General features: G+C 56.8%; 62 protein-coding genes (1 of these 62 cut by a window edge). 47 read left to right on the top strand and 15 right to left on the bottom strand.

Going from position 1 to position 49,632, the window contains the following annotated elements; all coding sequences use genetic code 11:
* Positions 1-419 precede the first annotated feature (419 nt).
* Positions 420-734, bottom strand: a complete 315-nt coding sequence (locus DT594_RS15420; RefSeq protein WP_149333580.1) for a high-potential iron-sulfur protein — start codon at positions 732-734, stop codon at positions 420-422.
* Between the two features lie 525 nt (positions 735-1,259).
* Here DT594_RS15420 and DT594_RS15415 point away from each other — a divergent pair.
* Positions 1,260-1,904 carry a DUF2959 domain-containing protein gene (locus tag DT594_RS15415; RefSeq protein ID WP_149333579.1) on the top strand — a complete coding sequence of 215 codons (645 nt, stop codon included), beginning with the start codon at positions 1,260-1,262 and terminating at the stop codon, positions 1,902-1,904.
* A gap of 132 nt (positions 1,905-2,036) precedes the next feature.
* On the opposite strand, the gene DT594_RS15410 is transcribed toward DT594_RS15415, so the two are convergent.
* Entirely contained in the window at positions 2,037-3,164 is a 1,128-nt protein-coding gene (locus DT594_RS15410) for a zinc-binding dehydrogenase (RefSeq protein WP_149333577.1), read from the bottom strand.
* A gap of 420 nt (positions 3,165-3,584) precedes the next feature.
* Here DT594_RS15410 and DT594_RS15405 point away from each other — a divergent pair, with 420 nt between their 5' ends.
* The 3 genes from DT594_RS15405 (at position 3,585) to DT594_RS15395 (ending at position 5,841) form a co-directional block, all read left to right on the top strand.
* Entirely contained in the window at positions 3,585-4,313 is a 729-nt protein-coding gene (locus tag DT594_RS15405) for a hypothetical protein (RefSeq protein WP_149333575.1), read from the top strand.
* Between the two features lie 80 nt (positions 4,314-4,393).
* Positions 4,394-4,894, top strand: a complete 501-nt coding sequence (locus tag DT594_RS15400; RefSeq protein WP_149333573.1) for a metal-dependent hydrolase — start codon at positions 4,394-4,396, stop codon at positions 4,892-4,894.
* A 200-nt stretch (positions 4,895-5,094) separates the two neighbouring features.
* A complete protein-coding gene (locus tag DT594_RS15395; RefSeq protein WP_149333571.1) occupies positions 5,095-5,841 on the top strand; it encodes a DUF899 domain-containing protein in 747 nt (248 codons plus the stop codon).
* A 9-nt stretch (positions 5,842-5,850) separates the two neighbouring features.
* On the opposite strand, the gene DT594_RS18980 is transcribed toward DT594_RS15395, so the two are convergent.
* Positions 5,851-6,024: a hypothetical protein gene (locus DT594_RS18980; RefSeq protein WP_178091539.1), complete on the bottom strand. Its 174-nt coding sequence runs from the start codon at positions 6,022-6,024 to the stop codon at positions 5,851-5,853.
* A gap of 336 nt (positions 6,025-6,360) precedes the next feature.
* On the opposite strand from DT594_RS18980, the gene DT594_RS15390 reads away from it, so the two are divergent.
* From DT594_RS15390 to DT594_RS15315, 16 genes are all read left to right on the top strand, one after another.
* A complete protein-coding gene (locus DT594_RS15390; RefSeq protein WP_149333569.1) occupies positions 6,361-6,846 on the top strand; it encodes a VOC family protein in 486 nt (161 codons plus the stop codon).
* An 80-nt stretch (positions 6,847-6,926) separates the two neighbouring features.
* The gene (locus tag DT594_RS15385; protein ID WP_218574540.1) at positions 6,927-7,364 is read left to right on the top strand and encodes a thiol-disulfide oxidoreductase DCC family protein; all 438 of its coding nucleotides are present in this window, start codon (positions 6,927-6,929) and stop codon (positions 7,362-7,364) included.
* Between the two features lie 33 nt (positions 7,365-7,397).
* Positions 7,398-7,763, top strand: a complete 366-nt coding sequence (locus DT594_RS15380) for a DoxX-like family protein (protein ID WP_149333567.1) — start codon at positions 7,398-7,400, stop codon at positions 7,761-7,763.
* 25 nt (positions 7,764-7,788) lie between these two features.
* The gene (locus tag DT594_RS15375) at positions 7,789-8,331 is read left to right on the top strand and encodes a DinB family protein (protein ID WP_149333565.1); all 543 of its coding nucleotides are present in this window, start codon (positions 7,789-7,791) and stop codon (positions 8,329-8,331) included.
* A gap of 83 nt (positions 8,332-8,414) precedes the next feature.
* A complete protein-coding gene (gene fos / locus DT594_RS15370; RefSeq protein ID WP_149333563.1) occupies positions 8,415-8,819 on the top strand; it encodes a fosfomycin resistance glutathione transferase in 405 nt (134 codons plus the stop codon).
* 170 nt (positions 8,820-8,989) lie between these two features.
* Positions 8,990-9,448 (top strand): DUF4112 domain-containing protein, encoded by a 459-nt coding sequence (locus DT594_RS15365; protein ID WP_149333561.1) that lies wholly within the window; start codon positions 8,990-8,992, stop codon positions 9,446-9,448.
* Between the two features lie 52 nt (positions 9,449-9,500).
* On the top strand, positions 9,501-10,436 hold the full coding sequence (locus tag DT594_RS15360) for a LysR family transcriptional regulator (RefSeq protein ID WP_149333559.1): 936 nt from the start codon (positions 9,501-9,503) through the stop codon (positions 10,434-10,436).
* 80 nt (positions 10,437-10,516) lie between these two features.
* Positions 10,517-11,569 carry a putative urea ABC transporter substrate-binding protein gene (locus DT594_RS15355; protein ID WP_149333557.1) on the top strand — a complete coding sequence of 351 codons (1,053 nt, stop codon included), beginning with the start codon at positions 10,517-10,519 and terminating at the stop codon, positions 11,567-11,569.
* Complete coding sequence (locus DT594_RS15350; protein WP_149333555.1) at positions 11,566-12,258, top strand: cysteine hydrolase family protein; 693 nt, start codon at positions 11,566-11,568, stop codon at positions 12,256-12,258. Before DT594_RS15355 ends, DT594_RS15350 begins: the two co-directional genes overlap by 4 nt.
* Before the next feature lie 3 nt (positions 12,259-12,261).
* Positions 12,262-13,026, top strand: coding sequence for an MBL fold metallo-hydrolase (locus DT594_RS15345; protein WP_149333553.1), 765 nt, complete (start codon positions 12,262-12,264; stop codon positions 13,024-13,026).
* Positions 13,027-13,063: 37 nt separating this feature from the next.
* The gene (locus DT594_RS15340) at positions 13,064-13,489 is read left to right on the top strand and encodes a septal ring lytic transglycosylase RlpA family protein (protein ID WP_342780307.1); all 426 of its coding nucleotides are present in this window, start codon (positions 13,064-13,066) and stop codon (positions 13,487-13,489) included.
* A gap of 161 nt (positions 13,490-13,650) precedes the next feature.
* Entirely contained in the window at positions 13,651-13,857 is a 207-nt protein-coding gene (locus DT594_RS15335) for a ParD-like family protein (RefSeq protein ID WP_149333549.1), read from the top strand.
* A complete protein-coding gene (gene map, locus DT594_RS15330) occupies positions 13,850-14,623 on the top strand; it encodes a type I methionyl aminopeptidase (protein ID WP_149333547.1) in 774 nt (257 codons plus the stop codon). The genes DT594_RS15335 and map overlap by 8 nt, the downstream gene beginning before the upstream one ends.
* 42 nt (positions 14,624-14,665) lie before the next feature.
* The gene (locus DT594_RS15325; protein ID WP_149333545.1) at positions 14,666-15,016 is read left to right on the top strand and encodes a DUF2200 domain-containing protein; all 351 of its coding nucleotides are present in this window, start codon (positions 14,666-14,668) and stop codon (positions 15,014-15,016) included.
* 189 nt (positions 15,017-15,205) lie between these two features.
* Positions 15,206-15,634 carry a VOC family protein gene (locus DT594_RS15320; RefSeq protein WP_149333543.1) on the top strand — a complete coding sequence of 143 codons (429 nt, stop codon included), beginning with the start codon at positions 15,206-15,208 and terminating at the stop codon, positions 15,632-15,634.
* Between the two features lie 38 nt (positions 15,635-15,672).
* Complete coding sequence (locus DT594_RS15315) at positions 15,673-16,134, top strand: GFA family protein (protein ID WP_149333541.1); 462 nt, start codon at positions 15,673-15,675, stop codon at positions 16,132-16,134.
* Between the two features lie 75 nt (positions 16,135-16,209).
* Here DT594_RS15315 and DT594_RS15310 read toward each other — a convergent pair whose 3' ends face one another.
* Positions 16,210-16,653 carry an SRPBCC family protein gene (locus DT594_RS15310; RefSeq protein WP_149333539.1) on the bottom strand — a complete coding sequence of 148 codons (444 nt, stop codon included), beginning with the start codon at positions 16,651-16,653 and terminating at the stop codon, positions 16,210-16,212.
* A gap of 172 nt (positions 16,654-16,825) precedes the next feature.
* Between DT594_RS15310 and DT594_RS15305 the strand changes: the two genes are divergently transcribed.
* From DT594_RS15305 to DT594_RS19180, 5 genes are all read left to right on the top strand, one after another.
* On the top strand, positions 16,826-17,155 hold the full coding sequence (locus tag DT594_RS15305; RefSeq protein WP_149333537.1) for an ArsR/SmtB family transcription factor: 330 nt from the start codon (positions 16,826-16,828) through the stop codon (positions 17,153-17,155).
* A gap of 11 nt (positions 17,156-17,166) precedes the next feature.
* Positions 17,167-17,601 (top strand): SRPBCC family protein, encoded by a 435-nt coding sequence (locus DT594_RS15300; protein WP_178091538.1) that lies wholly within the window; start codon positions 17,167-17,169, stop codon positions 17,599-17,601.
* A 23-nt stretch (positions 17,602-17,624) separates the two neighbouring features.
* Positions 17,625-18,038 (top strand): GFA family protein, encoded by a 414-nt coding sequence (locus DT594_RS15295; protein WP_149333534.1) that lies wholly within the window; start codon positions 17,625-17,627, stop codon positions 18,036-18,038.
* A 109-nt stretch (positions 18,039-18,147) separates the two neighbouring features.
* Entirely contained in the window at positions 18,148-19,029 is an 882-nt protein-coding gene (locus DT594_RS15290) for a DNA ligase (protein ID WP_149333532.1), read from the top strand.
* On the top strand, positions 18,926-19,279 hold the full coding sequence (locus tag DT594_RS19180) for a cysteine-rich CWC family protein (protein WP_317014120.1): 354 nt from the start codon (positions 18,926-18,928) through the stop codon (positions 19,277-19,279). Before DT594_RS15290 ends, DT594_RS19180 begins: the two co-directional genes overlap by 104 nt.
* A 68-nt stretch (positions 19,280-19,347) precedes the next feature.
* Here DT594_RS19180 and katG read toward each other — a convergent pair whose 3' ends face one another.
* On the bottom strand, positions 19,348-21,591 hold the full coding sequence (gene katG / locus DT594_RS15280) for a catalase/peroxidase HPI (RefSeq protein WP_149333528.1): 2,244 nt from the start codon (positions 21,589-21,591) through the stop codon (positions 19,348-19,350).
* Positions 21,592-21,783: 192 nt separating this feature from the next.
* Here katG and DT594_RS15275 point away from each other — a divergent pair, with 192 nt between their 5' ends.
* The gene (locus DT594_RS15275; RefSeq protein ID WP_149333526.1) at positions 21,784-22,095 is read left to right on the top strand and encodes a YqfO family protein; all 312 of its coding nucleotides are present in this window, start codon (positions 21,784-21,786) and stop codon (positions 22,093-22,095) included.
* A 234-nt stretch (positions 22,096-22,329) separates the two neighbouring features.
* Here the strand turns inward: DT594_RS15275 and DT594_RS15270 are convergent, their stop codons facing one another.
* The 3 genes from DT594_RS15270 to DT594_RS15260 form a co-directional block, all read right to left on the bottom strand.
* The gene (locus tag DT594_RS15270) at positions 22,330-23,331 is read right to left on the bottom strand and encodes a cytochrome-c peroxidase (protein ID WP_218574539.1); all 1,002 of its coding nucleotides are present in this window, start codon (positions 23,329-23,331) and stop codon (positions 22,330-22,332) included.
* A gap of 81 nt (positions 23,332-23,412) precedes the next feature.
* Positions 23,413-23,871 (bottom strand): L,D-transpeptidase family protein, encoded by a 459-nt coding sequence (locus DT594_RS15265; protein WP_425460569.1) that lies wholly within the window; start codon positions 23,869-23,871, stop codon positions 23,413-23,415.
* 32 nt (positions 23,872-23,903) lie between these two features.
* Positions 23,904-24,461 (bottom strand): NUDIX hydrolase, encoded by a 558-nt coding sequence (locus DT594_RS15260; protein WP_149333521.1) that lies wholly within the window; start codon positions 24,459-24,461, stop codon positions 23,904-23,906.
* Between the two features lie 122 nt (positions 24,462-24,583).
* Between DT594_RS15260 and DT594_RS15255 the strand changes: the two genes are divergently transcribed.
* Genes DT594_RS15255 through DT594_RS15235 form a run of 5 tightly spaced genes read left to right on the top strand, consistent with a single transcriptional unit; the run spans position 24,584 to position 27,867 of the window.
* Positions 24,584-25,192 carry an NUDIX hydrolase gene (locus DT594_RS15255; RefSeq protein ID WP_096347985.1) on the top strand — a complete coding sequence of 203 codons (609 nt, stop codon included), beginning with the start codon at positions 24,584-24,586 and terminating at the stop codon, positions 25,190-25,192.
* Positions 25,189-25,713, top strand: a complete 525-nt coding sequence (locus tag DT594_RS15250; RefSeq protein WP_149333519.1) for a gamma carbonic anhydrase family protein — start codon at positions 25,189-25,191, stop codon at positions 25,711-25,713. The genes DT594_RS15255 and DT594_RS15250 overlap by 4 nt, the downstream gene beginning before the upstream one ends.
* Positions 25,713-25,913 carry a DUF1289 domain-containing protein gene (locus DT594_RS15245; RefSeq protein WP_149333517.1) on the top strand — a complete coding sequence of 67 codons (201 nt, stop codon included), beginning with the start codon at positions 25,713-25,715 and terminating at the stop codon, positions 25,911-25,913. Before DT594_RS15250 ends, DT594_RS15245 begins: the two co-directional genes overlap by 1 nt.
* Positions 25,914-25,924: 11 nt before the next feature.
* On the top strand, positions 25,925-27,106 hold the full coding sequence (purT, locus tag DT594_RS15240; RefSeq protein WP_149333515.1) for a formate-dependent phosphoribosylglycinamide formyltransferase: 1,182 nt from the start codon (positions 25,925-25,927) through the stop codon (positions 27,104-27,106).
* Positions 27,107-27,159: 53 nt separating this feature from the next.
* Positions 27,160-27,867, top strand: coding sequence for an SGNH/GDSL hydrolase family protein (locus tag DT594_RS15235; RefSeq protein ID WP_342780306.1), 708 nt, complete (start codon positions 27,160-27,162; stop codon positions 27,865-27,867).
* On the opposite strand, the gene DT594_RS15230 is transcribed toward DT594_RS15235, so the two are convergent.
* The gene (locus DT594_RS15230) at positions 27,813-29,129 is read right to left on the bottom strand and encodes an HlyC/CorC family transporter (RefSeq protein ID WP_149333511.1); all 1,317 of its coding nucleotides are present in this window, start codon (positions 29,127-29,129) and stop codon (positions 27,813-27,815) included. The two genes, DT594_RS15235 and DT594_RS15230, sit on opposite strands and share 55 nt — an antisense overlap.
* Positions 29,130-29,202: 73 nt before the next feature.
* On the bottom strand, positions 29,203-30,003 hold the full coding sequence (locus DT594_RS15225) for a cytochrome C assembly family protein (protein ID WP_149333510.1): 801 nt from the start codon (positions 30,001-30,003) through the stop codon (positions 29,203-29,205).
* Between the two features lie 159 nt (positions 30,004-30,162).
* On the opposite strand from DT594_RS15225, the gene ffh reads away from it, so the two are divergent.
* The 11 genes from ffh (at position 30,163) to DT594_RS15170 (ending at position 39,507) form a co-directional block, all read left to right on the top strand.
* A complete protein-coding gene (gene ffh, locus DT594_RS15220; protein ID WP_096347979.1) occupies positions 30,163-31,566 on the top strand; it encodes a signal recognition particle protein in 1,404 nt (467 codons plus the stop codon).
* 167 nt (positions 31,567-31,733) lie between these two features.
* Positions 31,734-31,982 (top strand): 30S ribosomal protein S16, encoded by a 249-nt coding sequence (gene rpsP / locus DT594_RS15215; protein ID WP_022961065.1) that lies wholly within the window; start codon positions 31,734-31,736, stop codon positions 31,980-31,982.
* A gap of 1 nt (position 31,983) precedes the next feature.
* Positions 31,984-32,526, top strand: coding sequence for a ribosome maturation factor RimM (gene rimM / locus DT594_RS15210; protein ID WP_149333508.1), 543 nt, complete (start codon positions 31,984-31,986; stop codon positions 32,524-32,526).
* A 3-nt stretch (positions 32,527-32,529) separates the two neighbouring features.
* Positions 32,530-33,279 carry a tRNA (guanosine(37)-N1)-methyltransferase TrmD gene (gene trmD / locus DT594_RS15205; RefSeq protein WP_096347977.1) on the top strand — a complete coding sequence of 250 codons (750 nt, stop codon included), beginning with the start codon at positions 32,530-32,532 and terminating at the stop codon, positions 33,277-33,279.
* A gap of 32 nt (positions 33,280-33,311) precedes the next feature.
* The gene (rplS, locus tag DT594_RS15200; protein WP_022961062.1) at positions 33,312-33,659 is read left to right on the top strand and encodes a 50S ribosomal protein L19; all 348 of its coding nucleotides are present in this window, start codon (positions 33,312-33,314) and stop codon (positions 33,657-33,659) included.
* 124 nt (positions 33,660-33,783) lie between these two features.
* A complete protein-coding gene (xerD, locus tag DT594_RS15195; protein ID WP_246164659.1) occupies positions 33,784-34,680 on the top strand; it encodes a site-specific tyrosine recombinase XerD in 897 nt (298 codons plus the stop codon).
* A gap of 46 nt (positions 34,681-34,726) precedes the next feature.
* Positions 34,727-35,446: a thioredoxin fold domain-containing protein gene (locus DT594_RS15190; protein WP_149333504.1), complete on the top strand. Its 720-nt coding sequence runs from the start codon at positions 34,727-34,729 to the stop codon at positions 35,444-35,446.
* A 54-nt stretch (positions 35,447-35,500) separates the two neighbouring features.
* Entirely contained in the window at positions 35,501-36,805 is a 1,305-nt protein-coding gene (locus DT594_RS15185) for a homoserine dehydrogenase (protein WP_149333502.1), read from the top strand.
* Positions 36,806-36,907: 102 nt separating this feature from the next.
* The gene (thrC, locus tag DT594_RS15180) at positions 36,908-38,317 is read left to right on the top strand and encodes a threonine synthase (protein WP_149333500.1); all 1,410 of its coding nucleotides are present in this window, start codon (positions 36,908-36,910) and stop codon (positions 38,315-38,317) included.
* 92 nt (positions 38,318-38,409) lie between these two features.
* A complete protein-coding gene (locus tag DT594_RS15175) occupies positions 38,410-38,994 on the top strand; it encodes an exopolysaccharide biosynthesis protein (protein ID WP_149333498.1) in 585 nt (194 codons plus the stop codon).
* Between the two features lie 48 nt (positions 38,995-39,042).
* A complete protein-coding gene (locus DT594_RS15170) occupies positions 39,043-39,507 on the top strand; it encodes a CopD family protein (protein WP_149333496.1) in 465 nt (154 codons plus the stop codon).
* Positions 39,508-39,512: 5 nt separating this feature from the next.
* On the opposite strand, the gene DT594_RS15165 is transcribed toward DT594_RS15170, so the two are convergent.
* A complete protein-coding gene (locus tag DT594_RS15165; protein WP_096347971.1) occupies positions 39,513-40,019 on the bottom strand; it encodes a DUF2231 domain-containing protein in 507 nt (168 codons plus the stop codon).
* 51 nt (positions 40,020-40,070) lie between these two features.
* On the opposite strand from DT594_RS15165, the gene coxB reads away from it, so the two are divergent.
* Genes coxB through DT594_RS15145 form a run of 4 tightly spaced genes read left to right on the top strand, consistent with a single transcriptional unit; the run spans position 40,071 to position 44,446 of the window.
* Positions 40,071-40,775 carry a cytochrome c oxidase subunit II gene (coxB, locus tag DT594_RS15160; RefSeq protein ID WP_246164655.1) on the top strand — a complete coding sequence of 235 codons (705 nt, stop codon included), beginning with the start codon at positions 40,071-40,073 and terminating at the stop codon, positions 40,773-40,775.
* Positions 40,768-43,284 (top strand): cytochrome c oxidase subunit I, encoded by a 2,517-nt coding sequence (gene ctaD / locus DT594_RS15155; RefSeq protein ID WP_149333494.1) that lies wholly within the window; start codon positions 40,768-40,770, stop codon positions 43,282-43,284. The genes coxB and ctaD overlap by 8 nt, the downstream gene beginning before the upstream one ends.
* The gene (locus DT594_RS15150; RefSeq protein ID WP_149333492.1) at positions 43,284-43,637 is read left to right on the top strand and encodes a hypothetical protein; all 354 of its coding nucleotides are present in this window, start codon (positions 43,284-43,286) and stop codon (positions 43,635-43,637) included. The genes ctaD and DT594_RS15150 overlap by 1 nt, the downstream gene beginning before the upstream one ends.
* Positions 43,628-44,446, top strand: a complete 819-nt coding sequence (locus DT594_RS15145) for a cytochrome c oxidase assembly protein (RefSeq protein WP_149333490.1) — start codon at positions 43,628-43,630, stop codon at positions 44,444-44,446. Before DT594_RS15150 ends, DT594_RS15145 begins: the two co-directional genes overlap by 10 nt.
* A 9-nt stretch (positions 44,447-44,455) precedes the next feature.
* Here the strand turns inward: DT594_RS15145 and DT594_RS15140 are convergent, their stop codons facing one another.
* From DT594_RS15140 to DT594_RS15125, 4 genes are all read right to left on the bottom strand, one after another.
* A complete protein-coding gene (locus DT594_RS15140) occupies positions 44,456-46,477 on the bottom strand; it encodes a hypothetical protein (RefSeq protein WP_149333488.1) in 2,022 nt (673 codons plus the stop codon).
* A 58-nt stretch (positions 46,478-46,535) separates the two neighbouring features.
* A complete protein-coding gene (locus DT594_RS15135) occupies positions 46,536-47,762 on the bottom strand; it encodes an ATP-grasp domain-containing protein (RefSeq protein WP_096347965.1) in 1,227 nt (408 codons plus the stop codon).
* Positions 47,763-48,010: 248 nt separating this feature from the next.
* The gene (locus tag DT594_RS15130; protein WP_149333486.1) at positions 48,011-48,436 is read right to left on the bottom strand and encodes an organic hydroperoxide resistance protein; all 426 of its coding nucleotides are present in this window, start codon (positions 48,434-48,436) and stop codon (positions 48,011-48,013) included.
* Positions 48,437-48,610: 174 nt separating this feature from the next.
* Complete coding sequence (locus DT594_RS15125) at positions 48,611-49,060, bottom strand: MarR family winged helix-turn-helix transcriptional regulator (RefSeq protein ID WP_149333484.1); 450 nt, start codon at positions 49,058-49,060, stop codon at positions 48,611-48,613.
* Between the two features lie 332 nt (positions 49,061-49,392).
* On the opposite strand from DT594_RS15125, the gene DT594_RS15120 reads away from it, so the two are divergent.
* Positions 49,393-49,632 carry the 5' end (the start) of an OpgD/OpgG family glucan biosynthesis protein gene (locus tag DT594_RS15120; protein WP_218574538.1) on the top strand. It continues 1,311 nt past the right edge of the window, so the window shows 240 of its 1,551 coding nt (coding positions 1-240); the start codon lies at positions 49,393-49,395; its stop codon lies beyond the right edge, outside the window.

Below are 49,632 nucleotides of genomic sequence, written 5' to 3'. Positions count from 1 at the left end.
TCAGTTGAAAACGTACGACGTTGTCTTGTCATGGAACACCTCAGCTATGGCGGTAAATTTACCACCCATTTCGGTGTCCGGGATTAGTAGACCACTACAGAGCGATCAAGTTTGAGGAAGATGATGACGCGAACATGCAATACGGAGTCATGCCAATTTCCAACCTTCTTGAAGAGACGAAGAAGCTTGAAGGCCATGTCCAGTACTTAGCGAATATAGGTGCTCAGCTAGAGGCCAAAGCGTGCGTAACTGGGGTCAGATGAAGGTTTTCCCCTAAGACATTTGCTAGACGTATCATTAAGCCGGGAAGAAAATAGATAACTTACTGAACGTTTAGACTTTTCCAAGAAAACCGGGGCCGATTTTGCTTAAAAAAAAAGGCCCAGGCTTTTATCACGATTTCTTAAACAAACTGACGCTTAGGGCTTCTTGGCCCAGACCTGGCACCAGCCGTTTGGCTCAACCGAATTCTGCGGGAACAGCGCGCAGCCATTGTTGGCTTCCTGGAAGAGTGCACAGTTTGCGCAGTGCTCACCTGCTTCATAGGCCGGGTGACCGGCGGCTTCTTCCGCCACTTTCACATAGTTCAGCCCTTTGGCTTGAGGGTTCTCTGGGTCCAGCGGTGTGAGGGTTTGGGCGAAAGCACGTTGCGACAGAATACCCATGCCAAGAGGTAATGCAGCCATGCCGAGCAAGGTGTGACGCATAAATTTCCGACGACTTTCGTTAGCCATGATAATTCCTAAAGTGTGTATGTGTTAAGGAAATTAAAAAGTTGTTAGCTTTTACCGCTGTGCGTCCGTTCTTATTGGACAATAGAGTGAAACGAGTAAATGCACAACTTGCACAACATTAAGACATACATTATGCCATCAAAAACTAAAGGTATTGATAATCGGAAGGATTGCTAATAACAATAGTTATTAAATTTGTGGCTTCTCCTGCGTATTTACAATAGCGCGCTAACCATCAGTTTGATAACAGTAAAGCGCATTAAGTAAGCGAAGAACTTGGGTCAGATGAACATTTCTATAACAACAATCCCAATGGTGTCAGAGTCATCGACGCTAGGAAGCCCTAAAGCTAAATCACCTTAAACCTCATGGTTTTCGCTTTGGGAATCAACATGCATGTACGGGGTCAGAAGAATATCGATTGATGCTTGGTCTTTGCGTCAGGGAGGCTTCACCTTCCGGCACCGAAAAAGGCTATCATTTGCCCCATTCAAGCTCGCAAAACCCAGCTGAAGGGAAGGGTACATGTCGTTAAGTCGTTGGCTTTTAGTTTCTTTTTTGATGGTGGCGCTGGCGGGTTGCCAGTCGGCGTATTACAACGCAATGGAGAGGGTGGGCGTTCACAAGCGCGATATCATGGTTGATCGCGTGGAGTCGGTCCAGGAGGCGCAGACTGATGCCAAGGAACAATTCGAATCCGCGCTGGCAGAATTCCGCTCCATCATCCAGATCAAAGACCAGGATCTGGCAACACGCTACGACAGGCTAAATGGCGAATACGAAGACAGTAAAGCCGCTGCTAAATCGGTGACGCAGCGCATTGATGCGGTTGAAGATGTGTCCGAGGCTTTGTTCGATGAGTGGGAGGACGAAATCGATTTGTACAGCAGTGCTAATCTCAAGCGCCAGAGTGCCGCGAAATTAAGCCAGACCCGGCAGCAATACAAGGGACTCATCAGGTCAATGCGCAGCGCAGAGGCACGCATGGAGCCCGTATTACGGGTCTTCCAGGATCAGGTGCTGTTTCTAAAGCATAATCTGAATGCGCGAGCCATTGACTCGCTACAGGGTGAGCTGGGGACTATAGAAACGGATGTTGCCCAGTTGATCAGGGAAATGGAAAAATCCATAGCTGAATCGGAAGCCTTTATCAGCAGCCTTCAGGATTAGAAGGTCTGGTTTGAAGAATAAGGTTGGGCCTTGGGCAGAGAGGGCAATGATCGGCAGGGTTGCCCCTCATTAAGGCGCTGGAATCGATCTGACACCAGCGCCCCATAATGGCCATGCGGCCAGAGATCAAACCTAGCTCTGTGGCTTGATCAGGAACTTCTCTCCGGTAGCCTGTTTGCCGTAAACCGCCATCGATTCCAATTTTAACGCACCGGCCAGGGACACTTCGTGAGTGTAGCTGCTGGCGAAGGTGGTTTTGATCTCGGCGGCGATGCGCTTGCGCATGGCGGCGACGGTGTCGTTACCCAGCTTTCCTAGCGCGTTGAACAACAGGAAGCCGTTCACACCCCAGGCAAACCCAAACGCGCGATTCAGGGTGATCGGGCCGCGATCAAGGCCGCCATAGATATACACCTGTTTGAAGATGGTAGAGCCATATACGCTGTATTCAGTGATGTCGCGCGAGACGGCGGCTTCCATACAGGTGAGAATATCGCTAGCCAACTTACCGCCACCAATAGGGTCGAACGCGATAGTCGCGCCGGTGTCGATCAGTGCCTGGGTCAGGTCGGCCATAAAGCTGTCGCTGCTGGAGTTGACCACGTATTTGGCACCCTGGTCGCGCAGCAAGGCTTCCTGTTCTGGCTTGCGGACGATATTGACCAGGTCGATGCCATCGGCAATGCAGATGCGGTTGAGCATTTGCCCGAGGTTGGAGGCGGCGGCAGCATGAACGATCGCCTTGTGACCTTCAGCGCGCATGGTTTCTACCATGGCCAATGCGGTCAGCGGGTTAACAAAGCTGGAAGCGGCCTCGACTGCAGTGGTACCCGGCTGCAGTTCCAGACAGCTTTGCACATTGGCACGCAGGTATTTGCGGTAGCTACCACCGCCAATGAACGCAACGGTTTTGCCCATCAGGCTTTGCGCAGCCGCTGACGAGCCCGCAGCGACGACAGTACCGGCGCCCTCGTTGCCCACGGGAATAGCCTTGCCTACGCGCTTTTTGACGGCACCCATGAATTTGGCCGGGAAGTCAGCATTGATCACAGGGCGCTCGGCGCTACCCGATTGCTTGGCAGTCGTCATATCGGCCAAGCTGAACATCACGCCCAGGTCAGACGGGTTGATAGGGGCGGCTTCGATGCGGATGACAACATCGTTTTCGCCTGGCTGGGGGATGTCGATTTCGCGCAGGGCAAGCTCAAGTTTGTTGTCTTCGCTGATGGTGGAAATCAGTTCGATGTTGGTATCTGACACTTTTTTTCTCCTGAAAAAGTTAAGTGGTGGGTGCTTCGTTAACCGATGTTACCGCACAAGTCGCGGGGCAAGCCCTTGGCGCCTGCGTGATTCGCGTCGCCGGACTGTCTGATCGCAGTGATCAGTTAGAGTAGCTGACTTATTCGATCAGTTCCCGTAAGAACCGCATGCCATTGTCCGCAAACCCATCAGGTCTTGCCTTTTGCCTCTCTGCTGAAGCGGGTAGCTTGGCAAAAGGCCTTGGACAAAGCAGCCTACAGGACTTAATCTCGTTTGCAGCAAAGGAATGCCAGTTTCATCCCGCCTAAAGGCAAGGACAGCCTGCACTCCTTCCCATAACGTAAATGCAATTCGCAGGCCCTGGGACAAAGTCCCCGCTGCGCTTCAACTTTGCCCGTGCTGCGGGCGTTAGGTATTCTCGTGCGAAAATTCTTCCAACGGTTGCACAGCATGCACCCTGCCTATCAAGCCCATCTGGCAGGCTTGATCTTCATCGCCATCCTAGCGTTGGGGGTATTTGTCTTTCCAGCATCAAAAGGCACCCATCAGGGCCTGTTGTTCCTTGCGTCCTTAGCCTTTGCCATTGGTTTTTCGATCTGGAGCTGGCCAAAGGTGAAGGAAGTTTGGAGGCATCCTATCGGCAGGGCACTAATTATCATCCCTCATCTTTTCGTTCTCTTACTCGCGGTAACTATTGCCAAAAACGTTGTTGCTTCAGCGCTAGGTCTTCCGCCGCAAGATTTCGACGTTTCAGTTAACTTCATTGCGCTTTTGTTTTACATCCCGGCATGGTCGATAGTCGTGTCAATTTTGGTGGGCATTTTTGCGTTTCTTTTATACGTCATTGCGCTTTTTGTCGGCGTCTTTCGTCACCCGTTCAAAGAAACAGCCAAGCTCTTCGGGCATGCAGCCGGCGCCTTAGCAATCTGTATCTACTCTTCCTCCGTTTTTGACTTTGCGAACAACAACGAAAAGTCCCTTCATCCGCTTGTTAGGTGGGTGGCCTTTTTTGGGGATTTTCAAAGCGCCGACGCTTATCCAGGTATCGGAGCTGCCGAGAGGATTCGGCTCCATGAAAATGGAGTCATTTCTGTTGCCACAGCGGAAAACAATACCGTTGTTATTCGAGTGAGAAAGTATGAGCAGTAGTTCGTCAGCTAACCCATCAGTCAAGCGGACATCCCAGAGCTGCGCTCCGGCTGCCGCTTACCTCAGACGTTAAGGTCTTTATGTTCATTGGTCATATGCCGGCTGGGTACATTTCCGCGAAATTGCTGTTTAAGCAGCTCGCTGATACTGGCGTTTCCGCAAAGCTCTTTGTCTTGGCCGGAGTGCTTGGTGGAATCGCACCGGACTTTGATATGTTCTATTTTTACTTAATCGACAATAGACAAAATCATCATCATACCTACTGGCCGCACTACCCTGTACTTTGGCTGAGCCTTCTGACAGCTTCGAGCATCTGGTTCCGGCTCGCCACAAATAAATCAGGCGCAGCACTCGCGCTAATTTTCTCAATTAGCGGTTTTGTTCACATGTTGTTAGATTCAATAGTAGGTGATATCTGGTGGTTTGCCCCGCTCATAGATAAGCCCTACGCTATTTTCACTGTAGAGGCTGTTTATAGCCCTTGGTGGCTAAATTTCATTTTGCATTGGTCGTTTGCGCTTGAGCTATTGGTCTTGGCTTGGGCTTATTATCTATGGCGATCCAAGCCTGCAAACCCCTAAACGGTTCAACCCGTTCGCCGCCATAACTAGGACAGGCTAAAGCCCCATCGGGGAGCCAAACGCCCATGGACGATGTCCCGCACCACTAAGTACCGCTATGTTGTCGATTTTGATCCGTTGCAAACGACTACTCGATGCAAACTGAGTTATTCCGGTGCCGCTACCCGGAACAACGCTGAATCCATGCGAGGAGGTCCGTCATGAGCCAGATTGAATCACCGAGAGTTGTGTCCAGAGAGGAGTGGACTCAGGCACGCAAAGCCCACCTGAAGAACGAGAAGGCGCTCACCCGCATGCACGACCTTGTCGCCCGTGAGAGGCGCGAGCTGCCATGGGTGAAGGTGGAGAAGGAATACATCTTCGACACGCCGGAAGGGAAGAAGACGCTTGCCGAGCTATTCGGCACGAACAGTCAGTTGGTAGTGCATCATTTCATGTTCGGCCCGGACTGGAATGCAGGCTGCCCAAGCTGTTCGTTGGAGGCGGATCATGCGGAGGGAGCTGTCGTCCACCTCGCCAATCACGACGTTAGTTACGTTCGTGTATCCCGCGCCCCGCTAGAAAAGTTGGTAGCCTACCAAAGGCGCATGGGCTGGACTGCCCGGTGGGTGTCCTCCGAGGGCTGCGATTTCAACTTTGACTTTCAGGTTTCTTTCGCTCGGGAGGACTTGGAGGCTGGGCGGCTCTACTACAACTATGAAAATATCGAAGATCCGAAATATTTCAGCGAAGAATTGCCCGGCCTCAGCGTGTTCTACAAGGACGAAAGCGGCGCAGTGTTCCACACCTACTCAAGTTACGCCCGCGGGAATGAGGAGGTGATCGGCGCCTTCGTTTATCTAGACATTACGCCAAAAGGGCGCAACGAGAAGGAAATCATGGATTGGGTGCGGCGTCACGATGAGTACGACGCAAGCCCGGCAGTTACGGCCTGTCACTCCGGCTGAGTGCAGAGATTAACTCGGCGAATCCTTGGAGCGAGTCCGTGAAACCGCCATCATCATTCCTATGCCGAAAACGATCAGGCAAGCGATGCCGATGTATAGCGTATCCACGCCTGCAGTTACCAGCCCCCACGCAATGCCGCCGACGGTCAAAACAAGGCCGATCATATAAATCAAAAACGACATGGGATTTCCTCTGGGGGATGATGTTGCTGGCTCGAACTCACAGCATTGTAGGCTCGTGCGCTGAATAACTGCAAACAAGCATTGGCGTTATGACAAGGCTATTTTTTCGCGCGTTCTTTCGCTCATTGCATCCAGGTGTCACACACGTAGCTAACGCCTTGCTCGTGCGCTCAAGATCAATGCTCTAGCATGGTTGGCGCTGATTGCAGAAGACCGACACGCGGCTGAAAATTACCGTGAAACTCTGCACTAGACTCATCTTCGCTGTCGAATTCAGGCAGTTCGGTTCGACTATAGATTGCCACTCACGGCAATTACCGGACAGGAGAGCTGATCATGACCCGCATTGCAAAGAACACAATCTGCCTTTGGTACGATGACGCCGCCGAGGAAGCCGCGCGATTTTATGCCGAGACATTCCCTGCTTCGTCACTCGACGCCGTGCACCGCGCGCCCGGTGATTATCCATCAGGCAAAGAAGGGAGCGTCTTAACGGTAGAGTTCACCGTGCTCGGCGTTGCGTGCCTCGGTCTCAACGGTGGCCCCATCTTCAAGCACAATGAAGCGTTCTCTTTTCAGATTGCGACGGAAGACCAGGACGAGACGGACCGCTACTGGAATGCGATCGTTGGCAACGGCGGTCAGGAGAGCGAGTGCGGGTGGTGCAAGGACAAATGGGGCATCTCCTGGCAGATTACCCCGGTCGCGCTGACGAAGGCAAACACCAGTTCCGATCGAGCAGCTGCCAAGCGTGCGTTCGACGCAATGATGACGATGAGGAAGATCGACATTGCTGTGATTGAGGCGGCGTTTCGTGGCTGAGATGTGTGCGGCCTGACATAACAGCGGCATATCACAACCTGCGGGCGCCAGATTCACTGGAAAGGGACGTTAGCTAATTTATGAATCAAGAGTCGCAGATCGCATTAGGTATGGCAGCCGGTGATCGGGTCGTCCTTTTTGATGGGGTATGCCGGCTGTGTTCGGTTTGGGCACGTTTTCTGATCAGGTTTGATAGGAAGCGCCAGTTCAAGCTGGCAACCGTTCAATCACCGGAAGGGCAGGCTATTCTGCAGTGGCATGGCTTTCCAACTGATCACTACGAGACCATGCTGCTGGTGGAAGGGGCAAATATTCATACGAAATCCTCAGCATTTTTTAGAGTGATGCGGCGATTGCCATGGCCTTGGCCAATCATGTGTATCGGTTGGGTGGTGCCTTCGATTATTCGCGATTGGCTATACGATCGTGTGGCGTTGAATCGTTACAGGTTATTCGGGCGCTACGACGCCTGTGTTATTCCGAACAAAGACCATGATTCCAGGTTCCTAGGTGAATAGCACATTCTTAAGTTATGCAGTTTGTAGGGCACGATTGCCTTTATCTGGTTCTATCATGGCCTGGTTCCCAAGCTGCTCTATCCGCATGAAGATGAGCTGGCCATGAGCATGGCTATCGGGTTGTCTCGGGCCGGTGCGGAGAAAGCGGCGACTATAGGCGGAATGCTTGAGATAGCTTTCGCTATTGCTGTTCTGGTGTTTTGGCGCCAACGTTGGCCTCTTCTTTTCACTATAGCGGCGATGGTCGGCTTGTTAGGTTTTGTAGTTATGTTCCAGCCGGTGTTGGTGGGCGCTGCATTCAATCCGGTGACCACCAATATTGCTGTCATGGCGCTTGCTCTGGTTGGTTTGCACCTCCAGCGCGTGTTGGATGCAGCAGACGCTGCTTCTTTCAGCTAGGCGTTAAACGTGGAATGGAAATCTTATGAGTCTGAAATATCACTTTGAATTGCTAGCCACCTACAATCAGTGGATGAACTCGAAGATTTATCAGGCTGCAGGTCAGCTATCTGCGGCAGATTTAGCGAGAGACCAAGGGGCCTTTTTTGGTTCCATCCTGGGAACGCTGAACCACATCCTCGCTGGGGATACCATCTGGCTCAAACGCTTTGCTACCCATCCGTCTTGCTTGAATTCGTTGCGGGAGGTCGCTGACCTGCAAAACCCGGCGAGTCTGGATCAGATGCTCTTTGATGATCTTGATGGCTTATCTGCTCAGCGATTCTGGCTGGATCGCCAGATCATCAACTGGACGGAACAGCTTTCCGAAGCCGATCTGGATTTTGTGCTCAGCTATCACAACATTAAAGGGGTTCCTGCCAACAAGCGATATTCGAGCCTGGTGCTGCATTTCTTTAATCATCAGACTCATCATCGTGGGCAAGTCTCTACTTTGCTATCACAGGCGGGCGTGGATATCGGCGTTACCGACCTCCTGGCTCAGATCCCAGAAGAGACTTCTGTTTAATCCGCTGCAGCCGCGTGCGCCAAAGGCCGCCTAATGCCCTTTTAAGGACTTTGCTCCCAGTGACTTTCTTGAGGATCAAACGCATGGTCACAGGTATCAATCACATCACGTTTTCGGTAGCGGATCTGAGTTCTTCAATCTGGTTCTACCGTGACCTTTTGGAAATGAAGCTCCATGTTGTCTGGGATTCCGGCGCGTACCTGACGGCGGGCGATACCTGGTTATGTCTAAGTGTGGGAACGACTGAGCCATCCACAGACTATACGCATGTGGCGTTCAACATCAGCGAGATTCAGCTTTCTGCGTTGCGTAACAGGCTGCAGCAGGAGGGTGTCGAAGAATGGAAGCAAAATACCAGTGAAGGCGATTCCGTCTATATTCTTGACCCGAATGGCCATCGGCTTGAGCTGCATTGCGGCACATTGGAAACCCGCTTGGCTAAACTCAGGGATACGCCTTACGCAGGGCTGGTATGGTGCGATGCCTGAGTAGCCGTCGCGTTTCTTCTTTCAGCGCTGGGCATCTGCTCTGATGTAACGCGCCCCAGTCGCGCCCAACATCTGCCTTCGACCAGTTTCTGAACTTCCTGCCTTACCTGATACTCTCCATACATGACCACAACGCTCCATACCGGAGCTTTGCCATCCGCGGAGACATCATGGCGCCACAACCCACCGAAGCCAAACAACGGGCAATTCTTGAGCGCCTGGATAAATTTAGCCGCTTCACGGATAGCAGCATCAGCCTGCCTTTTACCCGTTTCAAGATTGGTGTCGAGGCCGTTGTAGGCCTGGTGCCGGTGGTGGGTGACGTGATTGGTTTGGCGATGTCTGGCTATGTCTTGTTGGAAGCGCAGCGAGCCGGTGCGAGTAAGGAGGTCAAACGGCGTATGCTGCGCAATGTTGGCATCGATTTTGTGGGCGGGTTGTTGCCGGTATTTGGGGACGCGTTTGACGCTGTTTACAAAGCCAATACACGTAACACCCGGCTGCTGAAAAACTACCTTGAGAAAGAGCTTGCAGTGGAACCGCCGCCACCGCCTTTTAACTGGCGTATGGTAATCGGCTTGTCCGTGCTCTTTGCGGTGGTCACCGGGGGCGTGGTACTGATGTTTTAGGGGCAGTCCGTTTTCAAGGAGTGCTGGTTTACTGTAATCCGGAAGTTGTCCTATGCGTCTTTCAGACATAGACCTGCGTTCGCTTGAAGTCTTTATCGCTGTAGTTGAATCGCAGGGTATTGCCAATGCCCAGGCGCTGCTTAATCGTGATGCCTCTACGATAAGCAGGCAATTGGGCCAGCTCGAAGAGCGTATTGGCCTGCGCCTTTGCGAACGGGGGCGTGGAGGGTTTGCGTTGACGAGCGAAGGTGAGCAGATCTACCGCAATACTATCGACCTGACCCTGGCACTGCGCCGCTTTGAAGATGGCGCGGAAACATTGAAGGGTCACCTCTCCGGCAAGTTGCGCCTGGCCATGATCGACAATCTCATTTCGGACCCCAACTGTCCTTTGCGCAATGTGTTGCAGCGTTACGGCGCGCGCAGCGCAAACGAGGTTCACCTGCATATGGAAGTGATGGCGCCTTTTCAGATTGAGCAGGCGCTTTTGAATCATGCTGCAGATGTTGGCATAGGGATATTTCCCGCGCATCTGGAAGAACTGGATTACCAGCCGCTCTATCAGGAAACCGATTGGCTTGTATGCGCGCCCTCGCATCCGCTCGCCGGCGCGGATTCTCTGGCGGATGTGAAAGAGGAGCTGCAGATCAGCGCCAAGGTCGCCCGCCATTTTCTTGGTTCCCAGGATACGACCCCTTTGGGCGGCGACCCGAAGCACGTCACCGCTTGGGTTTCAAATGTGGAGGCGGCCGCCCTGCTGATTTTGGCTGGTAGTCATGTGGGGTTTTTGCCCAATCACTATGCGCGGGTCTGGATCGAAAGCGGCCAGATGGTTGCCGTACGCCCCGATCACTTCCGGCGCAGCTCCTTGATTGAGGCCGCTGCCCGGCGCAGCCGTGACAGCCAGACACCAGCGGTAGACGCATTTCGCGATGATCTGGCGGCGGTTCTTGAGGTGTTCGGCATGCCTGCATCCACTGACAGGTAAACCTGCAGACCCGGTCATTTATGCCTGGCTTCCCCCGAGGGACACTGCTGGTGTCAACGAATCCTCAATGGGAGTTACCTATGCGCATTTTTACTGGCCTTGCCCTGGCACTTGCTTTGGTCGCTGGCATCTCGCCAGCGCAAGCCGAAGATAAACCCTCTTTCAGCATTGCCTGGACCATCTATGCCGGCAGCATGCCCCTGGGCTATGCCGAGGAAAGCGGCATACTTGCCAAGTGGGGCGACCGCTACGGTATTGACCTCAAAGCAGTGCAGATGAATGACTATATCGAAGCTCAGAACCAATACACCGCCGGGCAGTTTGATGGCGTTATTGCCATCACTCTGGACGCGCTGACCATCCCTGCGGCGGGCGGCGTTGATTCCTCGGCAGCCTTGCTGCTCAGCGCATCCAACGGCAGCGATGCGCTGGTCATGAAAGGTACCGGTAAAACCGTGGCGGATCTGAAGGATACCCGGGTCAATCTGGTGGAGCTTTCCGGGTCTCACTACCTGCTGGCGCGCGCGCTAGCTGAACATGATATGAGCGAACGCGATCTGACCGTGGTAAATACCTCCGATGCTGACATTATTGCTGCCTTTCAATCTGCCGACAGTCAGGCGGTGGTCACCTGGAAACCGCAGTTAAGCGAGATTCTGGCGCAAAATGCCGATACCACTATGCTCTTTGACAGCTCGGATATCCCTAACGAAATTACCGACATTCTGGTCGTCCGTACGGACCTTCTTGAGCAAACACCGGGGTTGGGAAAGGCCTTGGCCGGAGCCTGGTACGAGGTGATCGCCATGCTTTCTCCTGAACACCCAGAGCATGACAAGGCAGTGAGCTATATGGCTGAGGCGTTGGCCACTGATGCCCAAGGGTTCGCCGAACAAACAGCAACCATCAACTTCTTTACGCCGTCACAAGCTGTGGCGCTTATTGAAGATCCGGAGTTCGCTGACACTATGGGTAATATCACCGAGTTCGCCTGGGACAACGGCCTGCTGGGCGAGGGCGCGTCCGGCCCGGATTACGTCGGCGTGCAATTTGCTGAGGAACGCGTGCTCGGCAATGCTGACAATATCAAGCTGCGTTTCCCGACCACTTACTCCGCAGAGCTTGCGCAATGAGTTGGGCGCCTTTACCCAGCTCGCGTCCCTACCATTGGCCATTGAGTGGCCAATGGTCCGCGCAGGACACCGCCCTGCTCATTATTGATATGCAGCAGGATTTTCTCAGCCCGGACGGCTACTTCGCCCAGATGGGCTACAGCTTGGCTTCCACCCAAGCAGCTATTGAGCCCACTCGGAGTTTGCTCGCTGGCGCGCGTGAAGAGGGCATGCTGGTGATCTACACTCGCGAGTCGCACCGGCCCGATCTCATGGACCTGAGCCCTACCAAGCGCGCTCGAGCGCAGGCCATGGGCGCGCCTATTGGTGGCGCCGGGCCTTTGGGTCGATTTCTGGTCCGGGGCGAGGCGGGGTGTGACATCGTTGAGCAACTCAAGCCGCAAGAGGCTGAACTGATCATCGACAAGCCAGGCAATGGCGCATTCCATGCGACGGATCTGGACCAGATTCTCCGTGCTCAGGGCATTCGGAAATTGTTGCTGTGCGGCGTGACAACGGACGTATGCGTGCATTCAACGTTACGAGAAGCCAACGACCTGGGCTACGACTGTCTATTGGTTGAAGATTGTTGTGGCGCGGGAAGTGCAGAGCTGCACGAGGCATCGTTGATGATGATGATGAACGAGGGTGGCATCTTCGGTGCTGTGGCAAAGCAGGATGAGCTAATTGAGCTTTGGCAGAGGGGATAAAGCATGAAGGTGGCCGATCGGTGGTTTGCCAGTGAATCCGTTGGCGATGGGATAACCCGAATTTGGGAGCCCCATGTCGCTCGGCTGTTCCAATGCAATATCTGGCATGTGCGTGGCAGGGATTCAGACCTGTTGGTTGACGCCGGCATGGGCATCAGCTCGCTGCATGAAGCCATTGCCGAACTGGTCGATAAGCCAGTCATCGCGATTGCCACTCACACGCACATGGACCACGCCGGGAGCCTGCACGAGTTTCCACAGCGGCTGGTTCACCCGATCGAAGCATCGCAGCTGCAGCATCCAGATGAGTTCCCGGTGCTGTGCAGCAATCACTGGCCGGGAAATATGCGCGCCCTTATCGAAGAGCAGGGCTACGACGTACCTGACGTGTTGATCGATGCTTACCCCTATGAAGGCTTTGACCCTGAAGCCTTCCGTACCCCGGCGTGCACGGCTACCCAGGTTGTGGTTGAGGGGCAGATGATTGACCTGGGAGATCGCGTATTTGAGGTTCTGCATCTGCCCGGGCACTCGCCGGGCAGCATCGGACTTTGGGAAAAGGATTCCGGGACGTTATTCTCTGGCGATGCGGTATACGATGGTCCGCTACTGGACACGTTGCCGGATGCCGACATCACGGCCTACATCAGGACCATGCAACGCCTGCAAAGCCTTCCCGTGAATGTCGTGCACGCGGGTCACGATCCTAGCTTTGGCAGGCAAAGGTTGCTTGAGCTGGTGAGGGCCTATCTGGCGTATCGGAGTTAGTTCGGTTTGAGTCAGCGTCCGTAGTAAGCTACGGCATATGCAGACGTTCGTGCTGATGCATGGAGACCAAAGAATGAAATTCCTTTCCCACAGATTACTGATATTTACTTTCTGCAGTCTGTTAGCCGCTTGCTCTACGACCCAACCGGGCGCGGGCGGCAGCAGGGTTGGATTCACTGAATCAGGCAAGGCGTCCTTCTATGCGGACCTGCATCAGAATAGAAAAACTGCGAGCGGTGAGCTTTACCAGCATGGGCTAAAAACAGCGGCGCATAGAACGCTGGCATTTGGCTCTAGCGTGAGGGTGACCAATATTCAGAATGGTAAAAGTGTTGTGGTAAAGATCAATGACAGAGGGCCATTCGTGAGGGGCCGAATTATTGATCTTTCAAAGTCAGCATTTAGCAGTATAGGCAACACCAGATCGGGTTTGATTGACGTCAAAATCGAAGTCATTCGCTAGCACATATTTCCTTCACGTGAGGGCACCACCAGACTCTGCGCAGTAACCAGGTGTCCCTTCCGATCACCGATCTTCATGCAGTGCTCAAGCACTCCTCATCCTTGCGGTTTACTATTTCAGAGAATATGATCCGTATACGTTTCGTATATTCAGGATCCGCTATGGGTATTGTAAAGATCGACGATCAGTTGCATGAAGACATTCGCAAGGCCAGCTCAGTGATGGTCCGCTCCATCAATGCACAGGCCGAGTTCTGGATAAAAATCGGGATGCTGGCTGAGGCCAATCCGGACATGTCCTTTTCTCAGATCATCAGTGATCAGATGAAGCATGCCGATGTTGTTCCTCGGAGGCTTGCCCTTGGCTAAGGTGGCGCTGAAGAACGCGGAAGAGTTGGCGTTGATGCGAGAAGCTGGGCGGCTTCTTGCTCTGGTATTCAAGTATCTGGATGGCGAGGTCAGGGTCGGTATGTCGACTATGGCCATCAACGACCTTGCCGAGCGGTATATCGTTGGCGAGTTGGGCGCGCGCCCAGCCAGCAAAGGGCAGTACGGTTATCAGTACGTGCTTAACTCGTCAGTCAATCACGTTGTTTGCCACGGCGTGCCTTCTGAAAATCAGACCCTGAAGCCGGGCGATATCGTCAATGTGGATATCACGCTTGAGCGGGGCGGGTTTATCGCTGATTCCAGCAAGATGTACATGATCGGCGAGGTGACTCCACTGGCGCAGCGCCTGGTGGATAAAACCTACGAAGCCATGTGGCAGGGTATCCGCATGGTCAAACCCGGGGCCACTCTGGGCGATGTGGGCCATGCTATTCAACACTATGCGGAGAAGCATGGGTACTCGATTGTTCGTGAGTACTGTGGCCACGGCATCGGCCGCGAGATGCACGAGGAGCCTGCGGTACTGCATTTCGGGCGGCCGGGCAAAGGCCTGGTATTGCAGGAAGGCATGACCTTCACCATTGAGCCGATGATCAATCAGGGCAAGGCCAAAGTTAAAACCAAGAAGGATGGGTGGACGGTTGTCACCAGTGACAAGAAGTTGTCCGCTCAGTGGGAACACACCATTGCGGTCACATCGACTGGTTATGAAGTACTTACACTGCGAGACGAGGAACGCGTCTAGGCTATCGGCATGCCCACCCGCTGAACCTCAGGAGATGCAGAGATGCCCGCACATCGAATCTTCTCTACACCCTTTGCTACGGTGTATCCGCTGTATGTGAAGAAGGCCGAGCGTAAGGGACGCACGAAGGAGGAGGTTGATCGCGTGATTTGTTGGCTTACTGGCTATGACGAGGCCGGACTGCAGCAGCAAATTACTAAACAAGCCGACTTTGAAACCTTCTTTGCCCAAGCCCCGGCTCTGCACCCACATCGTTCACTTATCAAGGGTGTGGTCTGCGGCGTGCGAGTGGAAGAGGTTGAGGATCCGCTGATGAAGCAGATTCGCCAGTTGGACAAGCTGGTCGATGAACTCGCCAAAGGTAAGACTATGGACAAGGTTCTTCGCCAGTGAGGCTGTGGCATTCCTTGCTGCAGCTGCTAGCCTGAAGCTTGCACTCAGATTCTTCCACATCAAAACGCATAATAATCGGCTGTTGTCGGTTCTGCGGGCGAGGATGAGTTTTCCACCCATTTGGGCAGCAGTCCGCCCTTTAGGCGAGCATCCAGTCTCTTGGGATAGTTCAGCTGAAAGGAGGATGGGATGGACACGCAAGAACTTCACCGGGGTCGATTGATCGACCACATTCAACTGGTAGTAAAAGACCTTCCCGCAGCTCAGCTGTTCTACGGGGCGATCCTGAAAAGCCTGAATATTCCAATCGGTGGTAGCGCCGACGATTATTTTTGGGCGGACGAATTGTTTATTTCCACATCAGACAGTGAGTCTTCCGCGGGCATCCTGACGGGCCGGCATCATCTGGCGTTTCAGGCGCACAGCCGTGGCATGGTGGACTCGTTCCACGAAGCGGCCTTAGCCAACGGCGGCAGGGAAAACGGCGCCCCTGGAGAACGCACATATCATCCGGGTTATTACGCCGCTTTCGTGCTTGATCCAGATGGCAATAATATCGAGGCGGTTTATCACGGAATGGCCAAACGAAGTGCAGGGTCGATCCGGATCACGTTCTGAGGCGCTCGGCTAGAGGCGCTCGGCTAGAGGCGCTCGGCTTGCGCGGGCTGGCCGTCAGCCTCGGGTCAATGCACGCCATGTTCAAAGCATCGGAGGCAGTCATGAAGGGCAGTTGTTTGTGCGGCAGCATTCAATACGACATTAAAGGGTTCTCTCCGGGAATCGCCAACTGCCATTGCTCCATGTGCAGAAAATCCAGCGGCTCGGCGTATGGGGTATTCGGCACAGTCGCCCTAGAAGACCTAACCTGGGTAAAGGGCGGCGAGCTGATCAAGGAATTCACTTCCTCGCCTGAGGCGAAACGTGGATTCTGCCCGAATTGCGGTTCAAGCCTGTATTTCAAGCTGCTGGGCGACAAGACGCCCTACGAGATAGCATTAGGTACTCTGGATGAAGAACCCAACCACCCGGTGGATGCCAATATCTTTTTTGCTTCCAAGCCCGGCTGGTCAGCAAGCTACGATGCCTTGCCTTCATACGATACGGTGAGGACGCAGTGATCAGCCAGACGCATGAGTGACTGAGATCAGGGCCGCCGCCACTTCAACAGCGGGGCAGGCCCTGATATTTCATTGCTACATACCAGATGCTTCGATTTTGATGTCGTCCGGGAAGGGCCGTCCCTCACCCTTTTCCAACTGATCACGCAGGCTCAACAGAAAGGTCGCCCATTTGGTCGAGCAGTGATGGAAGAATGGGTTCTCACTCTTCCAGCCGGCGTGGCGAAACATCAGTTGGTTGTGGCTGCCTTCTTCCTGGATTTCAAACTCGATGCGGGTGCCGATCCAGTCCTCTGGCCCCTTGATGCATTCCCAGTGCACCTGCCGCGGGGCAACTTTGATTACGCGCATATCGAAGCCGCCGTTACTGCCGAAAGTGAAGGTCACTGTCCCATCCTGTTTGGGATCGCCAGCGGTGTCTCTGGTCCACCAGGATGCGAGGCCTTCCAGCGTAGTCAGGGCTGCGCAAATATCTGACGCTGGCGTTTTGGTCCCGAAGGTCAAGCAGATGTTAGGCATGGTCTATCTCCTTGCATAAGTGATGTGCCGGAATGCTCATCCATTGACTATGCTAAACATCGGAGAGGTGATTGAAATAACGCCAATAGCTTTTTTATGATTAGATTAAGATCATGATTTTTATATAAAAAATGTTCAATGGTTAACGAGGCTCAGCCGTTATTTTCCTGATATGGAAAACGAAGAAAAGCTTGATGCGGTTTTCTATGCGCTCTCCGATAGCCGCCGACGGCTGCTGCTGGAGGAACTCGCGGCTGGCCCCAGATCGGTCAACCAACTTGCGGCGGTTGCCGGCATGAAGATCAGCGCGGCCTCTAAACATATAGCTGTATTGGAAGCAGGCGATCTGGTGGTTAAGACCCGGCAAGGGCGCGAGGTGCTCTGCCATCTCAATTATGACGTGTGGCGCGAAGTGGCCGGCTATGTGGCGATGCACACAAAATTCTGGTCGGGCAGGCTGGATGAGCTCGCCACGCATCTCAAGAGTGCGAGAGAGACGTGATGGACCCGGTGGTGATAAAACGTGTGCTGCCGTGCGGCAAGCGGCAGCTGTTCGACGCCTGGTCGAAACCTTCGCTGATGATGAAGTGGTTCTTCGCATCGCAAAAGCCAAACTCGTCGAGTACCGTCCACAGCAGCTTCACTGTTGGCGGCCGCTTCGAAGTGATCATGCATCTGGAAACCGGAGACTACCGGCACCACGGTGACTATCGAGCGATTCATCGATACCACCATATCGCCTTCACCTGGAATTCGCATATTGTTCAGGACAGTCTGGTGGAGCTGGATTTCAAGGAGCTGTCACCCAACCGCACTGAGCTGACCTTGACTCATACGCAATTCCCGACAGATGAGGTGCGTGGTAAGCATGTTGGTGGGTGGAATGGATGTCTGGATAACCTTGAGTTATATCTCACAGGATTGAATACGCCGAGCCAGAGTGGCTAACGTGATTTGAGAGAGGAGCACGCATGTATACCGGTAGTTGCTTATGTGGCGGAGTAATGTACGAGGTTGACGGTGAGCTTGAGCCGATTCAGGTGTGCCATTGTTCCCAATACCGCAAGGCTCAGGGCAGCGCCTTTGTGACCAATATTCCGGTCTCGACTTCGGCGTTCAGACTGCTGCAAGGGGAGGGCATGCTGACCTCATTCGAGTCGTCCCCCGGCAAGTACCGCGTGTTTTGCAAAACCTGTGGCTCGCCGATCTACAGCAAGCGCACTGACTTACCGGAGGCGCTGCGCCTCAGGGCCGGCACGCTGGACGGCGTGCTGGAAACCAGGCCGATCGGGCACTTCTATTTCGGCTCCAGGGCCAATTGGTTCCAGATCAATGACGACCTGCCGAAATTTCCCGCGGCTTACACGCCAGCAAAAAAGTCCTGACCTGCTGAGGTCAACGCATCCTTGATTCGGATATTGCAGCCAAAGTACCTCAGGGGAAGGCCTGCACCAAGAACTTGAGCACCCATCACCAAGCGATAAGGAGATCGCCATGCGTCATATTTGTCTCATTTGTTTGTCCGCCCTGCTGCTGATTGCATCGCCATGGGTATCTGCCCAGCAACCAAAGCATCAAGCGATGCTGGCGAGCGTTTACTCCGGTGAAACGGCAGTCGAGGAGTACTGGGTCAGTGAAAAACTCGATGGTGTTCGTGGGCACTGGGACGGGGAGACACTTTGGAGCCGCGGCGGCTACCCAATTGCTGCGCCAGACTGGTTCACCCAGGGTTGGCCGGACATGGCGATGGATGGGGAGCTGTGGATCGCTCGACAGTTGTTCGATACAGCCAGCGGCATTGTCCGTAGTACCCAGGCCGAAGATAAGGACTGGCGGCGCTTGAAGTTCATGGTGTTCGATCTGCCCGAGCATGGCGGAACCTTCGGTCAGCGAGTGCAGGCGATGGAACAGATATCCGCTTATGACATTGCGTGGTTACAGCCCATCCCCCAGTTTCGCGTAGAGGATGCGGCGGAGCTGGAAGCGCGCCTGGAAGCCTGGGTTGCTGCGGGTAGCGAAGGCTTGATGCTGCATCATCAGGACGCCTTGTATCGCTCTGGGCGCAGCCAGGATCTATTGAAATACAAGCTCTATGACGATGCCGAGGCGCGGGTAGTCGGTTACACCGAAGGCAAGGGCAAGTACGCCGGTCTGGTAGGCGCGCTGGTGGTTGAGCGCGAAGATGGCAGGCGCTTTCGGCTCGGCAGCGGCTTGAGTGATGAGGACAGAACGGCACCCCCGGCTATCGGCACTTGGGTCACCTATCGCTACAATGGCTATACCTCCACTGGACTGCCGCGTTTTGCCCGCTTTGTTCGCATACGCACGGATATGCAGGAGATCGCCAGCGGTTCTAGCCGCGGCTCACCTGATTAACGAAACGAGAGCATTGCCGATCATGAAACCGCTAGCCAATACGTTGTGCCCCTTATGCGGCGCAGCGAATGAATGCCAGCCTGCGCAGGCGGGTAGTTTTGACGTGGCCTGTTGGTGTATGACGACGACAATAAATGCACAAGCGCTGGCGCGAGTGCCGGCAGAGATGGGGGATACAGCATGCCTTTGCCCACGGTGTGCTGCGGGTGAGAACCTGGCGGTTAACGCGGAGGGTGTAAGCAAGCGCTGATCAGCAGGGCACAGACAGAAACGCTCAGGCGTGGCCAGTAATGACCACGCCTGAGGTTGTACTGCAGGTTACGCGATGTCGAAACGATCCGCGTTCATCACCTTGGTCCAGGCTGCGACGAAGTCCTGCACAAAGGCTTCTTGTGCATCATCACAGGCATAGGCTTCTGCCAGCGCTCGCAGTTGCGAGTTGGAGCCAAAGATCAGGTCTACGCGGGTACCGGTCCACTTCACCTGACCGGTGCTGCGGTCACGGCCCTCGAACACATCCTGCACCTTGGAAGTCGGCGTCCACTTGGTGCTGGTGTCCGTAATGTTGACGAAGAACTCGTTGGTCAACACGCCGGGGCGCTGAGTGAACACGCCGTGTGGGGATTGGTCAGTATTGGCATTCAATGCGCGCATGCCACCGATCAATACCGTCATCTCCGGCGCCGTCAGCTTCAACAGTTGAGCCCGGTCCAGCAACATCTCTTCCGCCGATACGGTGTATTGGGTTTTGAGGTAGTTGCGGAAGCCATCGGCCAGCGGTTCCATCGCCTCGAAGGACTCTGCATCGGTTTGCTCCTGACTCGCGTCGGTACGGCCCGCGGCAAAGGGCACTTCTATCGAATAGCCGGCATCCTTCGCAGCTTTCTCAACTGCCGCACAGCCACCCAATACGATCAGATCCGCCAGCGACACACGCTTGTTGCCTGATTGCGCTGCGTTGAAGTCAGCTTGAATGCCTTCCAGCACCTGCAGCACCTTGGCCAACTGCGCCGGCTGGTTAGCGGCCCAATCCTTCTGCGGCGCCAGGTGGATGCGCGCACCGTTGGCGCCACCGCGCTTGTCGGAATCGCGGTAGGTCGACGCCGATGACCAGGCGGTGAATACCAGTTCGGAGACTGACAAGCCGGAAGCCAAGAGTCTGGCTTTCAGGTCGGCGATATCCTTGCTGTTGACCAGTTCGTGATCGACAGCGGGCACCGGGTCCTGCCAAATCAGATCTTCACCGGGGACATCCGGGCCGAGGTAACGCACTTTCGGGCCCATATCACGGTGTGTCAGCTTGAACCAGGCGCGGGCGAAGGCATCGGCAAACTCTTCCGGATTCTTGTGGAAGTGCTCGGAGATCCGGCGGTATTCGGGATCAGTACGCATGGCCATATCGGCGGTGGTCATCATGATGCCCACGCGCTTGGCGGCGTTTTCTGCATCGGGGGCATGGTCATTTTCTGCCAGGCCTACGGCTTGCCACTGGTGCGCACCGGCCGGGCTTCGGGTCAGCTCCCACTCGTAACCGAAAAGCACGTCAAAATAGCCCATGTCCCATTGGGTGGGGTTGGGTGTCCAGGCGCCTTCGATCCCGCTGGTGATGGTGTCGCTGCCCTTGCCGCTACCGTAGCTGTTGATCCAGCCAAAGCCCATTTCTTCCATGGGCGCACCTTCGGGTTCCGGGCCGACATGCGCGGCATCTGCTGCGCCGTGGGCCTTCCCAAAGGTATGACCGCCCGCGGTCAACGCGACGGTTTCATAGTCATTCATGGCCATACGCGCGAAGGTTTCACGAATATCGCGGGCCGAGGCCAGCGGGTCGGGGTGACCGTCCGGGCCTTCCGGGTTAACGTAGATCAAACCCATTTGTACCGCGGCCAAGGGGTTCTCGAGTTCACGGTCGCCGGTGTAACGGCTCTTGGGCTTGTCGCTGGTGGCCAGCCACTCATCTTCAGCGCCCCAGTAAATATCTTCCTCAGGGGCCCAGATATCTTCACGGCCACCGCCATAACCAAAGGGCTTGAGACCCATGGATTCGATGGCGACGTTACCGGCAAGCACATACAGATCTGCCCAGGACAGACGGTTGCCGTACTTTTTCTTGATCGGCCACAGCAGGCGGCGGGCCTTGTCGAGGTTGCCGTTATCCGGCCAGCTGTTAAGTGGTGCAAAGCGCTGGTTGCCGGTGGAAGCGCCGCCGCGGCCGTCAGCGGTGCGGTAGGTGCCGGCGGAGTGCCAGGCCATGCGGATCATGAAGGGGCCGTAGTGGCCGTAATCGGCTGGCCACCATTCCTGCGAATCGGTCATCAGTGCGGTCAGGTCACGCTTTACCGCCGCCAGGTCCAATTGCTTGAACGCGTCAGCGTATTTGAAGCCCGCACGCATGGGGCTGGACAGAGGAGCATTCTGGTGCAGAATCTTCAGGTTCAACTGGTTGGGCCACCAGTCCTGGGTGGAGGTACCGCCATGCAGTCTGCTGGTAGCACTGCCGTGCATAAAGGGGCATTTGCCAGCGTTCTCCGTGGCTTCGCTGTCATTGATGTCTAAAGCGTCCATATCGATATCCGTTTGTTTTTGATGAATGTGCCGGGTTGTTCCATTGAGAAAGTACATCAGGACGACCCTGATGGTTTAAACGGTTTTTCGTACCGTTTTAATAGTTTTTCCCTATGCTCGAATCGATCGTGCTGTTTTTGCACTAATCTGGTTCACTCTAGCGCTGGTAGCGAATTCTGTTGGGAGATGAAGATGTATAAATTGTGTTTTTATGTTCCGAAGTCGCATCTGGAAAAGACCAAAGCCGCGGTCTTCAGTGCGGGGGCCGGGCAGATCGGTGATTACGACCAGTGTTGCTGGCAGACCAAGGGCCAGGGCCAGTTCCGCCCTCTACCCGGTAGCGAGCCGTTTATCGGCGATCAGGGCGCTCTGGAGACGGTTGAGGAATATAGGGTCGAAATGGTCTGCGCCGACGACCGCATCCGCGCCGTGATCGCGGCATTTCGGCTTGCGCATCCCTATGAAGAGCCGGCTTTTGATTGTTGGTTGTTGGCGGAGTTTTGATCGTCAACTTCGCTACGCCTTGTTAACCCCGCTCCACCCCATTCCCGCCCCTACTCCGTCATTCCCGCGAAGGCGGGAATCCATTTGGCCTTTCGGTTTAACCCAGAGCTGGTGAAGCGCCATTTCCGAATGGATCCCCGCTTTCGCGGGAATGACGGCGTGGGGCTGGTTGACGCTGGTGCAGGATGCCGGCCGGTCTCGGCATGCTGCGGTAGCCCATTCACGTCAGACAAATCACTCCTTGGCAAACGGCACCGGTATGGGGGTGGCGTTATTTGATGGCGGCAGTTGGGGAATGCTGAAGTCAGGCTGATCACCAGTCAGGGTTTTCAGGAAGGCGGTCATGTTGTCGATATCCTGCTTTTCCAGTTCCCGCCCCAACTGCAGGCGCGCCATCAGGTCCACGGCTTCTTCCAGTTTCCAGTGCGCGCCATCGTGGAAGTAGGGGTAGGTCAGCTCGACGTTGCGCAACGTGGGTACCTTGAAGGAGAAGCGGTCCGCATCCTTGCCGGTTACGGCCACGCGGCCTTCCGCCGGGTTATCGGTAACGTAGGGCTCGACTACCCCCATGCGCTGAAAGGATGAACCGCCTGCGGCCGGGCCGTTGTGGCACGCGGTGCAGCCGATGTCCTTGAAGGTCTTGTATCCCTCCAGCTCGGCCTGCGTCAGCGCTTGGTCATCACCCTTGAGCCACTGATCGAAGCGCGAGTTGGGTGTGACCAGGGTTTCTTCAAAGGCGGCGATGGCGTCGGTCACCCGGTCAATATCGATCTCGTCGCTGCCGTAGATCTCGGCAAACTCCTGGCGGTACTGGGGAATGGAGCGCAGAACATCCAGCGCCAGCACGTGGGTCGAGGCCATTTCCTTGGGGTTGTTGATCGGACCGGCAGCCTGTTCCTGCAGGGTGGCGGCGCGGCCGTCCCAGAATTGCGCGACGTTCATGCTCGAGTTCAATACGGTGGGCGAATTGATCGGGCCTTCCTGCCAGTTGTGACCGATGGAGGTGGACAGATTGTCACTGCCGCCCATGCTTAGGTTGTGGCAGGAATTGCAGGAGATGAAGCCAGAGCGCGACAGGCGCGGGTCAAAGAACAGTTTCTTGCCCAGCTCGATCTTTTCCGGCTCGTCAAAACTGGCGGGTTCAATCGGCTGGATCGGCTCGCTGGTCAGGCGCTCGGCTTGCAGCGGGGCGCAGAGGCCGCCGGCCAATAGCAGGCATAACAGTTGCTTGTTCATGGTCATTTCCTTGTGTCGCTGAATGGCAAACTGCCTTTAACCCAGTGTGCCGGAGTGACTCAAGGAGGGCGTTGACTCAGATCAAGGGACGATCTCGACCAGCGTGCCGTCTGGCACCAGCTCCCAAAGGGCGCGCATATCGGCGTTGTTCAGCGCGATGCAACCGTTAGTCCAGTCCAGCCCTTTGAAAAACCACTCGGGGTACTCTTCATCAATCGGCGTGCCATGGATCATGATCATGCCGCCAGGATCCACGCCCTGTTTATAAGCCGCAGTCCGGTCTTTCAGATTGGGGTAATCCAGGTGCAGGCTGAGATTGAATTGCGGGCTTTCGTGGCGCCAGTCGATGCTGTAGATGCCCTCGGGTGTGCGCTGGTCGCCTTGCTGCTGTTTATGCCCGAGCGGCTGGCGGCCCAGGGAGATGCGGTACTGTTTGATTACCTGGCCGGCACTGATCACCTCCAGCCGCCGCTCGGCCTTGTGCACAAGCACTTTGTCGATTGTCGGAGCCGCCTGGGCGGGAAGAATGGCCAGCAGCATCGCCAGCCCCAGGATATATCGCAAATACCACATCAGCGAAGCTGGCGGGCCAGCGCCGGGTTGTAACGGATGTCGCGCACGCGAATCGGGAAATGCTGCTCCTGGCGATCACTGAAGTACTGTTTGAGCGTCTTGCCGACAGTCGGGAAGGCCAGCTCATCCCAGGGGATTTCCGTTTCGTCGAACAGTCGTACTTCCAGGCTTTCTTCACCCACGCCGTAGGCCTGGTCAACCAGCTCGCCGCGGAAGAACATGTACACCTGATTGATATGCGGCAGGTTGAACAGCATGTACAGCTGCTGATCGCGCACCTTGGCCTGGGCCTCTTCCCAGGTTTCGCGCAGCGCTGCTTCCTCGGTGGTTTCTCCGTTCTCCATATAGCCGGCCGGCAGCGTCCAGAAGCCGCGGCGCGGTTCGATGGCGCGGCGGCACAGCAGAACCTGCTGGCCATGAACTACCAGACAGCCGGCCACAATACGCGGGTTTTGATAGTGGATGATGTCGCAATGGGTGCAGACGTAGCGGGTGCGGTTGTCGCCGCTGGGGATCTGTTCGCTGATCGGATTGCCGCACTGGCTGCAAAACTTCATGATTTATAACGTCTCATTCGGAAACCTGTTTTGTCCTATCTTGCGGCGCATTTGCCGGTTGGGCAACTGGTTCTAGGTAAGTGATCATGACATCATGCTTAAAAGACCAAGAGGTACTCTGCATGCTGGATAAAATGCGCATGCGGGTTGGGGAATACCGTCCGCGGCAGATCGAAACCCTGGGTATGCCGGAGGCGGGCGTGTTGATTCCGGTAACCTGTGTGCATGACCGCCCGGAGATTATTCTGACGCTGCGTTCGCAACGCATGACCACTCACTCCGGCGAGGTCGCCTTCCCTGGGGGGCGTCGAGATCCCGGCGACGTCGACCTGCGCTATACCGCTCTGCGCGAAACGCACGAGGAAATCGGCCTGGAGCCGGACCGGGTGGAAGTGATTGGCCCGATGGGCTCGCTGGTCTCCCGCTACGGCATCAAGGTCACGCCCTACGTTGGCATCGTTCCGGATGTGTTCGACATCGTGCCCAGCAGCGCGGAGATAGACGCGGTGTTCCGGGTGCCGGTGGCATTCTTTATGGAAGACCGCCGTGAGATGACCCACCGTATCGATTACGAAGGCCGCAGTTGGTATGTCCCCAGCTATCGCTATGAAGGCCACAAGATCTGGGGGCTGACAGCCCTGATGCTGGTCGAATTCATGAATGTCGCCTTCGATGCCGACATTCCCTTGCACACCCCTTATGACGAAGATCGCAAACAGGAGCGCAGATGAAGTACAGCCTGGGTAATGACCGTGTGGAGATGGCCGATGATGCCTGGATTGCCGATACGGCAGCGGTGATCGGCAAGGTACGTCTGGAGCAGGGCGCGAATGTCTGGTTTGGCGCGGTACTGCGCGGCGACATGGAGCTGATCCTGATCGGCGAGCACAGCAACGTGCAGGACGGTGCGGTAATGCATACTGATTCCGGCTTCCCGCTGACGCTGGGCAAGGGCGTGACCGTGGGCCATAACGCCATGCTGCACGGCTGTACCGTGGGCGATTACAGCCTGATCGGCATCAACGCGGTGGTATTGAACGGCGCGAAGATCGGCAAGCACTGCATCATCGGCGCCAATGCGCTGGTGCCCGAGGGTAAGGAAATTCCCGATGGCTCTCTGGTGGTTGGCTCGCCGTGCAAGGTGGTACGTGAACTGACCGAACCGCAGAAGAAGATGCTTGAGGCCAGCGCAGCGCATTACGTGCATAACGCCCAGCGCTATCGCCGCGACCTGCAGGTGCAGGAAGACTGATGCAGCAGGCTGCGGTGAAGTCGCCCTGCATCGGCGTCTGCGCGCTGGATGAGCAGAATCTGTGTACCGGCTGCCAGCGCAGTGGTGAGGAAATCACCCTGTGGGGGCGCATGAGTGATGCCCAGCGCCGTGAGGTGCTGTTACTCTGTGAGTCCCGAGCCAGAGCCCAGGGCTTATGGTTCAGCGTACAAACCAGCTAAGGACGTATCGCATGGCCAAGATAGGAACTCCCAACGCCGAGAATGCTACCCGGGTGATGCTGCTGGGGGCCGGCGAGCTGGGCAAGGAGCTGGTTATCGAACTGCAGCGACTGGGGTGCGAAACCATCGCCGTGGATCGCTACGAGAACGCCCCGGCCATGCAGGTCGCCCATCGCCGGCATGTGATCAACATGCTTGATGGCAAGCAGTTGCGCGAGGTCATCGAGGCCGAGCAGCCGGACTATATCGTCCCTGAAATTGAAGCTATTGCGACCACCACGCTGGTCGAGATGGAAAGCGAAGGCTACATGGTCATCCCCACGGCGCGCGCCGCCTGGCTGACCATGGATCGTGAGGGTATCCGCCGGCTGGCTGCTGAAGAACTGAATCTGCCCACTTCGCCTTTTCGTTTTGCCGACACCTTTGAAGAATATGCAGCTGCGGTGGAAACTGTGGGGCTACCCTGTGTTATCAAGCCAGTGATGAGTTCTTCCGGCAAAGGCCAGTCCCTGCTGCGGCGTCAGGAAGAGCTGCAGGCGGCCTGGGATTATGCCCAGTCCGGCGGCCGTGCCGGCGAAGGCCGGGTGATTGTCGAGGGCTTTGTCGATTTTGATTATGAAATCACGCTGCTGACGGTTCGTCATATTGATGGCACCAGCTTTTGTGAGCCCATTGGCCATCGCCAGGAGGGCGGCGATTATCAGGAGTCCTGGCAGCCGCAGGTGATGACTGAGGCGGCGCTGGCTGAATCTCAGCGCATTGCCCTCGCGGTGACCGACGCACTGGGTGGTCGCGGTTTGTTCGGCGTCGAGTTGTTTATCAAAGGGGACGATGTGTGGTTCAGCGAAGTATCACCGCGCCCGCACGATACCGGCATGGTCACGCTGATTTCCCAGGATCTGTCCGAGTTCGCGCTGCATGCGCGAGCCATCCTCGGCTTGCCGATTCCTTCGATCCGCCAGATGGGCCCCTCGGCTTCCGCGGTGATCATGGTGCAGGGCGAGTCCGTCGCTGTGAGTTACGGCAATTTGCATAAAGCTCTGACTGAACCGGATACCCAGCTGCGGCTGTTCGGCAAACCGGAAGTAGAAGGGCAGCGGCGCATGGGTGTGGCGCTGGCGCGCGATGAAAGTATTGAAGCGGCGCGTGAAAAAGCGCTGCGGGTTGCCGATAGCGTGGAGATCACGCTCTGAGTCATTGGTGGTATCTGGCAGCGCCCGCGCTGCCGTTACTGCTGCCTCAGGCGTTGTGGGTAAAAAAGACCGCGTTACGCCTGCCGGATGCAGCCCTGCCCTGGCAGGGCGTCTGCACCCCCTCTAGTTCTGACTTAACTTCCTCCTCTTTGCGTCTACTGGTTATTGGCGAGTCCACCGTGGCTGGAGTTGGCGTAGACACCCAGCAACAGGCGCTGTGCGGCCAACTGGCTCAGCAGATGGCTGACGCTCAATCGCGGCAGGTTATTTGGCAGGCTTGTGGGCGCAATGGTGCGACCGCCGCTGTCTGTCGGCGGGAATTGCTGGCAACGCTAGAGCCGGAGCGGTGGGATCTGGTGGTGATCGTCCTGGGGGTCAATGACACAACGCATCTGACCCCACGCTGGCGTTGGCGGAGCGAGCTGATGCGGTTGCTGGATCATTTCAACGCACGGGCGGATCAGGTGCTGGTTACTGCGGTGCCGCCACTAGGCAGGTTTCATGCATTGCCGCAGCCGCTGCGGGGCTGGTTCGGGCTGCGCGCGGGATTGCTCGACCTGGATGCGCAGCGTTGTTGCGCGATGGGCCGGGCGCTGCATGTGCCGATGGCCGGGATCTTCGAAAGGCATTACCTGGCGCGCGACGGCTATCATCCCTCGCAGGCCGGGTATGCGCTCTGGGCTGCTGACATCCTGCGCTGTCTGACTCAGTCGTCGTGCTTGTCGCCTTCGGCTACGGCCTCGGCTTCATCCTCCGGGTGACGGTCCAGGGCCCGATCCCAGATGCGCACGCTTTTGACCATGTTGTCCTTGGTCTGCAGAATTTCCATCCGGTAGCGGCCAATGGTCAGGCACACACTGGTTTCCGGAATGCTTTCCAGTTGCTCGGTGATCAGGCCATTCAGCGTTTTGGGTCCGTCTGCCGGTAGCTTCCATTTCAGCTGGCGGTTGATGGCGCGGATCGCGCTGCTGCCCTCAATCACTACTGTGCCATCTTCCTGGGGGTGAATATCCTGGCTGGGAAGCATCATGTCGGTAGTAAATTCGCCAACGATCTCCTCAAGAATGTCCTCCAGGGTAACCAGGCCAATCACGTCACCGTATTCATCCACCACGATCGCAATACGGCGTTTCTGCTTCTGGAAATTGAACAACTGTGTATGCAGCGGAGTGCTTTCCGGTACGAAATAGGGCTCTTTGCAGGCGTGAATCAGTGCTTCCTTGGTCAGTTCACCACGGCTGAGCAGGCGGGCGATGGAGCGCATATGCACGATGCCGGTGACGTTGTTGATGTCATTGGTAAACACCGGCAGGCGCGTGTGGTGGCAGGTACGTAACTGGTTATTGATGACGGACAGGTCATCCTCCAGATCAATACCCACGGCCTCGTTGCGCGGCACCATGATGTCGTTGACGTTCATTTTCTCCAGATCGAGGATGCCCAGCAGCATATTTTGCCGGCTGCGGGTCATGCCCAATCCTGCTTCGCGGACCACGGTGCGCAGTTCTTCGGTGCTCAGTTGGTCGCCGTTGGGATCGGATGTATTCACGCCGATTAACTTGAGCAGCATGTTGCTGATGGCGCCGCAGATCCAAACCACCGGATAGAGGATTATCTGCAGAAACTTGAGAATGATGCTGACAGGGAACGCAATCAGTTCAGGACGCAGTGCCGCGAGGGTTTTCGGGGTGATCTCGCCGAAAATCAGAATGACAATCGTCAGGCCTATGGTGGCGATGGCGATGCCGGCTTCGCCCCAGATCTGCGTAGCGATGACCGTCGCGATGGAAGCGGCGAGAATATTGACGATGTTGTTGCCGACCAGAATGGTGCCGAGCAGGCGGTCCGGACGCTCCAGCAGCTTCGAGGCGCGCCTCGCTGCTTTGTGGCCCTCCTTGGTCAGGTGTTTCAGCCGATAGCGGTTGAGGCTCATCATGCTGGTTTCGGAACTGGAGAAGAACGCCGAGAGGACGATCAAGAGGGCCAGTATCATCAACAGAAAACTGGTATGGGCGTCGTTCAAGGGGTTACCTCAGAAGCTGGGGAAAGGGTTTTCATTAGCGGCTGAATCACTGGGGCTGCATAACAGGGCTTCATTAGTAGGGCAGCAGGAATTCACGGACCAGCTTACTGCCAAAATACGCCAGTGCCAGCAGCAGAAAGCCGGCCAGCGTCCAGCGGATTGCATTGCTGCCGCGCCAGCCGCGGAAATGCCGGCCCCACAGCAGGATGCCGAAGACTACCCAGGCTACGCAGGACAGGAAGGTCTTGTGCGCTACGTTCTGGGCAAACATGTTGTCCAGAAACAGGAAGCCGGAAATCAGCGCCAGGGTCAGCAGTACCTCGCCACACAGCAGGAACTGGAACAGCAGGCGTTCCATGGTCTGCAGGGGCGGGAAGGTACGGATAAAACGCGTCGGCCGCTTATGTTTGAGCTGGTAGTTCTGGATCGCCAGCAGGCTGGCCTGAAAAGCCGCAATGGTCAGAATACCGTAAGCCAGTATCGACAAGAGTACGTGCACCACCAGCATACCGCCGGCCGGCACCAGCGTGGTGCCGTGGCTGGGGAACAGCCAGGCGAGCAACCCGGTTATAAAGGCCAGCGGGAACAGGCCAAGCAGCAAACTGGCTACCGGCGCCTTGAGGCTGGAGAGCAGGGTAATGGCGATCACCAGCCAGGCCACCAGCGAGGCGGTATTGAACAGGCCTAACGACAGGCCTTCATCGGTAAATAGCTGAATATAAAGGCTGCCCGCGTGCGCGATCAGAGCGATCACACCGATCGCCCGGAGCAGATTGACATTGACGGCCAGGCGCTTGCCCAGGCAACGCAACTGATAAAAGCTGCCGCCCAGATAAAGAAGAGCGGCCAGCAGACTGGAGGTAAGGGCTGTCATACGTCCCTGCGGGTGAGAATCAGTAAGCCGAAGTGTGGCACAAGCCGCGCTGCTGATAAAGCGCTTCCCTGTCATCCGTAAGGTGCTCAGGGTATACTGCGGCGCTTGATCGCTTCACCTCGCCGATGCGGGGTTACAGGAAGCCTAGGAGACCGACCGATGTTCGACAATCTTACCGAACGCCTTACGCACAGCCTGCAAGGTGTGACCGGGCGCGCCAAGCTCACCGAAGACAACATCAAAGACACCCTGCGCGAAGTGCGTATGGCGTTGCTTGAGGCCGACGTGGCATTGCCCGTGGTCAAGGCCTTTGTTGATCAGGTGCGCGACCGTGCTGTGGGTCAGGAAGTATCCCGCAGCCTGTCGCCGGGTCAGGTGTTCGTCAAGATCATCAAGGCCGAGCTGGAAGCGGTGATGGGCGAGGCGGTGGGTCTGAACCTGGCCGTCACGCCGCCCGCGGTGATCCTGATGGCCGGTCTGCAGGGCGCGGGTAAGACCACCTCTGTTGCCAAGCTGGCCAAGCACCTGCGTGAGCGGCAGAAAAAGAAAGTCATGGTGGTCAGTGCCGACGTTTATCGTCCGGCGGCCATCAAGCAGTTAGAAACCCTGGCCAAGGAAGTGGACGTTACCTTCTTCCCGTCCGACGCCGGGCAGAAGCCGGTAGCCATTGTTGAAGCCGCCATGCGTGAAGCACGCAGCCGCTTCATGGATGTGCTGATCATCGATACCGCCGGTCGTCTGGCCATCGACGCCGACATGATGGAAGAGATCCGCCAGGTGCATGCTGCCGCCAAGCCGTCTGAAACCCTGTTCGTGGTCGACGCCATGACCGGTCAGGACGCGGCCATCACGGCGCAGGCGTTCAATGAAGCGCTGCCGCTGACCGGTGTGATTCTTACCAAGGTCGACGGTGATGCCCGTGGTGGTGCGGCGCTGTCGGTGCGACACATTACCGGCAAGCCGATCAAGTTCCTGGGTATGGGCGAGAAGACCGATGCGCTCGAGCCTTTCCACCCTGACCGTATCGCCTCGCGCATCCTCGGCATGGGCGACGTGCTCAGCCTGATCGAACAGGCCGAACACAAGCTCGACAAGGACAAGGCCGAGAAGCTGGCCAAGAAGCTCAAGAAGGGCAAGGGCTTCGACCTTGAAGACTTCCGTGACCAGTTGCAGCAGATGCGTGGCATGGGTGGTCTGGGCTCAATGATGGACAAGCTGCCGATGATGGGCAAGATCAATCCATCGCAGATGGAAAACGCCCAGACCCAGGCCGAGAAGCAGTTCAAGGTCATGGAAGCGATCATCAACTCCATGACCCCGCAGGAACGGCGTAATCCGGACATCATAAGCGGTTCACGCAAGCGCCGCATCGCTGCCGGCTCCGGGTCGCAGATTCAGGATATCGGCCGCGTCATCAAACAGCATAAACAGATGCAGAAGATGATGAAGAAAGTCAGCGGCAAGGGCGGTATGGCCAAGCTGATGCGCGGTATGGGTGGCATGGGCGGTGCGGGCGGCGGTGGCGGTATGCTGCCACCCGGCGGCGGTATGCCGAAATTCTGAGAGCCTGCTGTACAGCAGGTGATCAAAAAACAGTTTTCAATGGCCGCGATATTCCGTAGAATACGCGACCTTTCGGGTATAAGGGTCTTTGCTGCGCCTGCGCCGCATGGTCTCACCGCCCGTAATGAATCAATGAGCGTTACTCAAATACAGGAAACAATGTCCACATGGTAACCATTCGTCTAGCTCGTGGTGGCTCCAAGAAGCGCCCCTTCTATCATCTGACTGTCGCCAACAGCCGCAACGCCCGTGATGGCCGTTTCGTTGAGCGCGTAGGCTTTTTCAACCCCGTTGCCAACGGTGCTGAAATCCGCCTGTCAGTAAACCAGGAGCGCGTTAGCTACTGGCTGAGCCAGGGTGCACAGCCCTCTGAGCGCGTTGCTGCTCTGCTGAAGGAAAATCAGGCCGCTGCCTGATATGACCAGTCTGCCGGAGTCGAGCGGATCACCCTTGGTGGTCCTCGGTAAGATTGTTTCGGTTCACGGCATTCGCGGTTCGGTGAAGGTGTATTCCGAAACGGACCCGCTGGATAACGTTCTGAACTATCCCGAATGGATACTCAGACGCGGTGCAGAACAGCGCACCATGACCGTGCTGGAAGGCCGGGTGCAGAACCGGGTACTGGTGGTTAACCTCAAGGGGATTAACGACCGAGATCAGGCTTTGGCGCTGGTAGATTACGAGATCTGTGTGGCGCGTGACGCCTTGCCGGATCTTGAGCAGGGGGAATTCTACTGGCATCAGTTGGAGGGTTTGCAGGTCGTAACCGTCGAAGGACAGTTACTGGGTCGGATCGACCACCTGCTGGAAACCGGCTCCAATGATGTGATGGTAGTCAAGCCTTGCGAAGGCAGTTTGGATCAGCGCGAACGCTTGCTGCCCTACCTGCCGGATATGTATGTGAAGTCGATCGATCTGCAGGCAGGTCTGATGCAGGTGGATTGGGACCTGGAGTTCTGACCGGTGTGGGCCGGTGTAGTGACGCTGTTCCCCGAGATGTTTGCCGCGTTGACCGAGTACGGTGTTACTGGTCGCGCCGTTAAACGGGGGCAGTTGAGCGTCGAGTTCAGTAACCCGCGAGAGCATGCCCACGACCGTCACAGGACGGTGGATGACCGGCCCTTTGGTGGTGGTCCGGGTATGCTGATGAAGGTTGAACCGCTGTTGGAAGCCATTGAGGCTATCCGCCAGAAGGCGCCTTCACCGCCCAGGGTGATCTACCTGTCACCCCAGGGCCAGCCGCTGACCCAGCAACGGGCGCAGGAGCTGGCCGAGATGGACAGCCTGGTGCTGTTATGCGGGCGTTACGAAGGCATCGACGAACGCATCATCGAGATGTGCGTCGATGAAGAAATCTCCATTGGGGATTATGTGTTGTCCGGCGGTGAGCTGGGCGCCATGGTCGTCCTGGATGCGGTAACCCGGCTGATCCCCGGCGTGCTTGGGCATGCGGATTCAGCGGTAGAAGATTCGTTTACGGAAGGGTGGCTGGACTGTCCGCATTACACCCGGCCGGAAGAGTTTGAAGAGCGGCGCGTACCGGAGGTGCTGCTCAGTGGTAATCATGAACTGATCCGGCGCTGGCGACTCAAGCAGTCCCTGGGCAGAACCTGGCAACGTCGGCCAGCGTTGCTCAAGGATCTAACGCTGAGCAAAGAACAGCAGCAGCTGTTGGCGGAATTTATCCGCGAACGGGAAACCGATAACCATTGAGTCAAGTCCGACGGCTTGTGCAGGAGTTTTAAATGTCCAACATTATTGCCCAGATCGAAGCTGAGCAGATGAGCAAGAAGTTACCCGAGTTCGCTCCGGGTGACACAGTGATCGTTCAGGTTAAGGTGAAGGAAGGCGATCGTTCGCGTCTGCAGGCCTTTGAAGGCGTGGTTATCGGTAAGCGTAACCGCGGTCTGAACTCCGCGTTCACCGTACGCAAGATCTCCAGCGGTGTAGGCGTTGAGCGTACTTTCCAGAGCTACTCGCCGCTGATCGACAGCCTGACCGTCAAGCGTCGTGGTGATGTACGTAAAGCCAAGCTGTACTACCTGCGCGCCCTGTCTGGCCGCGCTGCACGTATCAAGGAAAAGCTGGGCTGATCAGCTCGCTTTCTGGTACAAGAAAAGGCAGCCTTCGGGCTGCTTTTTTATTGTCCAAAATTCCAACCGGCCGTTTTGCAGCGCAGGATTCTGACCCATGCAGCACCCCATGCCTAAAGCCAGCATCAGTGACCTGGAGCAGCGCGTTGTTGCCGGGTACGTTGATAGCCTGTGGCTCGAGCGTGGGCTAGCGCGACCGACGCTGGAAGCTTATCGCACTGATCTGGAGCACCTGGCCAGTTGGCTTGCCGCTCGTGGCAGTGGGCTGATTAAAGCCAGTCGGGCCGAGCTGATGGAGCATCTGGGTTGGCGCATCGGCCAGGGTTATCAGGCTCGGTCTACCGCAAGATTGCTATCCTGTGTGCGCGGTTTTTATCGACACGCCTTGCGTCAGAATCTGATCAGCGAAGATCCTACGCTGGACATTGCGTTGCCCAAGCTCGGTCGGCCGCTGCCCAAGTCACTCAGTGAGGCGGATGTTGAAGCGCTGCTGGCGGCGCCTGATCCTGAGGACAGCCTCGGCTTGCGTGATCGCTGCATGCTGGAAGTGCTCTATGCCTGCGGCTTGCGCGTCAGCGAGCTGACTGGGTTACGCCTGGATCAACTGAATCTGCGCCAGGGCGTGGTGCGTGTCACCGGCAAAGGCAGCAAGGAGCGGCTGGTGCCTCTGGGTGAAGAGGCGATTGTCTGGCTGCAGCGCTACCTGCAGGTCGGTCGCGCGCCCTTGCTGGGTGGCCAACCCAGCGATGTGTTATTTCCCAGCCGCCAGGGCCGGGAGATGACCCGGCAGACGTTCTGGCATCGCATCAAGCTGCATGCCAGCCAGGCGGGTATCCGCACGCCGTTGTCGCCACATACGCTGCGCCATGCTTTTGCCACGCATTTGCTCAATCACGGCGCGGATTTGCGCGTGGTGCAGATGCTGCTCGGGCACAGTGATCTATCGACTACCCAGATCTATACCCATGTTGCCCGCCAGCGCTTGCGTGATCTGCATGCAAGCCATCATCCCCGTGGGTGAGCGAGATCTTTCATGCTAAGCTTGTCGGCCGTAAAGAGGACCTGATATGCGACTGAAATTGCTAATCGCATCGTTGTCAGCGCTATGCGCTACAGCTGTGCTTGCTGAACCGGCTGATGATATCCGTGCCAGCCTGAGCAAACTGAACCTGCCTGTAGCCATCAAGACGATTTCCGAGTCGCCGATCAGTGGTGTGTATCAGGTGCAGCTGGATAGCGGTCGCATTCTGTATGCAAGCGGTGATGGGCAGTTTCTGATCCAGGGCGCACTTTATGATCTGAGTGCCGCGCAGCCACGAAACCTGACCAGCGCAGCTGAAGCGGCCGGTATCGGTGAGGTGGTTAATGCTTTGCCACAAGACCAACTGGTTATATTCGCGCCGGACAAGCCCAAGACTCATGTGACGGTGTTCACCGATGTCGATTGCGGCTATTGCCGGCTATTGCACAGCGAAGTGGGCGAGCTGAACGATCTGGGCATCGAAGTGCGCTATGCGGCGTTTCCGCGTAGCGGGCCTGGCCAGCCGTCCGCGAAGATCATGGAATCCATCTGGTGCGCCGAAGATCGGCAGGAAGCCATGACCGAAGCCAAGCTGGGCAACAAAATCGAGACTCTGACCTGTGACAACCCGGTGAATAAGCAATTTGCCCTGGGTCAACAGGTCGGTGTGCAAGGTACGCCAGCGATCTTTATGGCCAATGGTGTATTGCTGCCGGGCTACAAGCCGGCCGCAGAACTTGCCGAACAAGCCCTGGCCAATCAGTAAAACCGCCAGGACAAATCTACTTCTTATTACATGTGATCCAATGGGGGCCTTAGTTTGAAACCGGTTAAAGTGGGAATCTGTGGTCTGGGCACCGTCGGTGGCGGCACATTCAACGTCCTGCAGCGTAATGCGGTGGAAATTGCCCGGCGCGCCGGTCGGGATATCGAGGTCGCGCAAATTGCTGCCCGGCATCTGAATCCGGCGTGCAGCCTGGGCGCCACACCGGTGACAGATGATGTCTTCGAGGTCGTGAATAATCCCGAAATCGATATCGTTATCGAGCTGATCGGTGGTTATGGCGTAGCGCGGGAAGTAGTCCTGCAGGCCATCGCCAACGGCAAGCACGTGGTGACTGCGAACAAAGCGCTGATCGCCGTGCACGGCAACGAGATTTTTGCCGCAGCCAGCGAGAAGGGTGTGATGGTCGCGTTCGAGGCCTCCGTGGCCGGCGGCATCCCGATCATCAAGGCGGTACGTGAAGGTCTGGCCGCCAACCAGATCGATTGGGTTGCAGGCATCATTAACGGTACCGGCAACTTCATTCTGACCGAGATGCGCGACAAGGGTCGTACCTTTGACGACGTGCTGGCCGAAGCCCAGGCGCTTGGTTATGCCGAAGCCGATCCGACTTTCGACGTGGAAGGGATCGATGCTGCGCACAAGCTGACGATTCTGGCTTCCATTGCCTTTGGTATCCCGTTGCAGTTCGACAAGGCGTACACCGAGGGCATCAGCAAGCTGACCACGGCCGACGTTCGCTATGCCGAAGCCTTTGGCTACCGGATCAAGCATCTGGGCATTGCCCGGCGTACTTCGGATGGCGTCGAGCTGCGTGTACACCCGACATTGATTCCTGCCGATCGTTTGATTGCCAACGTCAATGGCGTAATGAACGCGGTCATGGTTAACGGCGACGCAGTAGGCTCGACGCTGTATTACGGTGCTGGCGCTGGCGCGGAAGCCACGGCTTCATCAATCGTTGCTGACATCATCGATGTGGTACGTACCCTGACCACTGACCCGAACAATCGCGTCCCGCACCTGGCATTCCAGGCGCATTCGCTGTCTGACCTGCCGGTCCTGCCGATGGGTGAGGTGGAAACCGCCTATTACCTGCGGATCCAGGCCAAGGACCGCCCAGGCGTGCTGGCCAAGGTGGCGAGCATCCTGTCCGAGCGCGGGATCAATATCGAATCGATTCTGCAGAAAGAAGCGGAAGAGCAGGACGGTCTGGTGCCGATCATCATCATGACTCACCGCGTGCTTGAGCAGAAGATGAACGATGCCATCGACGCGCTCGAGGCGCTGGACGATATCGCCGGCCCGCTGATGCGGATCCGGGTTGAACAATTGAACTGATAGCGGCAAGCGGCAGCTACAAGCGGCAAGTGCTCTGGAGTTAGACCGGAGGCTTGCCGCTTGTGGCTGGAGGCTTGAAGCTCAAACCTAAGGTTTGTAACGATGCGCTATATAAGCACCCGTGGCCAGGCTCCGGCCCTGAATTTTGAAGACGTACTGCTGGCCGGTCTGGCCACCGATGGCGGTCTGTATGTGCCGGAAAATCTACCGCGCTTTACCCAGGAAGAAATTGCCTCCTGGGCCGGGCTGCCGTACCACGAGCTGGCCTTCAATGTAATGCGCCCATTTGTGGCAGGCAGCATCAGCGATGCGGATTTTCGCCGCATTCTTGAAGAAACCTATGCGGTATTCGAGCATCAGGCAGTAGCGCCGCTGCGTCAGTTGGGTGCCAACGAATGGGTGCTGGAGCTGTTCCATGGCCCGACGCTGGCGTTCAAGGACTTTGCCCTGCAACTGCTGGGGCGCTTGCTTGATCACTTCCTGATCAAGCGTGGCGAGCGCGTGGTGATAATGGGCGCGACCTCGGGTGATACCGGGTCTGCTGCGATCGAAGGCTGCAAGCACTGCGAGAACGTGGATATCTTCATTCTGCACCCGCACAACCGGGTTTCGGAAGTGCAGCGCCGGCAGATGACCACCATCATGGGCGACAATATTCACAACATCGCCATCGACGGCAACTTCGACGATTGCCAGGAAATGGTCAAGGACAGCTTTGCCGATCAGGGCTTTCTCAAGGGCACTCGTCTGGTCGCGGTCAACTCGATCAACTGGGCGCGGATCATGGCGCAGATCGTCTATTACTTCCACGCTGCGCTGCAGCTGGGTGGCCCGGCACGGTCCATGGCGTTCTCGGTACCGACCGGCAATTTCGGCGATATTTTTGCCGGTTATCTTGCGCGTAATATGGGCCTGCCGATCAGTCAGTTGATCGTCGCGACCAATCGCAATGACATCCTGCATCGCTTCATGGGCGGCAATCAGTACGATAAGGATACGCTGCATGCATCCCTGTCACCGTCGATGGACATCATGGTCTCCTCGAACTTCGAGCGCTTGCTGTTCGATATGCACGGCCGTAATGGTTTGCGCATTGCCGAGCTGATGGCAACCTTCAAGTCGACCGGCAAGCTGAAGGTCGAGCAGGAGCGTTGGACCGATACGCGCAAGCTGTTCGATTCGCTGGCAGTGGACGATGAAACGACCTGTGCGACCATCGCCGAAGTCTTTAACGAGTGCGGCGAACTACTGGATCCGCACACGGCCATTGGCGTGCGCGCAGCGCGTGAGTGCCGCCGTTCGATGTCATTGCCGATGATCACGCTGGGCACGGCGCATCCGGTCAAGTTCCCTGATGCGGTCCTCAAGGCTGATGTCGGCGAAGCGCCGCACCTGCCTGCGCATCTGAGTGATCTGTTCGAACGCCAGGAGCGCTTTACCGTGCTGGCCAATGAGCTCAAGGCGGTTCAGTCTTTTGTTGCTGAACACGGGAACCGCGGCAAGCCTCTCTGATCTAAAGGGGCTCCCGGCTAGGGGCGCCTGGCGAGGGGATCCCTATGAGGCCCCCCGATCAGCCCGGTGGGATTTGCGCAGGAGGAGCGCCGTTGTCGACGTCTTTACATAATCTGGAGCAGCTGCTCGAACACATTGCCGTCCTGGCCAAGGACGAACAGCAGGTCTCCATGGCCCAGGTGGTCGAGTCAGTCGGCGACCGCTCCTTCGGTCCGCTACTCCTGATTATGGGCTTGACGCTGTTTTCCCCGCTTAGCGGAGTGCCGGGGATGGCGATCTTTGCCGGGCTGTTCGTTTTGCTTATTGCCCTGCAGATGCTGGTAGGGCGCAAGCATTTTTGGTTGCCGGGGTTTATCCTCAATCGCTCTGTTGCCCAGAGCAAGCTGATCAAGGCTCTGGACTGGCTCAAGCCGACGGCTCGCCGGGTAGACCGGATGATCAAACCGCGCCTGAACTTTATGCTGCATCCCTCATCTACTTACCTGATAGCCGGGCTTTGCGTCATGGTGGGTGCTGCGTTGCCGTTTCTCGAACTGGTGCCCTTTTCCTCGTCAATCGTAGGGCTGGCGCTAGCCATCCTTGGTCTGGCTTTGGTAGCGCGCGACGGCCTGCTGGTCCTTATTGCGGTATCTTTTATCGGGGCTGCGGGTAGTTTGGCGATCATTAAATTTCTGTAGTCCTGGCTCGCCCGTCTTCGACCATGCATACAAGGAGTTGCCGACGCGATGCTCTGGTTACTGGTTTTACACATAGCTGCCTTGTTGTTCTGGGGTGCGTGTCTGCTTTATCTGCCGGCGCTGATTGCGGGTGCCTCTCGGGATAATTCCGAGATCAACAATCCGGCCATCGAGGGTTCCGCGATCAAGGAGCCACCGGACCCGTTCGATTCCATTGCACGCTTTGTATTCACACGCGTAGCTACGCCTGCCGCGTTGTTGGCAATTCTGGCAGGCAGTCTGGTTTTTCTGGTGAACCATACGGTAACGGTCTGGCTGATTGCCAAGCTGACACTGGTGGTGGGTCTGGTGTTCGTTCATACCTTGCTCGGTATGCTGGTGCTGCGCCTGGAAGCCAATAACGGCAAGCCGTTGCGGGTGTGGTGTCTGGTGCTGGGGCTGACGGCCTGCGCGCTGATGGCGGGAATTATCTGGCTGGTACTGGCCAAACCTGTGTTGGAGGTTTGGCCATGAATGTCTCAGGGCTCATCGTACTGTTGGATTTTCATGTTGCGCGCCACCCGCTTTGCGGTTTTCTCCGGCGCGACGCCCACCGCATGGTCGTAAACCAGTTGTCCGCCGAGAAAGCTGGCAAGGGCGATCAACAAGCCGCCCAGCAGCGACATATACAGGCCCCAAGGCATGATCAGTGCATCCGGGCTGCCCAACCGGCTGAGCCAGTTGAGCGTGGCGACAGACAGCAGCATGACCGCCAGAATGGCATGGCACCAGGCCGTGATGAGGCGACGTATCTGTTCAACAATAATCAGGTCGAGCAAACCGATGGTGCCGGATATCCATCCGCCCACGACGCCCACGCCCGCCAGCCACAGTCCGGCTCTGGCCCAGAAAAAATCGCCACTCAGCAGATAGGCGATGTCAGTCCCGATCAGACCCAGCAGGGCAGCCACCGGAAAGTGAATGACCATCGGATGTATCGGATGCCCGTGAATCGACATTTTGCTGATAATGGAAGCGGAAGCCATCTTGATCCTCGACGTTATGCCCGTGCGCCTGCCCGTCGGGCAAGTCGTGGTGTGAGCGAAAGATTAGCAGCCGCAGCGCTGCTTGGCACGTCCTTGCTGCTCGGCGGTTGTAGCGGTCCGATGTCCTCGTTGCAGCCAGGAGGCCCTAGTGCTCAGGCGGGCGCGTGGATGTGGTGGGGGATGTTCGGGTTCTTTACCCTGGTGTTGGTGGCAGTGATAGTGCTGTGGCTGCATGCCATGCGCCGTGATCCTGGCGAAGTCAGCGACCGGGAGGCGCAGCGCGAGCAAAATCGCTGGGTGATCGGCGGCGGGTTGATTCTACCCATTCTGAGTATTGTCGTGATCCTGGCGGTGGGTATCCCACTGGGTCAGCGAATGCTGCCATTGCCACCGGACGACGGCGAGGTAGTGCGCATTGATGTCACTGCCCACCAATGGTGGTGGGAAGTCAGCTATCCGGATACCGGCATTGTGCTGAAGGACCAGTTGCACATTCCTGCCGGCGTGCCGGTGGATCTGCGCCTGACCAGCAACGATGTTATCCACGCGTTCTGGGTGCCGCGACTGGGTGGCAAGATGGATATGTTTCCGGGCAGAACCAATATTCTGCGCTTGGAAGCAGATCACCCCGGTGTTTATCACGGCAGTTGCAGTGAATTTTGCGGCCGCGGTCACGCGCACATGCAATTTACCGTAGAGGCCCACGAACCGGATGGTTACCAGGCATGGCTGACGGAGATGCAAGCCGATGACTGAACATAGAAACCAACCCGATCAAGCGCGCCACGAGGAGCTTGAGCGCGTATGGGGCAACGAACCCGGCTGGCGGTCGGCTTCGGCGGTCAATCATACAACCGTAGGCCTGCGTTTTCTGATTACCGGCCTGGCTTTTTTCCTGGTCGGCGGCGTGCTGGCGATGCTGGTCCGCACCCAGCTGGCGCTGCCGGAACAGGACATCATCGGGCCTGATCTGTACAACCAGATATTCACCATGCATGGCACGGTGATGATGTTTCTGTTCGCGATCCCGGTGCTGGAAGGCGCGGCCATGTATCTGATCCCGAAGATGATCGGTACCCGTGATCTGGTGTTTCCGCGGCTTAGTGCGCTTGGCTATTACTGTTATCTGTTCGGCGGCCTGATCATCATGTCCAGCCTGGTGCTGCAGATTGCGCCGGATGCGGGCTGGTTCATGTACACGCCGCTCAGCAGTTCAACCTACTCCCCGGGTCCCGGGTCCGACTTCTGGCTATTGGGCATCACCTTCGTCGAGATTTCGGCTATCTCCGCCGGTGTCGAGCTGGTGGTCTCGATACTGCGTACCCGGGCCAACGGCATGGCGCTGAATAAGATGCCGATCTTCTGCTGGTACATCCTGGCGATGGCGCTGATGATCATTTTCGGCTTTCCGCCGTTGATTCTCGGCAGCATCCTGCTGGAACTGGAGCGCGCCGCGGGCTGGGTATTCTTCGAGGTAGCCGGTGGCGGCGATCCGCTGTTGTGGCAGCATCTGTTCTGGCTGTTCGGTCACCCTGAGGTGTACATCATTTTTCTGCCGGCGGCTGGGATCGTCTCCACGCTGATTCCGGTGTTCGCTCAGCGTCCACTGGTGGGGTATCGCTGGATTGTGCTGGCGATCATCGTCATGGGGTTCATCAGCTTCGGCCTGTGGGTGCATCACATGTTCACTGTGGGCATTCCGCAACTGGCGCTGGCGTTCTTTTCGGTAGCCAGCATGCTGGTGGCGATACCCACGGCGATTCAGATATTTTCCTGGCTGGCGACATTATGGAGCGGCAAGGTGCTGTTCCGTTTGCCCATGCTGTGGATTCTGGGGTTTCTGATCGTATTTGTCTGTGGCGGTCTGACCGGGGTGATGCTGGCGCTGGTACCGTTCAATTGGCAGGTGCATGACACCCACTTCGTCGTCGCACATATGCATTACGTGCTGGTCGGCGGGATGCTGTTTCCATTGGTGGCGGGCTTTTATTACTGGCTGCCGCATATTTCCGGGCGCATGCCTTCGGACACCTTGGGGCGCTGGGGCTTCTGGCTGTTTTTTGGCGGCTTCAACATGACCTTCCTGCTGATGCACCTGACGGGTCTGCTGGGTATGCCGCGCCGGGTATATACCTATGATGCGGAAATGGGTTGGGGCTGGCTGAATCTGCTGTCATCGGTGGGCGGTTTTGTCATGGCCATCGGCGTGGCGGTGGTGATCCTCGATATCGCGCTGCATTTCCGTTTCGGCCGCAAGGCCGAGCGCAATCCGTGGAACGCCGATACGCTGGAATGGGCCACACCGATGCCGGTCAGTGCGTACAACTTTGCCAGCCTGCCGGACATCACGACGCGACATCCCATGTGGGATCAGCCTGATCTGCCCGATACCATTGCGGCAGGTAAGCACGGGTTGCCGGAGGTGCTGAATCAGCGTCGGGACATTTTTGGCTCGGATGCGATTACCGGCAAGGTACGCGAGATTGTGCATCTACCCACCAATTCCTGGTTGCCGATGCAGACCGCCGCGGTGATCGCCGTGGTGTGTATCAGTCTGTTGGTCAAAGCCTATCCGCTGGCGCTGGCGGCATGCTTCGGCGTGCTGTTCTTTGCACTACGCTGGAGTTGGCACAACGGCGCTCATCCAGTCGCTTCGCCTTGGCGTGATGACGATCCGGTAGATCCGCCGCTGCATTCAAGAACCTTCGATGGACCGGGCCTGTGGGGCATGGTCATCAGTCTGATGGCCAACGGCACCTTGTACGTGTCGCTGCTGTTCGGCTGGTTTTATCTATGGACCGCAGCGCCGCAATGGGCGGCACCGGAAGAGGGCCCCATTGCCCTGTTGCCTTTGATTGCCAGCGGTGTGTTGCTGAGCCTGGCTGTATTGGTGTTTCGCCGGGCAGTAAGTCAGTTGCGTCAGGGTACCGATGCGCGGTTGCAGAACCTGCTGTGGCTGGCCGCCGGATTGGGTCTGTTGCATTTTCTCAGCCTGGTCTGGGTACTGGTCACCGCGCCCTTGACGCCGGGTGAGCTGGCGCATGACGCAGTGCTGACCGTAATGCTCTATTACCTGCTGTTTCATGGCGGCCTGGCGACTATCTTCACCGTGCTGCAAGCGGTACGCGTGCGCATAGGTTACGTGGCCCTGCGCCTGCCTTACGAGCCGGTGGTGGTGCAGCCATTCTGGATGTATACGCTGGGTGTGTTCTGGATGAGCTTTGCCGCCTTTGTGCTGTTGCCGATGGCCTGGGGAGGTGTCTGATGTCGCCGTGGTCACCGCTGCACCCACTGCATCTATTTCTTGGACTGGTGATCTGGAGCCTGTGGTTCGTTGCGCTGTACGGCGGCTTGTCGCTGGCCTGCGAGTTCGCGCCGCCTGATGAGGAGCGCGGTGCCTTGACCTGGGTTAACGCTTCCATGTTGCTGCTCGCAGCGCTGGTCAGCAGTTTTCTGCTCTGGTCTGCCAGGCGCTGCTGGGGGGCTGCGCCGGATACCGATGAAGGCGCCGCTACCGGGCGGTTTGTCGCGCGGATTGCCGCCGCTGTCTATCTGATCTCGGCGCTGGCGGCAGTTGGGCTTGCGCTTCCCGGCGCGATTTTACCCCCATGCATTTAAAACGTGTGGCATTAGGCGTGCTCGCGGGGGTATGGGTGCCTGTATCGTCCACATGGGCGCATAGCCCCCTTGAAGGCGGCGGTCAGGAACAGCTCGCGGGACTGTTGAGCGCGCTGGTCATGGCCGGATTCTGGTTGCTCTATCTGGTTGGTGCCTGGCGCGTGCGCCCGGCAATTTGGCAATCCGCCGCGTTTCACACCACCATGATTCTGAGCTTTTATGCTGTGCTGGGTCCGTTGGATGAATGGGCGGAAACCAGCACGGCCTGGCACATGGTCCAGCACATGTTGTTCATGGTGGTCATCGCGCCGCTGTTTGTGCTGTCGCGACCGCTGCCGCAGATATCTGCCGGGGGTGGACGTGCGGGCGCGCTAGTCTGGGAGCCGATGCTGCGCTTTACTCGGCATCCGATGCTCACCGCCTATGTGCATGGCATGGTCATCTGGTTCTGGCATACCCCTTATTTTTACGTACTGGCGCTGGATAATCCCTGGTGGCATGTGATCGAACACGCCTTCTTTCTGGTAACGGCGGGGTTGTTCTGGTGGGCAGTGCTGAAGAGCGCCTCGCGCAATGTGCACTGGGCACTGTTCGCGCTGCTGTTTACCTTGATGCATACGGGGTTTTTGGGGGCGATGCTGACGTTCGCACAATCGTCGCTTTACGGAGCAGATCGGCCGCTGGAGGACCAGCAACTGGCCGGATTGATCATGTGGGTACTGGGCGCCTTTCCTTATCTGGTCGCTTCATGCTGGGTCGGCTACCGCTGGTACCAGCAGATGCAGCGAAGGATCAGCCCCGAAGGCTGATCACTCCGACTACTGGCCGCTATCGCCCTGCAGGTCGCCGGCAGGTAACCGATCTGCACCCCAGCTGCGCTGGATATAGCCAATCACTTCATCCAGTTCGCCGCGTGTCACGGTGGCCATTTCGCCATGCTCAAGCGGGTCGTAATGGAAAATATACAGACGCGACAGAAACTGCTCAAAGGGCAGTGAAGCCTCCCCAAACCGCTCGCCATGGCCAGCGGTGCTGACAGTCACGCCGTCGCCCCAGTTCTGACCGCTGTCGTTGTTCGGGTTGAAGAAGTACACCCGCATCACATCCTTGGGATCCAGAGTCACCCGCAGGATGGTAATGGCATGCCAGCCGATAAAACGCGCCGCGCTGTCGGTGACAGCAATGCCCGCAGGCTGGGGGTGGATCAAGGGCTGATTGCCGTTATGGAACGGATGGTAAGCAGCATAGAAGTGACGCAGAAAGCCGTCCAGATCGACCAGCTTGCCGGTCGGCACATCCACATTCAGGCGGAAGCCGCGGCCGGCCCACCAGCCATGAAACTCCGGATTGACCCAGCGGTGCGGATCTCCTTCGCGGCCAATACAGCGCCGGCCCATCTCCGCATAAATGCGATCCAGATGCGGTACAACAATCAAGGATACCGGGTCCAGATCGATTGGCAGGCTGGTGGCTACCCCGGACAGGCTTTCCTGTGAAGAAATCGCCTGGCCCTCGAAGTGCATGATGATTTCGTCATCGCGGGCCGCCCAGGTCACCATCTGCAACAGGTAGTCCGGATCATTGTAGGCCCACATGGACATCGCCCGCGCCGACTGGCAGGTCGGGTTATTCCCCTGACCCACGCCCAGCGGCAGACCCAGCATGCAGAGCACGCCTTCAAGCAGGAATGCCTCGGGCGTGGCCTGGTCACCAAAGGCCATAGCCAAGCGTTCCCGGGTGTAGGTGCTCAGGGGTAACCCCAGCTGGCGCCACATCGCAGGGGCTACTGGCAGTTGATAGAGAATGCCGCGCTCCAGCATCAACGACAGGCCGTAAATAGCCTGCGGTGTAGCAGGGAAGACGCTGGCGTCAATCAGGCTGAGCGCCAGTTCGCGGTAGCACATCAGGCAATCGCGACCTGTCGATGACAGGCCCAGAGCTTCCGATAGCAGGTGTTCGCCTTCATTCAGCAAGTGCCGTACCAGAACCGTGTGGTAAGCCGAGACCAGCCCAGTATCATGCATCGCCCGCGCAAAGCCGGTGGCCTCGCTCTGCAAGGCGGTGTTGTCCATGTATTCGAGACGCTCTTGATAGATCTCGATACCGGGATCTTCACGGCACGCGTGCGTTGGTCCGAACAGGCTGCTGACCAGTCGGTCGGCACCCTGACCGCTGGTACCCAGATCGATCTCGGGGTTGGCTTGGCAAATCGCTATCTGGGTAATCATGCGACGCACGGAGCTGACCTGAATCGGTCGTTGCTGCTGGATGCGCCAGATCTCATCAATCAATTGATCGATGATGAATTCGTAGCCGATACAGCTGGCCAGGTGTTCAAGCAGGTTGCGGGGAAGAACGGCCAACCTGCCCTGGGTTTCCCGTTCGGCTTCGCTGGGCGGTGTGAACAGCAGGACGAGGTTGTTGGCCAGTACCTGGGTAAGGAAATGATGCGCTTGCTCTGCACTCATAGACGGGTGCACGTAATCGCCGCGGGATATCGCCAATAACCGCAACTGGCTTAACGCTTCAATGACCAGTGTATTGGCGTCCGGGCTGCGCAAGGTATTGCCGGTCAGTGCCGGGATCAGCGTTTGCGGGCTGTCCCAGTCCGAGCCCATGAATACACCGGCGCTTTCCAGAGCCTCAGCACGGGCGGCCAATCCGACACAGCCGCCGTCATGCAACAGAACCCGCCGAGCTGTATCGAATACCCGGTCGAGCTTGCCGATTTTGGCAAACTCGGGCGCATTGTTCAGCGCCTGGAGAGCATCATCAAACCGCGACAGCAGCAACACCAACTTGCTGTCATCAACCTGTTGCTCGGCATCGCTGCTAGCCACACACTTCCCCTTACCCTAAATTGTTGCGACCCATGATAGGGGTCCGGAAACCGATGTGCTACACGTAGAAGTCGAGCTCTTCCTGACGCTTGAGCAAGTCGTGCATGACTTTGGAATCCTCGCCAACAAAGTACAGCAGTCCCCAGTGCGTGCCAAATGCGGTGCGCTTGGTGACCATTTCTTCCATCGGAGTGGTCAGCTCGTGTGACTCGAAGTACGGATGATCTTCGGTCTCGGCGGGCATCTCCAGCTTGCTGACCACGCGGCGGCGGGGGTACACCCCAAAGCAGCCGGCGTAACCGGTAGCATCTTCGACTTCACGCGGGAAGTAGGCTTTGACTTCTTCTTCGGTGGACTTCGGATCAAATACCAGCATTGAGGCGTGATAGGCGTTAAAGCCCTTGTATACCCGCTCCAGCAGCTCAAATACCTTGAAGCCCGGCGGCCGGTAGGCGACTTCGCCAAAGTACATTTCTCCGTCACTGGTAACAAAGTACTCAGGATGGATCATGCCGAATTCAATATCGAAGGTCTTGATCAGCTTCTCGATCTGCTTGACGATCTGCGGGCGATACGCCTCCAGATCGGGTGAGGCAGGCACATGCACCGAGTAGCCCAGACGGACATATTCGGAGATGTTCAGGAAGCGGATCTTGCCGTTGTGGACCCAGGCTTCAACCGCAAATTCCCAGCCGTCCAGATGTGATTCCATCAGCGACGGAAATTCGTCATCCGGAATGGCGTCCACGTCGTCCGGCGTGCGTATCACCCGGTGACCCAGGCAGCCGGCCTTGTCGAAGGCCTTGAAATGAATAGGGTCGTTCGGATCACCATCCAGCTTGAGCAGAGTCTGGTTGACTCGCTTGAGAAAGCGAATCACGTCTTCACGGTCGTGCGCTTCTTCAAAGATGCCGACGCGAATACCACCCAGCTGAGCGCGACGCTTCATCAACGACTTGTCACGCATGAGCATGGCCTGACCAAACAGGCGTGGGTTGTCCAGCAGCACCGAGTTGATCGCGCCGGCCCACTCAACCGTTTCTTCAAACAGCGGGATGGCAACATCGACACCCATGTCCTTCAGGGTCTGAGCGATTTCCAGTGACCGGTCGTTCAGTCGCTCGAAGTTCCAGGGTACGAAGGGGATGTCGTGGGTCTTGCAATATTCTTCCGCCCATTCGGGGGCAACGACCACATAACGGCGATCAAAGGTAGCGGCTGCTTCGACGGCATTGGGTGCCCAGCCGAGTAGTGCGATAAAACCTTTAGTGGGATCCTTCTTCATGTGTAGCCTCCTGGAGAGCGGTTGAAAGGGAGATTCAGCCCCTCTTTGCGCTTGGCAAGGAGCAGCTGTATCGCTTATATGTGTAACTATCATACATGGATAGGTAGGGCGCGGCTAATCAGTCTGGCTATAGATTGTAACGGTGATGAAGAAATTCACGTCAAAAGACGGGATATAAAATAGTTTGAGTACAAAATAAAACCCCGATAACGCGCTAACGTTATCGGGGTTGGGTGATGCGCTTGGTCTTACACCAGCGTCAGCGTCACATCGATGTTGCCGCGGGTGGCATTGGAGTAGGGGCAAACGATATGGGCCTTGTCTACCAGGTCTTGGGCGACGGCTGGGTCGAGTCCGGGCAGGCTTATCCTGAGCTCGACTTCGATGCCGAAACCGGTGGGCAGAGGGCCGATACCAACGATGCCTTCAATCGAGCTATCGGCAGGCAGCTTGACCTTTTCTGCGCCGGACACGTGCTTCAGCGCGCCGAGAAAACAGGCTGAATAGCCAGCGGCGAACAGCTGCTCAGGATTGGTGCCCTTGGCGCCATTACCGCCCAACTCCTTGGGCGTTGTCAGCGCGACGTCCAATACGCCGTCGGATGATATGGCTTGGCCTTCGCGGCCTCCGGTAGCTTCAGCCGAGGCGCGATACAGTACTTTTTCAATCGACATGGAACTCTCCTTACGTAATCAGGGTGGGTAGCGAACGCTGCGCATGGGCAGGTTTTCCAGGCGATCTTGCTCGCTTGAAATAAGGTTAGCGCAAAGGTAGTTAGTGCGCAATATAAAAACGTGCCGTTGGTCGGGGCGGGTCAATTCATGCGTAATTCTAGCGGGGATGCGGGATTAGAGAGCTTTTTGCAGTCGGGTACGCAGTTGAGCCAAGGTTTCCCGCAGCTCGACCAGGGCCTCAATCGGCTGTTCACTGGCTTCAAGGATGCAGCGTGGAATATCCTGAGCCCGTTCGCGTAGGGCCCGGCCTTTTGCCGTAAGAAACAGTTCGACTACGCGTTCATCACGGCTGCTACGCACGCGTTTAAGCAAGCCTTCGGTTTCCAGACGCTTGAGTAGCGGGGTCAGGGAGCCCGGGTCGGTCAACAACCGCGTGCTGATGGCGCCAACGGTAATGCCATCTTTCTCCCACAGTACCAGCATGGCCAGATACTGAGGATAGGTAAGGCCCAGTTCCGCCAGCAGTGGCTTGTAAATCTTGGTCATCATCAGCGATGTGGAATAGAGCGCGAAACAGAGTTGGTTATCCAGCTCAAGTTCGGCGCAGTTGGATTGCTTTGGCATGTGCGCTCCGGATTCGAGAATATGTCGTGTAATTTAGCGCGCAAACTATAGGCTTGCCAGTCCTGCTTGATTCTCGCCTGCGAGCCAGGCTCCCGATTCTCTTGCTGCAGAGTGCGGGTGGCCAGCTCGCGCTGAAACTGCAAATAAGGAGTATATTCGCGCTATAACGGGGCTCTCGCCGCCGGTTGGCAAGGAACTGTGGGCGAGTTGTGCGGACTAACGCCAATAGCCGGCTGGATACTCGTGTGCGCGGGTAATCTGCGTCTCGCTAACCTTTTATGACTGGATCAATCTGATTCTGGACACTCCGCAACATTGCAAGGAAATGCTGAATGAAGCTTGTTATTACCTCTGGACTGAGCGTTCTTTTGCTCTCTATGCTTTCTTGTGGGGTTATTGCGGAGGAGCAGTCCGTACGCGACCGGGTTATTGCCAAGGCCGAGGCGTTGGCACAGAAACCCTATAAGGCGCCGCCGGCGATACCGCGCTTTATGCGTGACCTGAGCTACGACCAATACCAGGGTATTCGTTTCAAGCCGGAGAACAGTCTGTGGCAGGACTCCGAGGCCGAT

The organism is Halopseudomonas laoshanensis (assembly GCF_008365385.1).
GTDB lineage: Bacteria > Pseudomonadota > Gammaproteobacteria > Pseudomonadales > Pseudomonadaceae > Halopseudomonas > Halopseudomonas laoshanensis.
The sequence above is the reverse complement of the archived record's forward strand: the minus strand, read 5'-3'. Positions and strand labels throughout refer to the sequence as shown.

What these genes read in the sequence shown, in the direction of transcription:
- DT594_RS15365 (WP_149333561.1), top strand. Translation starts at nt 8,990, where the DNA reads ATGGCGCCACAACCCACCGAAGCCAAACAACGGGCAATTCTTGAGCGC.
- DT594_RS15125 (WP_149333484.1), bottom strand. Translation starts at nt 49,060, where the DNA reads ATGCCAAAGCAATCCAACTGCGCCGAACTTGAGCTGGATAACCAACTC.
- ffh (WP_096347979.1), top strand. Translation starts at nt 30,163, where the DNA reads ATGTTCGACAATCTTACCGAACGCCTTACGCACAGCCTGCAAGGTGTG.
- DT594_RS15190 (WP_149333504.1), top strand. Translation starts at nt 34,727, where the DNA reads ATGCGACTGAAATTGCTAATCGCATCGTTGTCAGCGCTATGCGCTACA.
- DT594_RS15395 (WP_149333571.1), top strand. Translation starts at nt 5,095, where the DNA reads ATGAGCCAGATTGAATCACCGAGAGTTGTGTCCAGAGAGGAGTGGACT.
- DT594_RS15290 (WP_149333532.1), top strand. Translation starts at nt 18,148, where the DNA reads ATGCGTCATATTTGTCTCATTTGTTTGTCCGCCCTGCTGCTGATTGCA.
- DT594_RS15245 (WP_149333517.1), top strand. Translation starts at nt 25,713, where the DNA reads ATGCAGCAGGCTGCGGTGAAGTCGCCCTGCATCGGCGTCTGCGCGCTG.
- DT594_RS15225 (WP_149333510.1), bottom strand. Translation starts at nt 30,003, where the DNA reads ATGACAGCCCTTACCTCCAGTCTGCTGGCCGCTCTTCTTTATCTGGGC.
- DT594_RS15295 (WP_149333534.1), top strand. Translation starts at nt 17,625, where the DNA reads ATGTATACCGGTAGTTGCTTATGTGGCGGAGTAATGTACGAGGTTGAC.
- DT594_RS15255 (WP_096347985.1), top strand. Translation starts at nt 24,584, where the DNA reads ATGCTGGATAAAATGCGCATGCGGGTTGGGGAATACCGTCCGCGGCAG.
- ctaD (WP_149333494.1), top strand. Translation starts at nt 40,768, where the DNA reads ATGACTGAACATAGAAACCAACCCGATCAAGCGCGCCACGAGGAGCTT.
- DT594_RS15270 (WP_218574539.1), bottom strand. Translation starts at nt 23,331, where the DNA reads ATGAACAAGCAACTGTTATGCCTGCTATTGGCCGGCGGCCTCTGCGCC.
- DT594_RS15355 (WP_149333557.1), top strand. Translation starts at nt 10,517, where the DNA reads ATGCGCATTTTTACTGGCCTTGCCCTGGCACTTGCTTTGGTCGCTGGC.
- DT594_RS15400 (WP_149333573.1), top strand. Translation starts at nt 4,394, where the DNA reads ATGTTCATTGGTCATATGCCGGCTGGGTACATTTCCGCGAAATTGCTG.
- DT594_RS15275 (WP_149333526.1), top strand. Translation starts at nt 21,784, where the DNA reads ATGTATAAATTGTGTTTTTATGTTCCGAAGTCGCATCTGGAAAAGACC.
- DT594_RS15150 (WP_149333492.1), top strand. Translation starts at nt 43,284, where the DNA reads ATGTCGCCGTGGTCACCGCTGCACCCACTGCATCTATTTCTTGGACTG.
- DT594_RS15350 (WP_149333555.1), top strand. Translation starts at nt 11,566, where the DNA reads ATGAGTTGGGCGCCTTTACCCAGCTCGCGTCCCTACCATTGGCCATTG.
- DT594_RS15165 (WP_096347971.1), bottom strand. Translation starts at nt 40,019, where the DNA reads ATGGCTTCCGCTTCCATTATCAGCAAAATGTCGATTCACGGGCATCCG.
- DT594_RS15325 (WP_149333545.1), top strand. Translation starts at nt 14,666, where the DNA reads ATGCCCGCACATCGAATCTTCTCTACACCCTTTGCTACGGTGTATCCG.
- DT594_RS15335 (WP_149333549.1), top strand. Translation starts at nt 13,651, where the DNA reads ATGGGTATTGTAAAGATCGACGATCAGTTGCATGAAGACATTCGCAAG.
- DT594_RS15130 (WP_149333486.1), bottom strand. Translation starts at nt 48,436, where the DNA reads ATGTCGATTGAAAAAGTACTGTATCGCGCCTCGGCTGAAGCTACCGGA.
- DT594_RS15420 (WP_149333580.1), bottom strand. Translation starts at nt 734, where the DNA reads ATGGCTAACGAAAGTCGTCGGAAATTTATGCGTCACACCTTGCTCGGC.
- thrC (WP_149333500.1), top strand. Translation starts at nt 36,908, where the DNA reads ATGCGCTATATAAGCACCCGTGGCCAGGCTCCGGCCCTGAATTTTGAA.
- purT (WP_149333515.1), top strand. Translation starts at nt 25,925, where the DNA reads ATGGCCAAGATAGGAACTCCCAACGCCGAGAATGCTACCCGGGTGATG.
- DT594_RS15360 (WP_149333559.1), top strand. Translation starts at nt 9,501, where the DNA reads ATGCGTCTTTCAGACATAGACCTGCGTTCGCTTGAAGTCTTTATCGCT.
- rpsP (WP_022961065.1), top strand. Translation starts at nt 31,734, where the DNA reads ATGGTAACCATTCGTCTAGCTCGTGGTGGCTCCAAGAAGCGCCCCTTC.
- DT594_RS15250 (WP_149333519.1), top strand. Translation starts at nt 25,189, where the DNA reads ATGAAGTACAGCCTGGGTAATGACCGTGTGGAGATGGCCGATGATGCC.
- DT594_RS15340 (WP_342780307.1), top strand. Translation starts at nt 13,064, where the DNA reads ATGCAGACGTTCGTGCTGATGCATGGAGACCAAAGAATGAAATTCCTT.
- DT594_RS15260 (WP_149333521.1), bottom strand. Translation starts at nt 24,461, where the DNA reads ATGAAGTTTTGCAGCCAGTGCGGCAATCCGATCAGCGAACAGATCCCC.
- DT594_RS15145 (WP_149333490.1), top strand. Translation starts at nt 43,628, where the DNA reads ATGCATTTAAAACGTGTGGCATTAGGCGTGCTCGCGGGGGTATGGGTG.
- DT594_RS15170 (WP_149333496.1), top strand. Translation starts at nt 39,043, where the DNA reads ATGCTCTGGTTACTGGTTTTACACATAGCTGCCTTGTTGTTCTGGGGT.
- DT594_RS15265 (WP_425460569.1), bottom strand. Translation starts at nt 23,871, where the DNA reads ATGCTGCTGGCCATTCTTCCCGCCCAGGCGGCTCCGACAATCGACAAA.
- DT594_RS15390 (WP_149333569.1), top strand. Translation starts at nt 6,361, where the DNA reads ATGACCCGCATTGCAAAGAACACAATCTGCCTTTGGTACGATGACGCC.
- DT594_RS15415 (WP_149333579.1), top strand. Translation starts at nt 1,260, where the DNA reads ATGTCGTTAAGTCGTTGGCTTTTAGTTTCTTTTTTGATGGTGGCGCTG.
- rplS (WP_022961062.1), top strand. Translation starts at nt 33,312, where the DNA reads ATGTCCAACATTATTGCCCAGATCGAAGCTGAGCAGATGAGCAAGAAG.
- DT594_RS15135 (WP_096347965.1), bottom strand. Translation starts at nt 47,762, where the DNA reads ATGAAGAAGGATCCCACTAAAGGTTTTATCGCACTACTCGGCTGGGCA.
- fos (WP_149333563.1), top strand. Translation starts at nt 8,415, where the DNA reads ATGGTCACAGGTATCAATCACATCACGTTTTCGGTAGCGGATCTGAGT.
- DT594_RS15305 (WP_149333537.1), top strand. Translation starts at nt 16,826, where the DNA reads ATGGAAAACGAAGAAAAGCTTGATGCGGTTTTCTATGCGCTCTCCGAT.
- DT594_RS18980 (WP_178091539.1), bottom strand. Translation starts at nt 6,024, where the DNA reads ATGTCGTTTTTGATTTATATGATCGGCCTTGTTTTGACCGTCGGCGGC.
- DT594_RS15320 (WP_149333543.1), top strand. Translation starts at nt 15,206, where the DNA reads ATGGACACGCAAGAACTTCACCGGGGTCGATTGATCGACCACATTCAA.
- katG (WP_149333528.1), bottom strand. Translation starts at nt 21,591, where the DNA reads ATGGACGCTTTAGACATCAATGACAGCGAAGCCACGGAGAACGCTGGC.
- DT594_RS15385 (WP_218574540.1), top strand. Translation starts at nt 6,927, where the DNA reads ATGAATCAAGAGTCGCAGATCGCATTAGGTATGGCAGCCGGTGATCGG.
- DT594_RS15375 (WP_149333565.1), top strand. Translation starts at nt 7,789, where the DNA reads ATGAGTCTGAAATATCACTTTGAATTGCTAGCCACCTACAATCAGTGG.
- DT594_RS15345 (WP_149333553.1), top strand. Translation starts at nt 12,262, where the DNA reads ATGAAGGTGGCCGATCGGTGGTTTGCCAGTGAATCCGTTGGCGATGGG.
- DT594_RS19180 (WP_317014120.1), top strand. Translation starts at nt 18,926, where the DNA reads ATGGCTATACCTCCACTGGACTGCCGCGTTTTGCCCGCTTTGTTCGCA.
- DT594_RS15310 (WP_149333539.1), bottom strand. Translation starts at nt 16,653, where the DNA reads ATGCCTAACATCTGCTTGACCTTCGGGACCAAAACGCCAGCGTCAGAT.
- rimM (WP_149333508.1), top strand. Translation starts at nt 31,984, where the DNA reads ATGACCAGTCTGCCGGAGTCGAGCGGATCACCCTTGGTGGTCCTCGGT.